Below are 54,155 nucleotides of genomic sequence, written 5' to 3'. Positions count from 1 at the left end.
GGGTGATAAAGGCGTCGGCCACTTCATCTGCGTTCATCAGGGGATCCGGGCGGTGGATCAGCAGCAGGTCCAGATGGTCGGTGCCGAGCTTGCGCAGCGAGGCCTCGGCGCTGGCGATGATATGCTCCTTGCCGGTGTTGTAGTGGTTGAGAGCATGCTCCGGCTTGGCGGTGAGGGCGATACCGCACTTGGTGACGATCTCCATCCGGCTGCGCAGGGAAGGCTCGAGGCGTAGGGCGTGACCAAAGGCCTCTTCGCACTGGTAGCCACCATAGATATCGGCGTGATCGATGGTGGTGACCCCCAGATCCAGATGATATTTCATCAGATCGAGCAGAGCGGCCGGAGAGAGCTGCCACTCCATCAGGCGCCAGTAACCCATGATGAGGCGAGAGAAGGTGGGGCCTTGCGGATGCAGGGCGACACGGGATACAGACATGGTTGACTCCTTGAAAAACACGATGCGAAAACGATGTGCAACATAGATGACTGCGGGCATCTTGGCCTCATGTGGCTGGCAAAGCAATAATGGGCAGTGGCATGATTCGAACTTTGGTTCTGATCGCAGAGTAGGAGAGAGAGTTGGATGGAAGGATTTGCCGAGCGCTTGCAGAGCCTGATCGGGGAGATGAGCGTGAGCGCGTTTGCCCGCAAGGTGGGGCTCAGTGAAGCACTGATCCGCAAATATTTGAAGGGAGCCGAGCCTGGCCTGGCGCGGGCCAACCAGATCGCCATGGGGGCCAACTGCTCGCTGGAGTGGCTGGCAACCGGCTGCGGTTATCTCTACCGTCAGGCGGAAGTGGTAGACAGGGAGGCGCTGGCAGCGGCGCACCTACTGCTGGGCGAAAAGCAACCCGGGGTGGGGCTGCCCGATGAGGAGGCACTGGTCACCCTGCTCGCCTATTACCAGTTTTTGCGCACCCACAAGAAAGCGGACGGTTTTCTCGACTTGGCGCTGGCGCGGGAGTTTGGTCGCCATCTGGGGGAAGTGTGATGAGGGGCATATTACCCTTTGGTCGTGTCACGGCCGGTTGATTATTCTGATACGCTCTAAGCAAGATAACTCTCCATGGAATGGGCGATGAGCTACTTGATCCTCGGAAGTGGTGCGCTGGGCTCGGCGCTGGCAAGAGAGCTGATGGCAAGGGGGGAGTCCTTCCTTCTGGCCGGTCGCACCTATCCAAAAGGGATCGAGATGGGGGCTTTCTTCCCGCTGCAAGAGGTGGACGCCATCTCGTTCGACGCCCTGTTTACCCTCTACGACACCGATCCGCTTCCCACTGTGGTAATCAACACCATCGGCCTGTTGCTCGATGTCAGCTTTATGCCAGAGCGGCGGGTCGAAGAGGTGCACCCCAAGTGGCTGTGCGACAGCCTGCTGGCCAATGCCTGGCCAACACTGGCGCTGGCTGCCCGTTTCAGTCGGTTGATGGGCAATGACCATCCGCTGTGGCTCTGCGCCATCTCCGATCTGGCGGGCTCCATCGCCGCCAATCAGGAGGGGGGACGTTACAGCTACCGGATGAGCAAGGCGGCCCTCGACATGGGGGTGAAAACCCTGGCCCTCGAGTGGGCGCAGCGTTTCCCGCAAGCGGGGGTGGTGGCGGTGGCGCCCGGCTTGATGGACTCCCCGATGAATACCCCCTTTCTGAGCGAGTTGCCTGTGGCGCAATTGCAGGATCCTGCCGAGGTGGCTGTGAAACTGCTCAATCTCATCAAGGGGTTATCGTTGACTCAATCGGGCCAGCTGCTGGATCTCAACGGTCAGCCGCTGCCCTGGTAAATCCCGCCTGCGGGTTCTATGGACGTCTATTGGCTTCACATTCTGCTCATGCGCCCCTTGCCAAGCGAGGGGCGCATGGCTAACGTCACTCTCCTGTTTCAGGAGGGATCTCATGCGCTATATCGATTTACGAAGTGACACCGTCACCCAGCCTACTGACGCCATGCGTCAAGCCATGCTCCACGCCGAAGTCGGTGACGATGTCTATGGTGAAGATCCGGGCGTCAACGCGCTGGAGGCCTTTGGGGCCAGATTGCTGGGCAAACAGGCGGCGCTGTTTGTGCCGTCCGGCACCATGTCCAATCTGTTGGCGGTGATGAGCCACTGTCAGCGCGGTGAGGGGGCCATCCTCGGCAACGCCGCTCACATCTATCGCTATGAAGCGCAGGGGAGTGCCGTGCTGGGCTCCGTAGCCCTGCAACCCTTGCCGATGCAGCGCGATGGCACGCTGGCATTCGATGATATCAAGGCCGCGCTGGCCCCTGATGATGCCCACTTCGTCCAAACTCGCCTGATCTGCCTTGAGAACACCCACAACGGCAAGGTGCTGCCGCTCTCCTATCTGCAGGAGATGGGGGCATTCGTTGCCGAGCGCGGCTTGAAGCTTCATCTCGATGGCGCCCGGCTCTTTAACGCCGCCGTGGCCAGCGAGACCCCGGTCGAGGAGATCGCTGCACCGTTTGACAGTATCTCGATTTGTCTCTCCAAGGGGTTGGGGGCACCGGTGGGCTCGCTGCTGGTGGGCAGCCACGATTTCATCGCCCGTGCGCGCCGCCTACGCAAGATGCTGGGAGGTGGCATGCGCCAGGCGGGCATTCTGGCGCAAGCCGGTCTGTTTGCCCTCGAGCAGCACGTGACCCGTCTGGCCGATGATCACCGCCGTGCCAAACGGCTTGCCGAAGGGTTGGCTGCACTGCCGGGCATCGAGCTCGACCTCTCGCTGGTGCAGAGCAACATGGTGTTCCTGCGGCTGCGTGAGGGGGAATCGGCCCCTCTGCTCGCTTTTATGAAGGAGCGGGGGATCCTCTTCTCCGGTTACGGCGAGCTGCGGCTGGTGACTCATCTGCAGATCAACGATGACGATATTGAAGAGGTGATCGACGCCTTCACCGAGTATCTCGGGGCGCGTTGAGACGGCTGGTCAGGTAGAGGTTATACCAAGACCTGTTCATACCGAAATAACAGAGGGCGCCGCGGCGCCCTCTGTTATTTGCTGCAAGCTCAAGCCTGCCGCTGGCCGCTCATCAGCATGGCCTCATCGGTGGCATCGTAGATCATCACCGCGATGTGGGTCACCTGACCGCCGAAATCGGCCAGTGGTACCAGCGTCAGGTTCTGGAACATGTGGGGGGCCGAGCCGGTAATGGGGCGGTAGTTGGAGAAACGTAGCAGATAGGGCTTCTGCTCCCAGGTACTGAAGGCGCGGTTGTTGAGCTTGAAGACCATGTTGGCCTTGCGCTCGAACCAGGCTCTGTCCACATCGGGGAAGAGCTCGAACAGTACGCCATCGCGCACGTCACTGGCCAGTCGGCCGCTGTGGCTCTCCATAAAGCCGTTCCACACCTGAACCTTGTACTCCTTGTCGAGCACTACCAAGCCTACGTCCAGGTTCTGGACTATGTTCATCAGCCAATGAAATTCACGGATTTCCATAGTCACTCCTAGAGCATGTGCATGATTTTGTTGTTCATGGTGGCGATGGAATCTTCGGTAAACAGCAGCAGCAGATCACACTGCACCGCGTAATCCTGGATCCGGTAGTTGATCTCGATGGCGAGCGTGCGGCGCCAGCGACTCTTGTTAGTGTTGATCAGCTCGTTGATGGGTCTGTGCTGGCCGAGCACCACCGGGTGCCCCTGACTGAAGGGGGTGTCGAGCTGGTTGGCGTAGCCGCGCAGGAAGGCGCCGATCAGCACGTTGGCGGTATCCATCAGCAGCTCCAGTTCGGCGGTGCGATCCAGCGTCCCCTGATGGTTCATCAGCTTGGCCAAATCTTTGAAGCTGGAGTCATGGAACAGGATCAGCGCTTCACCGGCGATCCCCGCTCCGATAAACCCCTGACAGACGGCGGAGAGGGTATCTGAATCCGCAGCGGCCGAGAGGGCCATATGCAACTCTGATACTTCCAGCACGTTGACGTTGGGGATAGGCAGTACCACGAAGGCGTTGAGCAGACGAGCCAGCAAGTCGGCTGCCTGACCCATGGAGACGTTGGCCAGCTCCTGATAGACATCGCGGATTTCGGGGGTGATCTTGACGCCTGCATCGGCTACCACGCCGCTTGTCAGCTGCTCGGGGGCGCTTGGTTGACCGCTCGGGGCGGCACTCCAGAAATCATGCTTTTTGAGCAGGGCGAGCAGGGTTTCTGGGGCGGCGGGTTTCTTGATGAAATCGAGCGCCCCCAGCCCCATGACCCGTTGATAGGCCTCTGGCTGGATATCCCCGGAGACCACGATCACCTTGTTGCGTAGACCCTCCCGTTGGAGGGTCTCCAGCACGCCGTAACCGTCCATCTCCGGCATGGTCAGATCGAGGAAGATGAGATCGCCATGACCCATCAGCACCTGTTCGATCCCTTCGAGACCATTGGCTGCGTAGTGCAAATCGACTTTCCAGTCGGCCGGGAGCGCCCGCGCCAGCTGTTTGCGGGCGAACCCGGAGTCATCACATATCAATACATTCATGGCGTTAGGCAGGCTCTGTTGGCAAGGGATGCTATAAGTGTGGCCCGCTAACGGTCAGATGCAATGGGTGAGGCTATCACCTTGTGAAAATTGGTTGTCCCACTGCCGATTGCGATAGCGTGCTGAGTATTTTTCAACAAATTCAACGAACATCTTAACACGCAACGGAGCGAACTGGTGCTGGCAACACAACATGTAGAAGGGGCGATTGCCGGTTTGCCAGTCGGTCAGTACCGGCACCAGCTGCTCGTCATGGAGGAAGCTGCTCAGATAGTGCAGCGGGGCGTTGACGATCCCCAGATGACGTCGGGCTGCGCGTACCGCGGCCTGGGTCTGGTTGACGGTCAGTTTGGCGCTGCGTTTGATGCAGACGCTCTGGCCATCCTTGTCGGTCAGCTGCCAGTGCTGGTGAGGCCAGCAGTAGATGAGATCGTGCTCTTCCAGCTGGTTGGGGTGGGAGGGGGTGCCCTTCTTGGTCAAGTAGAGTGGTGAGGCAAACAGGCCGTACTCGATATGACCGAGACAGATCGCATTGGGCAGCGACTGGGGCAGCTCACCGTTGAAGAACACCAGATCCCGATCATTGTCGAACAGGTGCTGGTGATCATTGGTCTGGGTGATATCGAACTGTACCTCGGGATAGTGCAGCCCGAATTCGGCCAGCATATCGATGAGGATGGTGTTGGAGAGTGCGATGGGCGCAGCTATCCGGATAAGCCCGGTGATGTCGGCCTCTTGACCCTGGATCTCGCTGGTGGCCTGCTCGATTTGCGCGAGTGGCGTGCAGAGACGTTCGTAGTATCTGAGGCCATCATCGGTAAGGCGGAGCTTGCGGGTAGAGCGATGTAGCAGGGAGCAACCCAGTTGCTCTTCCAGCTGGGAAATGCGTCGACTGATGGTGCCTGTTGGCATGCCCAGTGCGGCTGCAGCGTGGGAGAATCCTCCCTCTTGCACCACCTTGACGAACAGGTAGAACTCTTCGATGTGCTTCATAAACGCTGTTCTGGGTGTAACAAGGGGGCAACCATAAAAAGAGCGTTCCGGGTTGGCAAGGGTAATTCAGCGTTTAATTGATCTGGATTCGATTTCTGTTGATACCAGTTCTCCACCCGCCCGTCATCTCAGTTTCCCCGAGCTGGTGATTATTTCGGCACGATGCCAAATGGTGTTGCGGCAGAGATGTTTGCCATATTCCCTGATGTGTTCTGCTATAACCGCGGGCGAAGGCCGATATTGCAACCTGATGGAAGGGCGCAGGGTTGCTCTGTGTGCTCAGCCGGGGTGGTTTTCCATCCCCAGCCAATGTGATGCAGATCATATATTCTGGTTTTGCTCATTGCCTGTTGAAAAATGAATTTGGGGTATATCAATTCCGCCTTAGTGAACTATTTTTGTCCGTTTTGGCGTTTTTTTGGCTGTTTATCCATCCGCTTGGTTAATTAATGGAAGCTTTGTGACAGAGAGTGATGACTATTTCTGCCATTGATTTAAATGTTAATAACAAATTTGTCGCAGCAAATATGCAATTGCTCTTTCAAGGTCTCGAGTGGATAGCTCTTAGTGCTTGTTTTTACTGGGGAAAAAAGTTAAAAATCGACTATATGATTTGCCTGGATTAACAGGGTCCTTGGCTGAGTCCTTTGTAGTATCGCCGTACAGGCTGCCCTGTTGTTGATATCTGAAATAGTTTTGTCCGCTCTTGGCTATGTGAAAAGGGATAATGGCCGAGAGGTATTTGCACCTTGCATTCTGCAGCTAGCGGTTTGCCAGATCTGTTTTCCGGTTAACCAGTGACCATCCAGCATGAATGACCTTGACCAGATGAATACGCTTGACGAACGGTTACTGAAGACGATGGATGTTCTGCATACCCCGATCTGGGTTTATGACATCGAGCATCACCATATTTTCTGGGCAAACAGCGCCGCGCTCTCCGTGTGGGAGGCGACGTCTCTCGACGAACTCTGCTCCCGCGACTTCTCTGCCGATATGGCAACCGCCATCGATCTGCTGCTGCAGCGCTATCTGGGTGATTTTCAGCAGGGGCGCAGTTATAACGAGTGGTGGACCCTCTCCCCAAAGGGGGTCAAGAAGCAGATCTATCTGCGCCTTTCCGGTATTCAACTGGCTGGCCGTCTGATGATGATGACCGAAGCGGTGCTCGACTCCGATACCCTCTATCAGGAGTCCTCGCTGGCAACCGGCGATACCCTGGCCTGCCTGTTCGATAGCCATGGTGTGTTCGAGAGTGGTAACTATCACTTCGAAATGTGTTTCGGCCACCAGATCGCCAAGCTCTCCCAGGTTTTCTCCGGCAATGATGACAGCTTCTACCAGAAGCTCTCCCGTCTCGATGAAGTGGTGACCGAGGGGGAGTGCCGTACCCTAAAGGGGATGCGCTGGTTCCAGTATCAGTTCCGCTATATCCAGCAGGGTGCTCGCATTCTGCTCACCATGCGGGATATTACCGATCGCAAACTCGAAGAGCTGGAGCATCGCCACCTCGCCTGGCACGACTCCCTGACCGGCCTGCTCAATCGGTATGGCTTGATGAAATCCCTTGAGGCCTATTGCGGGCTGGGGGAGCGTTTCGCGCTGGTGTTCATGGATCTGGACAACTTCAAGCTGGTCAACGACAACTACGGCCACAAGGCGGGAGATCGCCTGCTGGAGCGGGTCGCCGGTCGCCTCAAACAGATTTGCCCGCGGGATGTGGAGCTGGCTCGCCTCGGTGGCGATGAATTCACAGCACTGGTGCCGCTGGGCAATCAGGGGGATCGGGCGCAAGAGGTGGCCGATCAGATGCTCTCCCAGATGACCAAGCCGCTGCAACTGAGCGGGCTGCCGGAGGTGACCATCGGCGGCAGTATCGGTATCGCCATCTATCCCGATGATGCGGATGACGGGGACAACCTCATCACCCGTGCCGATATGGCCATGTATCAGGCAAAGCAGATGGGGCGGCTGCGCTGGCAGCGTTTCACCCCCAGCATGCAACAGACCCTGCAGCGCAAGCTCAATCTCAAACAGTTTCTGGCCAAGGCCATCGGCCGTCAGGAGCTGAGCCTCTGTTACCAGCCGCAGGTCGATGCCGCCAAACGGCGTCTGATCGGTTACGAGGCACTGCTGCGCTGGTACAACCCGGTGCTCGGCCATGTCTCGCCGGTGGAATTTATCCCGCTTGCCGAAGAGATGGGGCTGATCCGCGAGATCGGCAGCTGGGTGCTCTCCACTGCGCTGGCACAAGTCGCCAGCTGGCAGAAGCGCTTCCATCAGCGGGTGCCGGTCTCCGTCAACCTCTCCGGTTTCCAGCTATCGTCGGCGTTGCCCGGGCAAGTTCGCCAGCAGCTGGAGCTGCACGGGGTGGATGCCTCCCTGTTGACGCTGGAGCTGACCGAAACCGTGCTGATGCTCGATATGAAGGGGTGCCTCGGCATTCTCGACGATTTGAGCGAGCAGGGGATCAAGATTGCCATCGACGATTTCGGTACCGGCTACTCCTCGCTGGCCTATCTCAACCGGTTGCCGATCAATAACATCAAGCTGGATCGCTCCTTCGTGGTCGGTCTCAACTTGCCGGTGATCCGGGCGACTGCGGCCATGGCTACCAATCTGGGGTTGGGGATCATGGCGGAAGGGGTGGAGGAGCCTCACGAGCTGGCCGCCCTGCAGACCCAGGGGTGCCATGTGTTCCAGGGATATCTGTTCAGCAAGCCGCTTACAGTGGCGCAAGTCGAGGCGAGCGGTTTTGTGGTGGAGTGCCAGGTCGGGCGTTATCCACTGCTAGATGCCGTGATGGCAGAGTAACAAGTGTGCGTTAGGCCACAACTTGGGATTTTATTCCGCAATATTTAATCAAAATTAATCATTCTTTTGCGATCGGTCATGAGACGGATTGACTGGAATTGCTAGCATGCGACCTCGTTTCTAGGGAAAGGAGTATCGCAATAATGAGTCATGCTGCTGTCAATGACCGTCCGGCCAGCCCTCCCAAAGGTTGGCTGAACCGTTTCCTCAATGGCGTCGAGAAAGCCGGGAACAAATTACCCGACCCCGCCATGCTGTTCCTCTACGCCTTGCTGATCGTCTGGGTCGGCTCCTGGGTGTTGTCACAATTCCAGTTTGATCTGGTCAACCCCCGTACCGGTGAGGCGGTAGTGGTCAACAACCTGCTGACCGGTGCCGGTCTGGCCGAGTTTCTCTCCACCATGGTCACGACCTTTACCGGCTTTGCCCCGCTGGGCATCGTACTGGTGGCCATGCTCGGGGTCGGGGTGGCCGAGCAGTCCGGTTTTATCAATACCGGTCTGAAAAAGTTGCTCAAAGTGACGCCTGCCCGTTTTCTCACTCCCATGCTGATCCTGGTAGCGATCGTCAGCCACACCGCCGCAGATGCGGGTTATGTGCTGGTGATCCCCATCGGTGGCATCATCTTCCACGCTGCCGGACGCCATCCGCTGGCGGGGATCGCCGCTGCCTTTGCCGGCGTTTCCGGCGGTTTTGCCGCCAACTTCCTGCCCTCCGGCGGGGATGCGCTGCTGCAGGGCTTTACCCAGTCCGCCGCTCAGTTGCTCGATCCTGACTACATGGTCAACACCCTGTGCAATATCATCTTTACCGGTGCCTCTTCGTTGCTGATCATCTGCGTCGGCTGGTTCATCACCGAAAAGGTGGTGGAGCCGCGCCTCAAGCATGTGGCGCTCAACGAGGATCTGGAGAGTGCCGACGAGATGGGGCGCTACAGCGCGCAAGAGAGCCGGGCCTTCAACTGGGCCGGGTTTGCCATGCTGGCGGCTATCGTGCTGCTGGCGCTGGCGCTCTCCCCGAGCGATTCACCGCTGCGTGCTGCCGATGGCTCCCTGACCACCTTTGCCGCGCCGGTGATGAAGTCCATTGTGCCGCTCATCTTCCTGCTCTTTATCCTGCCCGGGATTGTCTACGGCTTTGTCGCAGGCAGCTTCAAGAGTGGCAAGGATGTGATCGATGCCATGTCGGCCACCATGAACAAGATGGGCTCCTACATGGTGATGGCCTTCTTCTGTGCGCTCTTTATCAAGGCGTTTGGTGACTCCAATCTGGGCACCCTGCTGGCCCTCTCCGGTGCCGAAGTGCTCCATGCGCTGGCGCTGCCCGGTGAGGTGACCATCGTCGGGATGATCCTGCTCACCGCCAGCGTCAATCTGGTGGTGGGCTCGGCTTCGGCCAAGTGGGCGTTGATCAGTCCGATCCTGGTACCCATGCTGATGGCGGTGGGGATCTCCCCCGAGCTGACCCAGGCGGCCTATCGGGTCGGGGATTCCGCCTCCAACATCATCACCCCGCTGATGGTCTTCTTCCCGCTGGTGGTGGTCTATTGCCAGCAGTATGTGAAGAGCACCGGGATCGGTACTCTGGTCTCCATGATGCTGCCCTACTCGCTGGCCTTCCTGGTGAGCTGGACGATTTTCCTGCTGCTCTACTGGGCGCTCGGATTCCCGCTCGGGTTGCAAGCCCCTTACGTCTATCCGGCCCCTTAAGCTGGGTGTGCGAGGGAGCCTTGGGCTCCCTCGTTTTTTTCGCTATGGTGTTACCTCATTTTGGAGGTGCCATGAATCAGACCATCGATCTTATCCTTTCCCATCGCTCCATTCGTCAGTTCACTGCCGAGCCGATCGCCCCGCAGCAGCTGGATGCCATTCTCGCCGCCGCCCAGTCCGCCTCAACCTCGAGCTTTTTGCAGGTGACCAGTATTGTGCGAGTCTGCGAGCCCGAGGCGCGTCAGCAGTTGGCCATGCTGGCGGGCAATCAACCCTATGTGGTGCAGGCGGCCGAGTTTCTGGTCTTCTGCGCCGATTACCACCGCCACACCCAGATCGTGCCCGAGGCCCAGACCGGCTATGCGGAGCAGTTGCTGATCGGAGCCATCGACGGCGCCCTGATGGCGCAAAACGCCTTGCTGGCGGCGCAGTCGCTGGGGCTGGGCGGGGTCTATATCGGCGGCATTCGCAACCATCCGGCCGAGGTGAGCGAACTGCTCGGCTTGCCCCATCAGGTGATCCCGCTGTTTGGCCTCTGCCTTGGTCATCCTGCTCAGCAGCCGGAGCAGAAACCCCGTCTGCCCAGGGGATTGGTGGTGCATCAGGAGCGCTACCAGCACGAGCTGGATCGCGACCTGCTGGCCCGGTACGATCAGCAGATCGCGGACTACTATCAGGCCCGCAGCAGCAACAACAAGCAGCAGACCTGGAGCGGCCAGATCCGCGCCATTCTGGGCAAGGAGTCCCGCCCTTTCATGCTGGGATTCCTGCAATCGCGGGGCTTTAACCTTAAGTAATGGCGCTGATGGGCGATACTATGGGGAGGTGACCGTCATGGTCATCATCCCCTGATCCTGCAATCTCTCCCTGAGACCGGGGGCACAGCTTGGTGACAAATCGTGGGCAAGGGGGGATCTGCAGGCTACCTTAAGTGGGTAAGCTGTTGTAGGATCACGCAATTGGATAGGAACAGGGGTTTGGACATCCTATGATTTTAACTTTGGTATTGCTGTCTATTGGCGCACTCCTGTTTTTGGTTATCGCCTATAACGTGGTGCAGCAATATAAGCAGAAGGCAGAGGCGGACAAGCGTCACGCCGTTGCCAGACACAAGACGGTGGCTGACGAGACCGAAGAGGTGTTGCTGAACGTCAATCTGGTGCCTTTCTCCAAGAACATGGTGTTGCTGTTGCAGCACCGGATCCTCGATGCCTATCGCGCCATCGCCCAGGTGATGCCGAACAATCAGATCAAGCAACGCATCGTCGATGTGCAGACCCAGATCAAGAATGTGCAGGAGAACTACAGCGTGCAGGATGAGGGACAATTCAAAACCCCTGAGTCCGATCGTCAGGCGATCCAGATGCTGCAGCTAGTCAAGAAGATGCGGGCCGTGCTGCGGGTCGAGCACAACAAGGGCAAGATTGACCCTCAGGGGTTTGCCCAGGAAGAGCGCCGCCTCGAGCTGATGCAGCTCAAGATCAACATCTCCAATCTGGTCAAGCGGGCGATGGATGCCCGCATTCAAGGCCAATATGGTACATGCCGCCAGCTCTATACCAAGGGTCTGTCGGCCATGGCGAGCGTGGGCGACAAGGATCCCTATTTGCTGGCCCGTGAAGAGGATATGCGTCAGGGGCTCAAGGAGCTTGAAGAGCTGCAGCAGCAAAACAGCGCCCAGGATCTGCAAAACATCAAGGACAAGGAAGCCGACGAGCTCGATGTCCTGTTTCAACCCAAGAAGAAATGGTAAGCATGTCCCACCCACTCGATTCCACACTGGGGCCAATGGCCCCATTTGTTTCTCAGCTGTTGGCCGAACTGGCCGCCACTGGCATCACAATTTCCCGGCCAACGGTCGATCACCTCTGTTATCGGGCTGCTACCCTGCAGGAGTACCGCGCGCTATGTGCTGTGCTGGCTGAGGTGGGCTCCTTGCTGGTGGAGGGTATGATTGGCGGACGTCCCATCGCCACTTATCAGTTGCATCAGCCGCTGTTGGCTGGTGAGGTACAGGTAGCCTGTATCGAGCTGGCTGCACCGAAACCGGGTCGCATCCATCAGGCGGGGCTGGAACATATCGAGCTGGTGGTCACTTCACTGCAAGATCTGGTAGCGCGCTATCCCGAGCTGCCATTCAAAACCGGCAACATGCAGGATACCCGCAACCCCGATATTGGCCTGATGTTGCCCTCCGGACAGATTAAGTTTCATCTGCGCTCGCTGGCTGAGGTGATCGCCGAAGAGGTGGCGACCGGTGCTGTGGTCGCGGTGCCTGCGGATTATTTCGATCAGGAGTGATCCTGCTCTAAATGCGGTGCGAGCCTGACAGGCTCTTGAATAACGCAGCCAAAGGGGTCACCGGTGTGACCCCTTTGGCTATCTGTCGGTGCTGGGTTGCGAGAGCGCTATCTGCTCGTGGGTGACCCTGTTTGCGCTGAGCCCGTTACCCGTGTCGGTGGGGTTGCTGGGCGGGCAGTGGCGATCGGCTTCGCTGCTTGAGACGGCCGAGCCAGAGGCTCAAGCCCGCCGTCAGGATGAGGACCAGTTCAATCCCCATGACCAGACCGCCCAGCTCACCCTGCTCCCAGAAGGGGTGCAGGTAAAGTCCCCCCAGACTGGCTCCCAGATAGTAGGCCACCAGATAGAGGGAGGAGGCGAGGGCGCGGTTGTGTTCGACATGATGACCGACCCAGGCGCTGGCGCAGGCGTGTGCCAGGAAAAAGCCGAAGCTGGAGATCAGCAAGCCACTCAGGATCCCGAGCAGACTGCCCTGCAGCAGCCACAGACTCCCGAGGGCCATCAGCGCGATCCCGACCAGCAGCATACGTTGTGCCCCCCAGCGATTGGCAAATCGGCCGCTCAGAGAGGAGGCCACCGTCCCCGAGAGATAGGTGAGAAACAGCATGCCGAGCCACTGGGTGGGCAGGGAGAAGGGGGGCTTGGCCAGCAGGAAAGTGAGGTAGCTGAACTGGTTCAAAAACACCATAAAGTTGAGTCCCCCGATAAGGTAAGCCCCTACCAGCAAGGGATTGGTCAGGTGTTGCTGCAAGGCGCGAGCAAATTGGCCGCGAACGGGGGCGCTCGCCACAAAGCGGGTCTGATGGGGCAGCAGCCAGAAGACCAGCGGCAGCAGTAACAGGCTGATTACACCAATCCCCAGAAAGGTATGCTGCCAGTCGCCAAACCAGCCCGCCAACAGACCGCCGACCACCCGACCGGCAATGCCACCGAGGGAGTTGGCGGCAATATAGACCCCCACCGCCGAGAGCAGCGCCCGTTTGTTGAACTCTTCCCCCATATAGGCAATCGCGGTCGCGGGCAGCCCTGCCAGCAGCGCGCCCTGCAGGATGCGCAGCAACAGCAGGGAACCAAACTGCTCAACCAGCGGGATCAACAGTGAGAGCAGGATCGCCAGGGTGAGGGTACCCAGCATGACCTGCCGACGGCCATGGCGATCCGCCAGTCTGGCGCAAATCAGCAGGGAGGCTGCGAGGCCAGCAGTGCATCCTGCCAGGGTCCAGCTGGCCGAGAGGGAGTTGACCGAGAAGACCTCGGCGAGCAGGGGTAACAGGGGATGGGTCTGGTAGAGGTTCAAAAACACCAGAAAAGATCCCAGGCTGAGGGCCAGGGTTGCACGTATCCACTCGCGACTTCCAACTTCAATCATTGCGTATTGTCCTGACTACTTTTGGTCAGGGTAGAGTCCTTGCGGTTATAAATATAATATATTTAAGTTATCCATCTTATAAGATGAATTGATACATGGATCTGAAACAGCTCACCTATCTGCTGGCGGTCAGGGATGCCGGCTCATTTACCAAGGCAGCCAACAGTCTGCATGTGGCACAACCGGCCATCAGCATGGCCATTGCCAAACTGGAGCAGCAGCTCGAGTTGCGGCTGTTTGATCGGCAGGACCGGGCGGTACGGCTCACCCCTGAGGGAGAGGTGCTCTGTCGCCATGCCGAGCGTTTGTTGCTGCAGATGCATCAGGCCGAGGCCGAGATGGCCGAGCTCAAGGGGTTGGAGCGGGGGGAGGTGCGGATCGGGATCCCCTACATGATGGGCTCCTACTATTTCCCCCCTCGTCTGATGGCCTTCAAGCATCGCTATCCCGGCCTCAAGATCCGGGTCGAAGAGGCCGGCACCCGTGAGCTGCTCAGCCGGATGGTGGATGGCTCCCTCGATCTGGCCATTCTCATCACCAGTGATCTCCCCCCCGCCATCGAGGGGGCACATCTGCTGAGCGAAGAGATGTTGATGGTGGTGGGGGACGATCACCCCTTGCGTGGCGCATCGGCCGTCACCCTCTCGCAGTTTTTCGCTCAGGAGCTGGCGCTGTTTCGCCGTGGTTTTTACCACCGGGAGCATATGGAGGCGCTAGCCCAGAGCCTGGGCGTTGAACCCGATATCGCCTTCGAGAGCAATCTTATCCCTCTGCTCAAGGCGGTGGTGCGGCAAGGTTTTGCGGTGACCACCTTCTTGCGGATGGTGCTGGAAGAGGAGCCGGATCTGAGTGGCGTGCCCTTCGACCCGCCTATCTATCTCGATCTCTGCGTGGCGTGGCGGCGTGGCGATCCGCTCTCCATGGCCAACCGTGCCTTGCGTGATTTCCTACTCAAGGAGCGCCCGGCCTGATGGCGGCGGGTCATTGCTGAAAGTTTGTTACTATTAACGGTGGGTTCGCTTGAGGGCTACACCATGAAATTGCAGCAATTGCGCTATATCGTCGAGGTGGCGAACCACAGGCTGAATCTGTCGGCCACCGCCGAGAGCCTCTTTACCTCCCAGCCCGGGATCAGCAAACAGGTGCGGATGCTGGAGGATGAGCTGGGGATCCAGATCTTCGAGCGCAGCGGCAAACACTTGACCCAAATCACTCCCATCGGTCGGGATGTGATCAAAGTGGCCGCGGAGGTGCTGGACAAGGTCGCCACCATCAAGGTAATGGCTAGGCAGCATGTGCATCCGGAGCAGGGAACCCTCACCATTGCCGCCACTCATCTGCAAGCTCGCTATATTCTGCCCACCATCCTCAAGGGATTCATGGCCCGCTTCCCCAAAGTTGCCGTAACTGTGATGCAGGGGAGTGCGGCGCAGTGCCGCGCAGCCGTGCATGATGGCGCTGCCGATCTGCTGCTGGCGGATGAACCGGAGGAGGGGAGCGATCTGCTGATGCTCCCCTCTTTTCAGTGGCAACGGGGCTTGGTGCTACCCAAGGATCATCCGTTGGCCAAAGCAACATCGCTGACTCCGGCTGAGCTGGTGGAGTTTGCATTGGTGACCGATGGAAGGGCTCTCTCCACAGCTCATGGCACTGATTGCGCTCATGCCGAGAGCCGGATCGCCTGCTGTGCGAGCGACAGCGATGTGCTCAAGACCTATGTCAGACAAGGGATGGGTATAGGGGTGATGGCAACCTTTGCCTGGGAGCCCCAGCGCGATGGCGATCTGGTGCTCAAAACGGCGCCCTGGCTACCAGGCTGTGTGGCCGCTATCGGGTTGCGCAGAGGGGCATTTTTATGCGGCTATCTCTACGATCTGATTGAACGTCTCGCGCCGCAATTGACCCGCGAGCGGGTCGAACAATACTGTGCTGCCCGCACTGGCGAAGAGCTTGAAGCTCTGCTGGCCAATCTGACCGTGCCACTTAGATAGCTTGGGTTGTAGTGGTCATCCCAAGAAAAACGCCTCCCAATGGGAGGCGTTTGACTATCTGACGTTCGTCAACGCAGGCTCACTTCTTCAGCATGTGATCCAGCTTGTTGGCCTTGGTCGACAGATAGAACTCGTTGTGTGGATTGCGCCCTTCCTGTAACGGTACCCGTTCGGCCACCGGAATACCGAAGGATTCCATCGCTTTCATCTTGCGCGGGTTGTTGGTCATCAGTTTGAGAGACTTGACTTCAAGCTGCTTGAGCATATCGGCGCAGATGGTGTAATCGCGCATGTCGGCGGCAAAACCAAGGGCCACGTTGGCCTCCACGGTATCGGCACCCTGATCCTGCAGGTGATAGGCGCGGATCTTGTTGAGCAAGCCGATGCCACGACCCTCTTGACGCACATACAGCAATACGCCACGACCGGCTTTGGCGATATTCTCCATGGCCGCCTGCAACTGGAAACCGCAGTCACAACGCAAGCTGAACAGGGCGTCGCCGGTCAGGCACTCTGAGTGGATCCGGCCCAGCACGGGCTCTTCACCGGTAATGTCGCCCATCACCAGTGCGGCGTGATCTTTGCCTGTGCCGGTTTCCTGAAAACCTACCAGCGTGAAGGTGCCCCAAGGGGTTGGCAATTTGGATTGGGCCACGAGGGTAACGCTGCTCATAGGTTGCTCCTTACTACTAACGGCTCAAAAAAGGGGGCCAGTTTAGCGCGCCTTGTCAGGAACGACCATAAGAACAAGTCCCTGCATTGCTTAATGAAATCTCCAAATGAGATACAAGCACAGCTGTCCGTCGGGGTTTTGGCCCTTTGTGCGGATTGATGACTGCCAGGCTCACCACATTCGGGTATAATCGGCGCCCATTAACCCACCCCTTCGGGATGGGAGCAACACAGTGCAGGAGAGAAGTTATGCCTCAGATGGCCCCCGTAATGACAATTGATGGCCCCAGTGGTGCAGGTAAAGGCACCTTGTGTCAGCTGCTTGCTGAGAAGCTGGGTTGGCACTTGCTGGACTCGGGCGCCATCTATCGGGTGTTGTCCTTGGCCGCCCTGCATCACGATGTAGAGCTGGACAGTGAAGCCTCACTGGTGCCGCTGGCTGCCAATCTGGATGTGCAATTTCAGGTTGAGGGCGATTTGGTCAAGGTTATCCTGGAAGGGGAAGATGTCTCCCGCACCATCCGCACCGAAGAAGTGGGTAATGCAGCCAGTAAAATCGCCGCCTTCCCCCGTGTGCGCGAAGCCTTGCTGCGCCGTCAGCGGGCATTTCGTCAGGCCCCGGGTCTGATTGCCGATGGTCGTGACATGGGCACAGTTGTTTTCCCCGAGGCCGAGGTGAAGATTTTCCTCGACGCCAGTGCCGAAGAACGGGCCCAGCGTCGCTATAAGCAGTTGCAAGATAAGGGCTTTGATGTTAACTTTGAGCGTCTTTTAACCGAGATTCGGGAACGTGACGATCGCGACAGAAATCGCGCTACTGCACCCCTGAAACCGGCAGAAGATGCTCTGGTGGTAGATTCTACCTCCATGACCATAGATGAAGTGCTGGCAACAGTACTCGCCTATGCAGAGCAACAACTTGGTGATGCCAGCGCAAGCTGACATCCGGTCGTCTGCACCAAGGATGGCGCAGATTATTTAAAACAGCCCCGCTTGTGCCGGATTGCAAGTGGATGTTTCATTTGTGACATAAACAATGATCGAATCTTTTGCTCAACTCTTTGAAGAGTCCCTGAACGCCGTTGAAACCCGTCAAGGTTCCATCGTCAAGGGTACTGTCGTTGCTATCGAGAACGGTTTCGTACTGGTTGACGCCGGTCTGAAATCCGAGTCCGCTATCCCGGCTGAAGAATTCAAGAACGCCATGGGCGAGCTGGAAATCAACGTCGGCGACACCGTTGACGTGGCTCTGGACTCTATCGAAGATGGTTTCGGCGAAACCAAGCTGTCCCGCGAAAAAGCCAAGCGCCACGAAGCCTGGCTGCAGCTTGAGAAGGCTTACGAAGAGCAAGCTACCGTTATCGGTATCATCAACGGCAAGGTCAAGGGTGGTTTCACCGTTGAACTGAACGGCATCCGTGCCTTCCTGCCGGGTTCTCTGGTTGACGTGCGTCCGATCCGTGACACCGCTCACCTGGAAAACAAAGAACTCGAGTTCAAAGTCATCAAACTGGACCAGAAGCGCAACAACGTTGTTGTTTCCCGTCGTGCCGTGATCGAGACCGAGAACACCTCCGAGCGCGAAAGCCTGCTGGCTAACCTGCAAGAAGGTCAAGAAGTTAAGGGTATCGTCAAGAACCTGACCGACTACGGTGCATTCGTAGATCTGGGCGGTGTTGACGGCCTGCTGCACATCACAGACATGGCGTGGAAGCGCGTTAAGCATCCTTCCGAAATCGTCAACGTTGGCGACGAGATCGCTGTCAAGGTTCTGAAGTTCGACCGCGAGCGTACCCGTGTATCCCTGGGTCTGAAGCAGCTGGGCGAAGATCCCTGGGTTGCTATCGCCAAGCGTTACCCGGAGACCACCCGTCTGTCTGGCCGCGTGACCAACCTGACCGACTACGGCTGCTTCGTTGAAATCGAAGAAGGCGTTGAAGGCCTGGTACACGTATCCGAGATGGATTGGACCAACAAGAACATCCACCCGTCCAAAGTTGTTAACGTTGGCGACGTGGTTGACGTGATGGTTCTGGACATCGACGAAGAGCGTCGTCGTATCTCCCTGGGTCTGAAGCAGTGCAAATCCAACCCGTGGCAGCTGTTTGCCGAAACTCACGCCAAAGGCGACCGTGTTTCCGGCAAGATCAAGTCCATCACTGACTTCGGTATCTTCATCGGTCTGGATGGCGGCATCGACGGCCTGGTTCACCTGTCTGACATCTCCTGGAACAACCAGGGCGAAGAAGCCGTGCGTGAATTCAAGAAAGGCGACGAGATCGAAGCCGTTGTTCTGCAAGTGGATCCGGAGCGTGAGCGCATCTCCCTGGGTGTCAAGCAGATCGAAGAAGACCCGTTCAACAAGTACCTGGCTGACAACAAGAAAGGTGCTATCGTGAAGGGTAAGGTTACCGAGGTTGATGCCAAAGGTGCCGTTATCGAACTGGCTGATGGCGTAGAAGGCTACCTGCGTGCCTCCGACGCTGCTCGTGACCGTGTAGAAGACGCCACTCTGGTGCTGTCTGTTGGTGACGAAGTTGAAGCTAAATTCATGGGCGTTGATCGTAAGAACCGCACTGTAAGCCTGTCTGTCCGTGCTAAGGACGAGGCTGATGAGCGTGTTGCTATCGATAACCTGAACCAGCAAGAAGAAGTTGTGTTCAGCAATGCTATGATGGAAGCGTTCAAAGCCGCCAAGGGTGAGTAATCCTTGATGCAAGAAAAGGGCGGCATTGCGCCGCCCTTTTTTATCCTGGCAAAATGAATATTGCATGTGATCGGGGAAGGAGATTTAACGTTATGACCAAATCAGATCTCATCGAACAACTGGCAGCCAGCCGCATGCATATGCCGGCCAAGGATGTCGAAGCCGCCATCAAGGAGATCCTTGAGCAGATGGCGTCGACCTTGCAAAACGGCGACCGGATTGAAATCCGCGGATTTGGCAGTTTTTCACTGCACTATCGTGCGCCCCGTGTGGGCCGCAACCCCAAGACTGGGGACAAGGTTGAACTGACCGGGAAATATGTCCCGCACTTCAAACCTGGTAAAGAGTTGCGCGAGCGCGTCAACATCATTGAATAATGCAGAAATGGGCATACCTCGGGTATGCCTTTTTTCTTTTTGGCACCGATTCCTGTGCCAATCGTCTTGTTTCTTAAACTCTTTTCCCATTCACTCTAGAGTCTGCCTGCGATTTTAAGGATAATCAGCCTCTCATTAGATACTGACAGGGAGCTCTTATGAAGCGTATTTTGGCCCTCATTCCGCTGGTGCTGGTGTTTGTTCTGACCCTGGCGCTGGGCTCACAAAATGGCCAGCTGGTTCAGTTCAATTACCTGATCGCTCAGGGTGAGTTTTCGCTTGCCATGCTGTTGGGCTTCTTCTTCGCTGGCGGTTTTTTGCTGGGCTGGCTGGTATTCGGCCTGCTGTTCCTGCGCCTGAAAATGCAAAACCGCACCCTCAACCGCACCATGCGTCGTCAATCCCGCGAGTTGGAGCTGGCCCGGTCATCGGGTAAGGAATAATGTTCCTCAATGCTTGAACTGCTTTTCCTGCTGTTGCCCATCGCCGCCGGTTATGGTTGGTACATGGGTCGCAGGAGTGTTCGCCAGGACACCCAAAAACAGAGTAACCAGTTTTCCCGCCAGTATGTGGCGGGCCTCAACTATTTGCTGTCCGATGAATCCGACAAGGCGGTGGATCTCTTTATCCAGCTGCTTGAGGTGGACAGTGAAACCATCGAAACACACCTCTCCCTCGGCAACCTGTTTCGCCAGCGTGGGGAGGTCGATCGTGCCATCAAGATCCACCAGAACCTGGTAACCCGCCAGCTGACCCGGGAGCAGCGACAACTTGCCCTGCAGGAGCTTGCGCGCGACTTTTTGGCTGCTGGTCTGCTCGACCGAGCGGAAGCGCTCTGGAATGAGCTGTGTGATGACAGCGACTATGAAGAGACTGCGCTGGCACAGCTGTTGATCATCCATCAGCAACTGCGGGATTGGGACAAGGCCATCGATGTGGCGGTTCGTCTGCAAAAATTCCAGGGCAAGAAGCTGGCCGACCCCATCTCCCATTTCTATTGCGAACAGGCCGAGATCGCGCTGCGTGAGGGCAATAAAGGGGAGGGGCTGGCCAAGCTCAAACGGGCGCTCAATATCAATCCGGCATGTGCCCGGGCCAGTTTGCGCCTCGCTGAGCTCGCCATGGCAGAGGGGGAGTATGAGCAGGCCAGCAAGGAGCTGCTGCGGGTGTTCGAGCAGGATATCGACTTTGCCTCCGAGGCAATGCCCAAATTGCTCGAGTGCTATCAGCAGTTGGGGCGCACGCCCGCATTGATCCCGCTGCTTGAGAAGGCAGTGGAAGATCACGCCGGTGTCAGCGTGACCCTGGCCCTTGCCAAGCTGGTTGAAGAGCGTGATGGCCTGAGCCAGGCCCGTTCGCTGGTGTTGCGTCAGCTGCGTCGTCATCCCTCGATGAAAGGTTTTTACCAGCTGGTGGGTTTTCAACTGGCCAGTGCGGAGGAGGGGCCTGCCAAGGAGAGCCTCGAACTGCTGCAACAGCTGGTCGGCGAGCAGATCAAAATCAAGTCAACCCACAAGTGTCGGCAGTGCGGCTTTGCCACTCACTCGCTGTTCTGGCAGTGCCCGTCTTGTCGCCAGTGGGGTTCCATCAAGCCGATCCGTGGTCTGGACGGTGAATAACAAGCAATAGGATGTGAGATGCAAGATCCCAAAGTACTGGTAGCGCTGGATTATCAGCACGAGGCAGATGCCTTAGCGTTCGTTGAACGTATCTCTCCGGCCCAGTGCCGTCTCAAGGTAGGCAAGGAGATGTTTACCCTGTTTGGCCCGCAGTTTGTACGCCAGCTGGTGGCCAAGGGATTCGATGTCTTTCTGGATCTGAAATTTCACGATATTCCCAATACCGTTGCCAAAGCCGTGGCAGCCAGTGCCGAGCTCGGTGTCTGGATGGTCAACGTGCATGCCAGTGGTGGTGAGCGGATGATGCGTGCCGCCAAAGAGGCGCTGCTGCCTTATGGCGACAAGGCGCCATTGTTGATCGGGGTGACCGTACTGACCAGCATGGAGCAGTCCGACATGATCCCTCTTGGTCTGGATGTGAGCCCTGCCGAGCAGGTGATCCGGCTGGCTACCTTGACCAAGGCATCTGGCTTGGATGGGGTTGTCTGCTCTGCCAACGAGGCCCATGAGCTTAAAGCCTTGCTGGGCGAAGATTTCAAGCTGGTGACCCCGGGTATTCGCCCGACCGGTTCAGCGGCCGGGGATCAGCGCCGGGTGATGACACCGAAAGCGGCGGTCGAGGAGGGGTCCGATTATCTGGTTATCGGTCGCCCCATTACGCAGGCTGCCGATCCGGCCGCCATGCTGGCCAGCATCAATGCCGAGCTGGCTGGTGCGTAACAGGCTCACTCAGTGATACGCGGTGCAGGCCGAGCAACAGGCCTGCACCGGCCCCGATAAGATGAGAGCCGATGTGTACCCTGGCATTGATCAGGGTGGATATCGGGCTCTCTCCTGCGTTGTAGAAGTCCATCGCCAGCTTGAGCCCCATCCCTGCCAACAGTAGCCAGCCCGACGTGCGGCGTCCGTGGCGGATATCCTGCATTGCCCCCCAGACAAACAGACCATGCAGCGAGCCGGATAGTCCCATGTACCACTGGGTCTGCGGGCACCACCACCAGATCCCCAAGCCCACTGCCAGCCAGAGCAGCAACATCAGCAGCGGCAGGCGAGCCCCACCCAGATAGTCGCGAAACAGGCTATAGAGGATGGCGAGGCCGCCCAGATTGAGCAGCAGGTGCCACAGATTGGTATGAGCCAGATTGCCTGTTATGATCCGCCACCCTTCGCCCCCGGCGATCAAGGGCCGATCGAAGGAGAGCTGAAGATTGGGAACGGTAAAGAAGAGTAGCAAGCTGGTGAGAGAGAGCGTGATAACCCAGAGCAATCCAGATTTGTCTGACAACATGAAACAGTCCAACGACAAGAACAGTCGATACTGTACACGTTGCACCCGAGCCCTCAAAGCCTGCCTGTGCGATTATATTGTGCCGGTTGACAATCACACGCCCCTCTACATCTTGCAGCACCCCAACGAGGTGGCACATCCCAAGGGGACTGCGGCGCTGCTGGCGGCCTCTTTGCAACAGTGCGAGATCCATGTGGGGGAGGACTTTTCCCGCGATGAGTGGCTCAATGGGTTGCTTGCAGATCCTTCCCGTCGCTGCTATCTACTCTGGCCGGATGAGGATGCCATTTCGCTGACCGATCTTCGCCAACAGCGGGAGAGTGAATCCTCTGGCAAAACGTCCATCGTCTTTATCTTGCTCGACGGCACCTGGCGCAAAGCCTATCGCATGTTGCAGAGCAACCCGGCACTGGCCCGCTTGCCCCGCATCGGCATTGGTGCCATTGCCGGTCAATATGCCATTCGCAAGAAACCCTTTCCCGATGCCCTCTCTACCATAGAGGCGGGCTATCACCTCTTGTCCCGGTGGGAGGGGAGGCCGGAGCACTATGCGCCCTTGCTGACCCTGTTTAACCGGTTGAATACCCAGTGGCAGGACTTTGCCGAAGGCCGCCGCGCGTGACATTTGAAGGAGTTATCAAGATGAAAAAAGCAGTCGTGGTTTTCAGCGGTGGTCAGGACAGCACCACCTGTCTGGTACAGGCATTGGCTCAGTATGATGAAGTGCACGCCATCACCTTCGACTATGGCCAGCGCCATCGGGAAGAGATCGACACCGCGCGTCGTCTGGGCAGTGCTCTGGGGATCGCCGCCCACAAGGTGATGGATGTGACGCTGCTCAATGAGCTGGCGGTCTCTGCCCTGACCCGTGACGACATCCCGGTCAGCTGCGAGCTGCAGGATAATGGCCTGCCCAACACCTTCGTGCCGGGTCGCAATATCCTGTTCCTGACCCTGGCTTCCATCTATGCCTATCAGGTGGGCGCCGAAGCTGTGATCACCGGTGTCTGCGAGACCGACTTCTCCGGCTATCCCGATTGCCGTGACGAGTTCGTCAAGGCCCTCAATCAGGCGGTGTCGCTGGGGCTGGATCGCGGCATCCGTTTTGAAACTCCCTTGATGTGGCTCGACAAGGCCGAGACCTGGGCTCTGGCGGATCACTATGGTCACCTCGACACGGTGCGCCAGCAGACCCTGACCTGCTACAACGGCATTGCCGGTGACGGTTGCGGCACGTGTCCTGCGTGTGAACTGCGCCGTCGCGGCCTGAACAACTATCTGGCCGACAAGGCGGGCATCATGGCCAGACTGTTTGAGAAAACCGGGCTGGGTGAGAAAAGCGCAGAGTGAGCCTGCGTCTTGCCGTGGCTTGGGGTATAATCCGCGACTTTTGCAACAAGCCGTGATCGAGATGCACTACCCAATCAACGAGATTTTCCAGACCATCCAGGGGGAGGGTATCTTTACCGGCCTGCCCGCCATCTTTGTTCGCCTGCAGGGTTGCCCGGTGGGCTGCCCCTGGTGCGATACCCGTCATACCTGGGTTGTTGATCCGGCTCGTGAAGTGGGCAAGGCTGCGGTGCTGGATCGCTCCAACGAATCCGATTGTTGGAGCCAACTTAGCACCGCGCAGATTATCAAGAGTTTTACCGACCTGGGTTATCAGGCGCGCCATGTGGTGATCACCGGTGGCGAGCCCTGCCTCTACGATCTGCACGAACTCTCGTCAGCATTACTGGCGGCGGGTTATCAGGTGCAAATTGAAACCAGTGGCACCAGCGAGATCAAGACTCATGAGCAGACTTGGGTAACCGTCTCCCCCAAGATCGGTATGAAAGGGGGGCTGCCTGTGCTGGTCTCGGCGCTGGAGCGTGCCAACGAGATCAAGCATCCGGTGGCCACCGAGCACCATATTGAAGAGCTGGATGCGCTGCTCGCTACCGCTACCCTGCGCCCGGACGTGGTCATTGCCTTGCAGCCGATCAGCCAGAAGCCAAGGGCCACCCAATTGGCGATGGATACCTGTATCGCGCGTAACTGGCGACTCTCAATCCAGACTCATAAATATCTGGATATCGATTAATATGGATTGGCTATCCGACGAACAGGTACTGCTGACCCTGACCAACAAGATGCCTTACGGTAAATATCAGGGTCGACGTATCATCGATATTCCCGAGCCCTATCTGGTGTGGATGGCGCGCAGCGGTTTTCCGGCGGATAAATTGGGCCAGACGCTAGCGTTGGCTTACGAAATCAAACTCAATGGACTCGAGTCCATGATTATTCCCATTATTAACAGGATGTCGGTATGAGAATATATACGAGGCAGGGCGACAAGGGCATGACCCGGCTGGCCGATGGTATCCAGTTGCCAAAGGATCATTTGCGGGTCGAGACCTACGGTTATATCGATGAGCTCAACTCCCATATTGGCTTGCTGATTTGTGACGTGCCGTCGCAAGAGATCGGTTTATTGGCTGATTTACAGCTGTTGCAACAGGAGTTGTTTGATCTGGGGGGGGAGTTGGCATTCTCCAGTGACGCCCAGAATGAATCGATTTGGCAGGTTAATGCCGCCTGGACCACTCGCCTTGAACAGCAGATAGATAGTTATAGTGAGCCATTGCCACCGCTGCGCCAATTTATATTGCCCGGTGGTTCCCATGCCGCGGCGCAAGCACATGTGGTGCGTACTCTGGTGCGTCATTGCGAGCGCTTGCTGCTGACATTGAGCCGGGAAGAGCGGGTCAATCCCGAGGTGCTGCCCTATCTGAACCGGATGAGTGACTGGTTCTTTACCGTTGCCCGCTATCTCATCTGCGTAGCAGGGGATCGTGAAGTGCTGTGGGTCAAGGCAGCAGATCGCCCGCAATCGGCTATCTGATATGTCACATTTAAGCGGCAATAAAAAACCTCGCCTTGGCGAGGTTTTTTATTAGCAACGAGATTGAGATCAGATAGCAAAGTCTTCCAGTGATTTGCCTGCTGCCACTGCGCTGGCAATAGCCGAAGGCATACGGCCCTGGCCGGTCCAGGTTTTCTCTACGCCATTATCCTGATAGCGATATTTGGCAGGACGTGGCGCCCGCTTGGCTTTTTCTGATTTGCCGGGGTTGGTAGCGACAGCGCTTACCAATTCTGCCGGGTCAATACCGGCGGCTTTCAGCATTTCGCTATATTCGTTAATTTTACGCAGATGCTCTTCACGGGCCTGACGCTCGGCAGCTTCATCCTGCTGACGCTCAGCAACGATAGTAGAGAGTTTTTCCAGTGCCTCTTCCAGTTGTTCCAGAGAAAGCTCGCGGCAGGTCGCACGCAGACTGCGGATATTAAGCAGTACCTTTAAAAATTCATTCATAGGAGTTACCACGTCGAGTCAGAGAAAAATATTATGTTCCAGCTGATTCTTGCTTGGTGATTTAAATAAGTCAAGCAGGGTTAAATATTATATCCGTGGGGAACATCAATACAGATATTTAATATGGCCAGCAATAGGCTTGGTGATTGGATGCCAATGAAACCGCAGTAGGTGAAAATATCGTCAAAGCTGGTGTTGTTGCATCATTTGACTACCATTTTCCGGCCTTGATCTGTTTATTATGATTATTTAATCAAAAAACTTGCTATAAGCTGCCATCTCGATAAAATGTGCGGCGAATACCTTTAAGTAGAGGCGCGCTGCCTATGAGTATTTGTGCGGAGGGTGATGCCTGTGATGCACAAGGAAAGGAGTCAGCGCCGAAGTGGCCAGGCCATCATACCGGGCTGCTGGTTCTGCATCTAATAGGTGCAGGACTGCCATAGTCATCCACTATGGAGCGCTACCTGAAGGGGCTGAGGAGTATGACCTCCCCATAGGTTTTGTTTCTTTAGATCCTCTCGGTAGATCTCCACCTGTAATCTTTAGGTGCAAAGAGATCATGGACATTAGTCATTTCGCCGACTCCGGTTGGTCCGTTCTTCCCCCCCTGTTGGCTGTCGCGCTGGCGATCCTGACCCGCCGCGTACTGTTGTCCCTTGGTGTGGGCATCGTCACCGGCAGTCTGCTGCTCAATCAGTTTTCGCCCCTCGAATCCCTGCATTACATGTTGAATACCGTGCTCAAGATCTTCTGGGTCGATGGCGCGCTCAATCGTGACAACGTCAACATGATCCTGTTTATGCTGCTGCTGGGTGGCCTCATCAGCCTGATGAGCGTCTCCGGGGCGACCCGTGCCTTTGCCGAGTGGGCCGAGCGTCGTGCCAAGACCCGCAAGGGCGCCAAAGCCCTGACTGGCATGATGGTGTTTGCCTTCTTTATCGATGACTTCTTCCACAGTCTGTCGGTGGGGGCCATCTGCCGTCCGGTGACCGACCGCTTCCAGATCTCCCGTGCCAAACTGGCCTATCTGCTGGACTCCACCGCGGCGCCGGTCTGTGTGCTGATGCCCATCTCCTCCTGGGGTGCCTATATCATCGCCCTGGTTGGCGGCATCATGGCGGCCCACGGTCTGACCGAGCAGAGCCCCATCGCGGCGTTTGTCGAGATGATCCCGATGAACCTCTACGCCGTCTTCACCCTGATCATGGTGCTGGTGGTGATTGCATTCCAACTCGACATCGGCCCGATGCGTCAACACGAAGCGTGGGCGCTGGAAGGCAAGCTGTGGGATGAGTCCAAGGGCCGCCCCATCGGTCTGGATATGGAGAGCCCGGAGGAGAGCAACGGCGGCATGATCGACATGGTACTGCCGATCCTGACCCTGACCGCCGCCACCATCTATTTTATGATCGATTCCGGTGCTGCGGTGCTGAGCGAGAAAGGGCTGCCCTTCAGCGTGCTCGGCTCGTTCGAAAATACCAACGTCGGCTCTTCGCTGGTCTACGGTGCCCTGTGCAGTCTGGTGGTCTCCATCGGTCTGGCGATGCGCCTGAAGCTGGGGGCCAAGAACTGGATCAAGGCCGCGCCGCAAGGCGTCATGGCCATGCTGCCAGCCATCAACATCCTGCTGTTTGCCTGGACCATAGGTGCCGTGGTGCGCGACGTGGAGACCGGCAAGTACCTGGCTTCGCTGGCCAATGGTAACCTGCCGATTGAAGTGCTGCCCGCCGTGGTCTTTATCCTCTCCTGTGCCATGGCATTTGCCACCGGCACCAGCTGGGGCACCTTCGGCATCATGCTGCCGCTGGCCGGTGACATGGCTGCCGCCAGCGACATCAGCCTGATGCTGCCGATGCTGGCTGCGGTACTGGCTGGCTCGGTGTTCGGGGATCACAGCTCGCCCATCTCCAGCACCAGCATCCTCTCAGCCACCGGCGCTGGCTGCCATCACATCGATCACGTGATGACCCAGCTGCCCTATGCGCTGGCCATCGCCTTCGGTGCGGCCATCGGTTACCTGGCGATGGGCTTGATGCACTCCAGCCTGGCCGGTTTCAGCGTCAGCGCCCTCTGGTTTGTGCTCTTTACCAGCTATCACCTGAAAAAGGCCAAAGCGCGGCCAGTGCTGGCCACCGCGTAACATTTATAGAGCAAGGGGCCCGCGGGCCCCTTGGTTTTGTCAGGGGCTTTGGTTAGCATGCGCCCCATAAATTCAGTTTCGGAACAGTATCATGGCTTCACTGCACTACAAATTTGCCACCATGAATTCAGGCAAATCCACCCAGCTCATTCAGGCGCACTTCAACTATCTGGAGCGGGGCATGCATCCTCTGGCGATGACGCCAGCCATCGATGACCGTTTCGGGGTCGGGGTGATCAGTGCCCGGGTAGGCCTTGAACTGAAGGTTGACGTGTTCAGCGACAGCTGTGATCTGTTTGAAATGGTGAAAGAGCGCCATGCGAAGAAACATATCGATGTTTTCATCGTGGACGAGGCCCAGTTCCTGACCCGTGAGCAGGTCTACCAGCTGGCCCGCATCGTCGATGAGCAGGATATTCCGGTGATGGCCTATGGCCTCAAGACCGATTTTCGCGGTGAACTGTTCCCCGGCTCCTACCATCTGCTCTGTCTGGCCGACAAGTTTGAAGAGTTGAAGAGCATCTGCTGGTGTGGCAACAAGGCCCACATGAACTCCCGGGTCAACGAAGCCGGTCAGGTTATGCGTGATGGCGAACAGGTAGAGATCGGCGGCAATGATCGTTATGTGTCGCTTTGCCGCAAACACTATCTGGAAGGTCGGGCCTACAAGTAATCCCGCTGCGATATCTGAGAAGGGCGCCAATCTGGCGCCCTTTTTATTTTCCCCAACTTCTATCGCTGTGGTTCAGTCGATCTCGATATCCACCGGCGCAATGATGGGGTCGGCCACCGGCAGGCGTTGAAACAGCTGGCGAAAATGGTGCTGTACCCGGCCGATATCCACCAGCGACATGCCGGAGGCAAAACCGAACCAGACATAGAGCCCGGTGAGATCGCGAAACATCGGCGGCAAATAGCGGGGAGCGGCGATCAGCCCCTCCAGATAGTGCTGATAGAGCACCGGAATGTCATCCAGTGTCACCTTGCCGACAAACAGCATTGGCAGGATCTCGGGCACCCCTTCCAGCACGGCGCTGCGGATAAAGTTGACCGTCTCCACATAGCCACGCACGTAGGAGAGATCCTTGGTAAAGCAGGCGCCGCCGTCCACTATGCCGCCACGAAAGACCCGCTGGGTGATCTTGTAGGCGTCGTGCTCGCTGGTGCCCTGCTGCACGAAATGCTGAAATACCTCGATAAAATCGGCGCCGCGCTCGGCCATGTCGATGGCCATCACCCGATCGGAGATGCGCTTGGCCCGATCCGGAAAGGAGCTGAAGGTGAGGGTCTCTATCAGGACAGCCAGCCCCTCCTGACAGGCGGTGATCCGCGGTGAACCGGCGCTCAGCCAGGTGGCATAGGGCTGCTGGCGACCGTTGAGGGTGGTGCCGACATGGACCCACCCCTCGTGTACCTCCAGCACCTGCAAGTCCAGCTCGGAGAAACGGGCGTGGGAGTTGAGCTTGATGTAGTCGCCACCGGCAGCGGCATCGGAGACAATCCCATCGCTCAGCTTCACCTGCACAGTGCCGTCACTGAAGTAGCTCGACAGCTTGCCCTGCAGTTTGGCGACCGCGGCTTCTCCTTCGAACTCCTTGGGGTAGGGGCGCACCAGATGGCGGGCGCCGGGCAGGGAGAAGATATCGCACAGGCGGGCGCCCAGCTCCTTGAGAGTCTTGCGATCCCCGCGCAGGTGATCGCTGGCAGAGCCATAAAGCAGCTGGCTGTAACGCTGAAAATCGGGTTGGCCGCGCTGGCGCAGCATCTCGATCACCACCATGTACTGATCGACCGTCTCTTGCAGGATCCGGCCAAGATCGTCCTGTGGCCCCAGTTTTCTGCGGATCCGGTCCCGCAGCTCCTTGAGCTCCAGATACTTGTTGCGCGGATCGAAGCCGAGGGGGAGGGCATCATAGAAGTGCCTGTCGATAGCGGGCAGCTCCCTGCCACCGCTTACCAGAAAGCGATCCTGCAGATGGCGTGGCCATTTGATGGCATCCAGAATGCGGATGGGTTTTTGCAGGGTGAGCAGCTCATCCGAGAGTGATTTCAGATGAAGGCGATACTTTTCTTGGATAGTCATGGGGCCCCCTGTGGGGCAAGCGTCATCGTGGATTTGGCTGAGTATATGCATAGCGCTTGCCAAAAAGAAGCGAGCCGCAGGGTTATCGGGTTGGCGTGCTTTTTGTTGATAGCAAATTGGTTTAGACTGCGCCCCTTGATCCCAATCTTGTCGTGGAAATGATGAATATCCCCAGCTCCGAAATGATAATGCGTTGGTTGCAACAGGCTCGTATCGAGCACTATGTCTGCGACCAGTGTCACGGTATCCACATTGTCTCTTTGCAGTCGGTCGATGGTATTCAGGAGAGCCGGATCTTCGTGGAAGAGGAAGGCCTGCTGTTCTCCTCCGAGCTGGAAGTGCGCCCCTCCGCAATGCTGCCGCTGGTTGCCGAACTGGGCCGACTCAATATGCAGTACCCCTCCCTCAAGGTGTTCCTCGATATCATCGATGACAATCTGCCGCGGCTGGTGGTCGGCCACACCGTCTTTACCAAGGCCGGACTCAGCGTCGAGCAGTTCCTGTTGTTCGTGCAAAGCACCATCGCCGCAACCCACGAACTGGTTGCCGAATGCGAACGTTCCGGCTTCCTCAACCTGCCGGAAATCCCGGTCGCACCGGAATCTGTGCATTAAGTGTTCGAACGGTTCGCCAGGTGAAAAAAGCCGTTGACGCGGGCGGGGCTTTCCCCTAAATTACGCCCCGTTCCAGCGCAACAGCGTAGCGAACACCGTGTTGGCTGAACACGTTAAACCACAGACCAAAATTTGGTGAGGTGTCCGAGTGGCTGAAGGAGCACGCCTGGAAAGTGTGTATACGGCAACGTATCGAGGGTTCGAATCCCTCCCTCACCGCCAAATTGCAAAGCCCTGATGGAAACATCAGGGCTTTTTGCTATCCGCGTTTTTATGGACTCTGTTGGCAAGCCGATAGCGATGGGCGGCGTGCTCGGGTATAGTCCTGCGCCAGTTGCGTTATCCAGTTCAGCTGACCCGCGGTTATCCAGAGAGTGGTGCGGGTTGGCCAGTGTGAGGTGTGTTATGAAATTCAGTCCCCTGCTCGACGAGATGATGAAAGCCCTGCAGGTGCTGCCGGGGGTGGGGCCCAAATCGGCACAGCGGATGGCCTTTACCCTGCTCGAGCGCGAGCGCAGCGGTGGTTTGCGGCTGGCCCAGCTGCTCTCCCGCGCCCTGACCGAGATTGGCCACTGCAGCCACTGCCGCACCTTTACCGAGAACGATCGCTGCGATATTTGCGCCAATCCCAAGCGGGAAGAGAATGGTCTGCTCTGTGTGGTGGAGAGCCCGGCGGACGTGGCTGCCATCGAGCAGACCGGCCAGTTTTCCGGTCGTTACTTTGTGCTGATGGGCCATCTGTCGCCGCTGGATGGCATCGGCCCGGAGGAGCTGGGGCTCGATATTCTCGAGCGCCGGTTGAAGGAAGAGCACATCAGCGAACTGATCCTCGCCACCAATCCGACCATCGAGGGGGATGCCACCGCCTGGTATATCGCCGATATGGCCCGTGCGGCCGGGGTGGAGGTGAGCCGCATCGCCCACGGGGTGCCGGTAGGGGGTGAGCTGGAGCTGGTGGATGGCACTACGCTCTCCCACTCCCTGATGGGGCGCCAGCGCTTGAAATAGCTAGGCGCCAGCCAGTTGCCCCGCATTAATAGCGGTAGCGCTGGGCAATAAATAGCCGTTTGAGCGGGTTTGAAGGGGCGAGTGAGCTGGATTGCACACTCGCCCCTTGATATTTGATTGGCCGTCCCCATTTAGGTTGGGCATATGTTCAACCCGATGTTTCTGAGGATTGGTCCATGACCCAAAGTGTTCATGCCGAAACCCACGGCTTTCAGACTGAAGTCAAACAACTGCTGAGCCTGATGGCTCACAGCCTCTACTCCAACAAAGAAGTATTCCTGCGCGAGCTGATCTCCAACGCATCCGATGCGGCGGACAAGCTGCGCTTCAAGGCGCTTTCCGATGCCTCTTTGTTCGAAAACGACGGCCAGTTGCGTGTGCGTCTGGTGGTGGACAAAGAGAAGCGTACCCTGACCATCTCCGATAACGGGATCGGTATGACCCGTGATCAGGTGATTGAGCACCTGGGTACCATCGCCAAGTCCGGCACCGCAGAATTCTTCAAAAACCTCTCCGGCGATCAGGGACGTGACTCCCAGCTGATCGGCCAGTTCGGGGTCGGTTTCTACTCCGCCTTTATCGTGGCCGACAAGGTGACCGTGGTCTCCCGCGCCGCCGGTACTGCTCCGGAGCAGGGCGTACAGTGGGAATCGGAAGGGGAAGGCTCCTTCACTGTCGCTGACGTGACCAAAGAGGGTCGCGGTACCGATGTCATCCTGCACCTGCGTGCCGAAGAGGACGAGTTCCTCGACGACTGGCGTCTGCGCTCCGTGGTGGGCAAATATTCCGATCACATCAGCGTGCCTGTAGAGATGTACAAAGAGGGCACCCCGGATCGCGAAGAGGATGGTGAGACCATCGTCGGCACCCCGGGCGAGTGGGAGCAGGTCAACCGCGCCACGGCACTGTGGACCCGCAACCCGAAAGATATCAAGGACGAGGAGTATCAGGAGTTCTACAAGCACGTCGCCCACGACTTTGAAGATCCGCTGCTGTGGGGTCACAACCGGGTGGAAGGGGCGCAGGAGTACACCAGCCTGCTCTACGTACCGGCCCGCGCACCGTTCGACCTCTACAACCGCGAGCAGAAGCACGGTCTGAAGCTCTATGTGCAGCGCGTCTTCATCATGGATGACGCCGAGCAGTTTATGCCGACCTACCTGCGCTTCGTCAAAGGGGTGCTGGACTCCAACGATCTGCCGCTCAACGTTAGCCGTGAAATCCTGCAGGACAACAAGGTGACCGCCTCCCTGCGCAAGGCTTGCTCCAAGCGCGTGCTGACCATGCTCTCCAAGCTGGCGAAAGACGATGCCGAGAAGTACGCCAAGTTCTGGAAAGAGTTCGGTAACGTGCTCAAAGAGGGCCCGGCCGAGGATTACGCTAACCGCGAAGAGATCGCCAAGCTCCTGCGCTTTGCCAGCACCGCTGGCGAGGGCGAAGCCCAGACAGTCTCTCTTGAGGATTACGTTGGCCGCATGAAGGAAGGCCAGCAGAAGATCTACTACATCACTGCTGACTCCTATGCCGCTGCCAAGAACAGCCCGCACCTCGAGATCTTCCGCAAGAAGGGCGTCGAAGTGCTGCTGATGTGGGAGCGCGTGGACGAGTGGCTGATGAGCCACCTGACCGAGTTCGACGGTAAGCAGCTCATCTCCGTCACCCGTGGCGAACTGGATCTCGGCGATCTGGAAGACGAAGCCTCCAAGCAGGCCCAGGAAGAGGCCGAAAAGGCCAACGCCGGTCTGGTTGAGCGGGTCAAGAAGAGCCTGGGCGAAGCGGTGAAAGAGGTGCGCGTCACTCACCGTCTGACCGACTCCCCCTCTTGCATCGTCACCGACGCCTACGGTATGAGCACCCAGATGATCAAGCTGATGCGCGCGGCCGGCCAGCCGGTACCGGAGCAGAAGTACATTCTGGAGCTCAACCCTGACCACGCGCTGGTGAAGAAACTCGACACCATTGAAGACGAGGCACTGTTTGGCGAGTGGGTCACTCTGCTGCACGAACAGGCCCAGCTGGCCGAACAGGGCGGGCTGAACGATCCGGCGAGCTTCGTCTCCCGCATCAACCGTCTGCTGCTGCAAGCCTAAGCAGCAACGCCGGTAACAGAAAGCCCACTGCATGCAGTGGGCTTTTTTGATCCCGCCGAGTGAGCTCGGCGAAACACAGCGGTGAGGGAGGCGGCCAGCGCCTCTCTATTTGCGGTATTCGTTGTTGTAGTTCTGGATGAGACGGCGAGTCACCTCATGTTGGGGATCGGCAAACACTTTGAGGGTCTTGCCGCGCTCCACCACCCGACCTTCGTGCATCACCAGCACCTCGTCGCTGATATGGCTGACGATGCCCAAATCGTTGGCTACCAGCACATAGCTCAGCCCCATGGTCTCCTGCATCTCCAGCAGCAGGTTGATGATCTGGGAGCGCACCGAGATATCCAGGGTGGAGAGCGCCTCATCGGCCACCACGATCTTGGGGTTGAGGATCAGCGCGCGCGCCAGCGCCACCCGCTGTTGCTGACCGGAGGAGAGCATCTGCGGATAGAACAGGGCGTGATCCGGCAGCATCCCCACCATACGCAGGGTCTGCACCACCTTCTCGCGGCGCTCCTCCTCGGTCATCTCGGTGTTGAGACGCAGCGGCGTCTCCAGGATCTGGCCGACCCGGATCTTGCGGTTCAGCGAGGTGTTGGGATCCTGAAAAATCATCCGCAGCAGTTTGCAGCGAGTCTGGTAATCGCCATGCACCATCAGCTGGCCGTCGATGGCGATGTCGCCGCTGGTGGGTTCGATCATCCCGGCCAGAATGCGGGCGAGGGTACTCTTGCCGGAGCCAGCTTCGCCGACGATGGCGAGGGTCTGACCCACTTCGAGATCGAACGAGAGGGGCTTGATCGCCTCCACCGCCTGACGACGGAACAGACCGGTGCGGTTCTGGTAGGTTTTGCTAAGGCCTCTGACCTGCAACAGGGATGGCTCGATCACAAGCGGGGCTCCTTCATGGGGGCATTAACGGTCATCATTTTTTTGGCTCCTCCATGTTCAGCGGGAAGTGGCAGCTGAACTGATGGCCCTTGATCTTGTTCATCAACGGAGTCTGCACGCACTGCTTCTGGGCGTAGGGGCAGCGCGGCCCCAGACGGCAACCGATGGGCAGGTGTTGCAGCGGCGGGATGACGCCGGGCAGGGTTTCGAGGCGCGACTTGTGGCGCACCAGCTTGTCAAAGTCGGGGATCGATTTGAGCAGGGCATCGGTATAGGGGTGATGCGGGGTCTCGAGGATCTGCTCCCGGGTGCCCACTTCCACCATCTGGCCGCAGTACATCACGTTGATGGTGTCGGTCAGATTGGCGATGGCGGCGATATCGTTACTGATGATCAGGATGGTGGTGTTGCCCAGCTTGTTCATCTTGTCCAGCAGTCGCAGGATCTGGGAGTGGGTGGTGGACTCCATGGCGCTGGTGGGCTCGTCGGCTACCAGCAGACGCGGCTGGTTGGCAATCGCCATGGCGATCATCACCTTCTGGCACATGCCATCCGACAGCTCGTGGGGATAGGCGCGCATCACCTTGCGGTGATCCTTGACGCCTACACGGTGCAGCAGGGCGATGGCCTTCTTCTTGCGCCACTGGAAGCGCTGCCAGAATTGTCCCTCGAACGAATCGGTCGGGATCGCCTCTTCAAGTTGGGTGCCGATCTCCTCGGAGGGGTCGAGACAGCTGATGGGGTCCTGGAAGATCATGGCGATCTCGCGACCCATGATGCGACGGCGCTCCTTGGGAGCCATGGTCAGCAGATCCATGTCGTTGAAGCGCATCCGGTCGGCACGTACCGTCCAGTTGTCCTTCTCGATGCCCACGATCACTTTGGCGATCAGACTCTTGCCGGAGCCGGATTCACCCACCAGACCGCGGATCTCCCCCTCGGTCAGGGTCAGGCTCACCTTGTCCACCGCCTTGACCTTGCCTTGCGGGGTGTCGATCTCGATGGTGAGATTGCGAATGTCGAGCAGCGGCATCAGTCATTCCCCTCTTTGAGTGCTTCACGAATGCCTTCACCAACTAAATTGGTCACCAGCACGCTGAACAGGATGGCGATGCCGGGCAGGGTGACGGTCCAGGGGGCGAGATAGATAAGGTCGCTCGAATCGGCCAGCATGGTGCCCCACTCCGGTTGGGGAGACTGGGCGCCGAGGCCAAGAAAACCGACCGCCGAGATATCGAGAATGGCTGCCGACAAGGTGCGGGTGGTCTGGGCCACCAAGGTTTCGACAATGTTGGGCAAAATAGCCAGACGCATGATCCGGAAGGGGGGCGAGCCATCGAGGCGGCTGGCGGTGATGTACTCCTTCTGCATCTCGGCATGTACTGCGTTGTAGGTGGCCCGGATAAAAGGCGGGATCAACGCCAGGGTAATGGCTATCAGGGTATTGCCAAAACCCGGTCCCATGATGGCAACCATGATGATGGCCATCAGCAGGGAGGGGATGGAGAGCAGGGTATCGAGCAGGTGGTGCAGCACGCTCGATTTAAGCCCCTTGCTCATGCCGCCGAGGATACCGATGGCGGAGCCCACCACCATGGCGATCACCACCACGACCAGCGCATAGCCGAAAGTGAGACGCGCCCCTACCACCAGCCGGGAGAGCATGTCGCGCCCCAGATCGTCGGTGCCGAGGAAGTAGTCGATGTTGCCGGTCGCCGCCCAGGAGGGGGCGAGCAGCAGCTTGTCGGTGTGCTGTTCATCGATGCCGTAGGGAACGACCAGCGGCCCCACCAGCGTGATGAGCAGCAACAGCAAAAAGCACCATAGCCCCGCCATCGCCAGCGGATTGCGGCTGTATGAGGCCCACGTCTGCTCAAGGGGCGAGAGGATCTTGAGCTCGGGATAGATGTTCGATTTATCTTGCATAGGATACCTGGCTCCTGGTCACGCCATGAGCGCGTTCAATCTTGTTTGGCATACAACTCTTTGCGCCGTGCCGGATAGATAAGGGTGGTCAGCAACTCGGTGCTGACGCTGGTCAGGATCACGAAACTGGCCACTACCAGGGTTGCACCGCGGATGGCGGCGTAATCCTGCAGGGCGATGCTGCTGATGAGCCAGCGGCCGATCCCGTGCCACTCGAACACCACCTCGGTGATCATGGCGGAGGTGAGTACGCTACCCAGTTGCAGACCCAGCAGCGGCAGTACCGGCGGCAGGGCGTTCTTCAGACCATGGCGCCAGACGATCTGCGCCTTGGAAAGGCCCCGGCTCGCCGCCGCCTTGATGTAGTTCTGCTTCATCACGTCGATGAGGGAACTGCGCACATGGCGGATCACCTCGGTAGTGGGCACCACCGCCAGCACCAGTGACGGAAGGATCAGGTGACGCAGGGCATCGTGCAGCGCCGCTTGCCGCCAGGGCTCGTTGCTGAGCAGCACATCGAGCACCGCGATGCCGGTAATGGGGGGCACGTCGTAGAGCAGGCTGATCTGGCCCGATGCCGGCAACCAGCCGAGATCCAGCGAAAAGAGCATCACTACCAGCAGTGCCAGCCAGAACACCGGCACCGCATAGCCGATAAGACCGGCAGTCATGATGGAGAGATCCAGCGTCTTGCCCTGTGACAGGGCCGCCAGGGTGCCGAGGGGAATGCCCACCAGCAGCGAGATGGCGAACGCCGCCAGACAGAGGATCAGGGTCGCCGGGAAGTAGTGGCGGATCTCGTCCAGCACCGGCAGCCCGGAGACGCTGGAGAGCCCCAGGTCACCTGCGAAAATGCGGCGCAGGAAGTCGGGATAGCCGCTCCAGAAGCTGAGCTGATGGCCGATCAGCCGATAGTCCAGCAGGTAGGCGACAAAGGTCAGCGCCAGTAGAGTGATAAGCAGCAGGTTGATGCGGCGCAAGGTGTATAGAAGCATGCTTACTCCCTGTGAGCCTGGTTGAAGGAGGTGCCGCCAAAGGGCATCAGCGTCAGCCCCTCGATGTCGCTGCGGCTGACCTGGGTACGCAAGGCGTGCGCCAGCGGGATCAGCGGCAGCTGTTCGTTAAGCAGGGTCTGGGCATAGTAGTAGTTACGCAGCCGGAACGAGAGCTGGGGTGTGGTGACCGCATCATCCAGCAGCTGGTCGAAGGCCGGGCTGCACCAGCGGCTGTAGTTGTTGCCGCGCTCCACTGCCGAGCAGCTCAGCAGCTGGCGGAAGAAGTTGTCCGGGTCGGCGTTGTCGGCAATCCAGCCGGAGAGCAAGCTGTCGTACTGCCCCTTGGTGAGGCGCCCTTCGATCACCGGCCACTCCCGTTGCACGATCTTGAGCTTGATCCCGACCTTGGCCAGATCGCTGCGGATCAGCTGGGCAGTCTTGACCGCATCCGGGTTGTAGGGGCGGGCGTCCGGTTGTACCAGCACCTGCATCTCGAACCCTTTCTCCAGCCCCGCCTCCTTGAGCAGCTGGCGCGCCCGTTTCAGATCGGGCTTGCGCTCGGGCAGGCTGGGGTTGTACCCCCATGAGAGGGTCGGCAGCAGGCTGTTGGCGGGCAGGCCGGTATCGAAATAGACCGCCTGAAGCAGGTTGTCGATATTGATGGCGCTGGCAATGGCCTGACGCACCTTGACGTTGTTGAACGGCGGCTTGCGGGTATTGAGGGCCAAAAAGGCGACGTTCATCCCCGACTGGACTGAGAGGCTCAGCGCCGGATTTTGCTTGATCACCGAGAGCTGGCTAGCGGAAGGGGTGCTCATTACGTCGCACTCGCCGGTCAGCAGCTTGGCCAGCCGTTTGGCGGATTTGGGGGTGATGTCGTAGACCAGCTGTTCAATCTTGGCATCGCCGCCCCAATAGCCAGGGTGGCGCAGATAGCGGATGAACTCGTTGTGGCGATACTCCTTGAAGCTGAACGGCCCGGTGCCGATGGGGCGGCTATCGAGCAGGGCTGGCGTGCCCGCCTGCAACATCTGCTCGGCGTATTCGGCGGAGAGGATCACCGCATAGTCGCTGGCCAGAGTGGCGAGGAAGGAGGCGTTCGGCTGGTTCAGCTCGAATACCACCGTCTGCGGCCCCTTCTTGCTCACCCGCTTGATCAGCAGATCTTGCCCTAGGCTGTAGAAGTAGGGGTAATCGCCGCCGGAGACATTGTGGTAGGGGTGCTGCTCGTCAAGCTGGCGGGCATAGGTAAAGACCACGTCATCGGCATTGAAAGTGCGGGTGGGCTTGAACCAGGGGGTATGGTGAAAAGTCACCCCCTTGCGCAGGGTCAGGGTATAGGTGAGGCCATCCTCGCTGACATGCCAGTTGGTGGCGAGCGCCGGCTCCAGCGCCAGGGTGTTGGGGTTCACCTCCAGCAGGCGGTCGTAGAGCGGACGGGCACTGGCATCCAGTGTCACCCCGGAGTTGGAAACATGGGGATTGAAGGAGAGGGGGGATCCCTCAGCACAATAGATGAGTCCGGTTTTGGAGGCCTCGGATTGCTTCTGGCAGCCGGTGACCAGCACCAGCAGACCCAGCAGCAAGGGTGTGAGCATTCTCATTGTTGAACCATGTTCTTATAGGGGTTTTGTACGCACGTTTTGATACAAATGTGCCAGCGCGAAGGCTGGCGTGTTGCTGGAGTCGGCATCAACCGCGCTCCTTCACTCTTGTTCTGCATCGTTATCGCCATCCAGCAGCTGATATTTGCGTAGCATGCCACGGAACTGGTGATAGCTTAAGGCCAGCAGTTGAGCGGCTTTGCGCTGATTATACTGGGATTGCTGCATCGCTTGCTTGAGTAAATTAATCTCGTACTCCGCCACCGCCTGCTTGAGATCGAGCGGCAAGGCGAGGGGGGATGCAGATTGTACCTCGCTTCGGTCCTCTTGCGCAGGTTGCGTGACCTGTGGTCGCCAGGGGGAATCAAACGGGTTGAGCACCAGGGTCGAGAGCGGCAACTGGGGATTGCCCTGACGATAGATACTGCGCTCCACCACGTTCTTCAGCTCCCGCACGTTGCCCGGCCAGTGGTAATCCAGCAGCAGCTGGGTCGCCTTGCGCGAGAAACCGGCAAACAGCGGATAACCCAGCTCCCGGGTCATGCTGTGGGCGAAGTGCTCCGCCAGCATCAGGATATCTTCCCGCCGCTCCCGCAAGGGGGGGAGGGTGATCACATCAAACGCGAGCCGATCGAGCAGATCGTGGCGAAACTGCCCCTTGTCGGCCAGCGCAGGGAGATCCTCGTTGGTGGCGCAGACCAGCCGCACATCCACCTTGAGGGGCTTGGCCCCACCCACCCGCTCGAACTCGCCATACTCGATGACCCGCAGCAACTTCTCCTGCACCCGGGCGCTGGTGGTGGCCAGCTCGTCGAGGAAGAGGGTGCCGCCATCGGCCCGCTCGAAGCGGCCTTGGTGGCGCTTGGCTGCGCCGGTAAACGATCCCGCTTCGTGACCGAACAGCTCGGTCTCCAGCAGGCTCTCGCTCAGGGTGGCGCAGTTGATGGTGACAAAGCTTTGATCCCAGCGCGCCGAGAGATAATGTAGGCGGTGGGCGATCAGCTCCTTGCCCGTCCCCCGCTCACCGATGATCAGCACGGGTTTGCGCAGCGGGGCGAGCCGTGAGGCCTGCTCAATGATCTCGAGAAATGCGTTGGATTCCCCCAGCAGGCTTTCCGTGGCCGTGGTCATAGTGATCCCTGTCAGTTGTAAAAGCTGGTCAATCTTACCAAAAGTTGGTGATTTTAATCATCACTTGCGCGAGGCATCTTGCAATCCGGCTATTCTGCCCCATATAAATCAACAAGTTAAATTTTGTTCCAGATTGGCACACAAGTTGCCATTGTCAATGGAGAAACAACGCCATGCCAATAACAGGAGTGCAATCATGAGTATTTTTTCCCGTCTGGCCGACATCATCAATTCCAACCTGACGGCCCTGCTCGACAAGGCAGAAGATCCCCAGAAGATGGTGCGCCTGATCATCCAGGAGATGGAGGACGAGCTGGTCAAGGAGCGTTCCAATCTGGCTCGCTTCCTCGCCAGCCAGAAAGAGATTGGCCGTCAGGTCGCCCGTCATCAGGAGCGGGTCGACGAGTGGCAAGCCAAGGCCGAGCTGGCCCTTACCAAGGGACGTGAAGATCTGGCCCGCGCCGCCCTTATCGAAAAGAAGAAACAGACCGAGTTGTCAGAGACCCTCTACCGCGAGCAGCAGGCGGTCGACAGCGGCATCGAGAAGCTGGGTGAAGAGATCCGCCAGCTCGAAGCCAAGCTGGAAGATGCCCGCGCCCGTCAAAAGGCGATGGCCATTCGCACCGAAGCGGCCAGCAGCCGTCTCAATGTGCAGAGCCAGGTAGCCCGTGGCGAGAGCCAGGCGGTGGTGAGCAAGTTTGAGCGGATGGAGCGTCGCATCGACGAAATGGAAGCGCGCGCCGATCTGGGACAGTCCGACAAGGCGCTGGCGCAGCAGTTTGCCGAGCTGGAAGTGGACGATCAGATAAGCCGCGAGTTGGAAGCCATGCGCCAGAAGCTGGGTCAGGGCGACAGCAAAAGCGAAGGCAAACAGGGGGAGTAACAGATGGAAGATCTGCTGGGCGTATTGATGGTTCCCATGGTGGTCTTCATGGTGGTGGTGGCTCCCATCTGGCTGGTGCTGCACTATCGTGCCAAGGGGCGGATTGGCGCCGGTCTTGCCGATAGCGAGCGGGAACAGCTGCAAGGGCTGCTGGCTCGCACCGAGAAGATGCAGGAGCGAGTGGGCGCGCTGGAGTCGATTCTGGATGCGGAAGTACCCGGTTGGAGGAACAAGGTATGAGCAGTGTCAGTCGTGAAGGGCGTAACCTCTATCGCGATCCCCAGCGTGGCAAGATAGCCGGGATCTGTGCCGGTTTGGCTGAGTATTTCGGGGTGGAGACCTGGATCGTGCGGCTGCTCGCCATCAGTGGCCTTATCTTCGCCGGTTTCATCACCTTCACCGCCTATATCGCCGCCTGGTTCCTGCTCGACAAAAAGCCGGTCACCCTCTATTCGCAAGAGGATGCTGACTTTGCCGAGGTGCGGATGAAAGCGCGCAGCTGGCAGGCGGGGATCACCCCTCATCAGGCGCTGGGCCGCATCGCGCAGGAACTTGACGCGCTGGAGCCCAGAGTTCAGCGGATCGAGAAGCTGGTAACCTCCAGGGAGTTCACCCTGCAGCGGGAATTTCGCAAGCTGTAGTGCTTGCTGAAGCCCCCATGTCGATGGCGGCGCCTCCCGTGATGCGCCACCATCGACACCAGCTATCCAGATGCAACCACCAAGGGAGAACGGGTCAAGCCTTGATACTCAATAAACTGGAACAGAAGTTGACTCGCCTGCAACACAAGGCGAACGACGTGGTGAACCGGGTGCGGGATCGCCATATTCGGCTGGCGGTGACCGGCCTCTCTCGCAGCGGTAAAACCGCCTTTATCACGGCGCTGGTCAACCAGCTGGAACACGCGGCCATCGACGGCCGTTTGCCGTTGTGGGATGCCCTGCGTCAGGGGCGCATCCTCGGTGCCCGCCGGGTGCCGCAGCTCAATGCCCACATCCCCACCTTTGCCTACGAGCGTGGCCTCGACTCCCTGTTTGGCGATCCACCTGCCTGGCCCGAGCCCACCCGCGGCGTGGCCGAAGTGCGCCTCGAAATCCGCTATCGCACCCGTCACCCCCTGCGCAAGCATCTGGGGGAGATCTCCACCCTCTACGTGGATCTGGTGGACTACCCCGGGGAGTGGCTGCTCGACTTGCCGCTCCTTGAGATGAGCTACGAGCAGTGGAGCGAACAGGTGCGCGAGCAACTGCGCCGCCCAGAGCTGCAGGCTCTTGCCGCCAGCTGGCTGACACCCGGGTGGCAGGCCGATCAGCGCTTCGAAGAGCGGCCGGTGGCTGAGCTGGCCGAGCGCTACACCGCCTACCTGCACGCCTGCAAACAGGAGCTGGGATTGCACCTTATTCAACCCGGCCGTTTCGTGTTGCCGGGGGAGTATGCCGGTGCCCCCATGCTGCAATTTGTCCCCTGGGTGTGGGAGATGCCTGTCGGCGAGCCCGCCGATGGCACTCTTTACGCCACTCTCAAGCAGCGCTTCGAGCAGTACAAGCAGCATCTGGTGCAGGGTTTTTATGAGCAGCACTTTGCCGGCTTTGATCGCCAGATCGTGCTGGTGGATTGCCTGCAGCCGCTTAACGCCGGGGCGGCCAGCTTTGGCGACATGCAGCAGGCCATCGCCCGCATCATGGAGAGCTTTGCCTACGGCAAAAGCAACTGGTGGCGGCGGCTCTTTTCGCCCCGTATCGACAAGCTGCTGTTTGTGGCGAGCAAGGCCGATCACGTCACCCCCGAACAGCATGCGCCCATGGTCTCCCTGCTGCAGCATCTGGTACGCAGCGGTCGCGGTCAGGCTCGTTTTGAGGGGATCACCACCGAGTGTCTGGCGCTCGCCGCCATCAAGGCGACGGAAGTTGGCAAGGGGGTGGCCAATGGCCGCGAGTTCCCGGCCATCCGTGGCACCAGCCTGAGCGGTGAGCCGCTGCTGCTGTTCCCGGGGGAGGTGCCGCCCCATATTCCGCCTGAGCAGTGGTGGAACAGTCAGGGTTTTGATTTTCAGGCGTTTCGCCCCATGCCCATGAGCCCCCATCAGGTGCTGCCCCATATCCGGCTCGATGCAGCGCTGGAGTTTCTGCTCGGGGATCACCTCGAATAACGGTGTGCGGTCTTGGCACCTGAGCCGAAGGCTGCGCACAGGAGAACAATGCGATGAACGATCAGATAAAAGAGCGGCCACCGCTGCAGGGCAAGGTGATCCTTGAGCCAGCCTTGACGGTGGCCAGTGACGAGCGACCGCCCGCACCGGCCCAGCGGCTGGAGGAGGCTAGTTTCGAGCGCCTCGACGAGCTGGACGAGTTCACCGAGGTGGAGAGCGCCCTCGTCATCAAACCGCGTCGCCGTCATCGACTACTGGCGTGGGGGCTGGGGGCGGTCGGTCTGCTCTCCTTGGGCCAGTATTGCGCCTTTCTTTACGATCAGTTTCTCACCACTCTGCTCTGGGGCAGCGCCTGGCTGGCAGCCTCGGCGCTGGTCGCTGCGGGGACCGCCAGCGTGGTGGGGCGCGAGTGGCTGCGGCTGCGCACCCTCAAGCGGCGTCAGGATGTGCGCTCGCGAGCAGAAGATCTGCTTGCTCATCAGGGAGTCGGGCAGGGGCAGGCCTTTTGCGAAGGGTTGGCGGTCAAAAGTGGCGACAAGGGGCGCGAGGGGTATCAAACCTGGCTGGCCCAGCTCGATGAGAGCCACAGCGATCGGGAGGTGCTGACCCTCTATAGCCAGCTGGTACTCGGCGAGCGTGACAAGCTGGCCCAGGCGCGGGTGGCCAAATGGTCGGGGGAGGCCGCTGTTTTGGTGGCGCTCAGCCCGCTCGCCACCGTCGACATGATGCTGATGTTGTGGCGCAACCTGCGGATGATCGAGGATATCGCCGATGTCTATGCCATCGAACTTGGCTACTGGAGCCGCATACGCCTCATCCGTCAGGTGTTTCGCAACATGCTCTACGCCGGTGCCACCGAGCTGGTGACCGAGGTGGGGATGGATCTGCTGGGCGCCGAATTTGCCGCCAAGCTCTCTGCCCGCGCGGCGCAAGGGGTGGGGGCCGGTCTGCTCACCGCCCGCCTTGGCCTGCGCACCATAGAGGCGTGCCGTCCGCTGCCCTGGTGTGCGGACGAGAAACCGAAACTCGGCGAGCTGCGCAAGCGGCTGATCGGCCAGCTGGCGGGGTATCTCAATCAGCCTTGATGGCTGCTGGAGATTAATAGCGGTTGTCACAATTTATTTACAACTGTTTCCGGCAGCCGGCTCATGGGTCGGCTGCTTTTTTTGTTGCCACTTCGTTACAGTGAAACCGTGATGAAACGGCAAGGCGCCTGATGTGGCGCCAGAGGATGGAACCGCTATGGCAACCTTTTACACCGCCCACCAGCCGGATGCTGACGGGGTGATCCACTACAGCAACGAGGAGCATGGTACCTGGCAGGTCCTGATCGAACGTCAGTTCGCCGCTCTCGATGGCAAGGGGTGTGACGAGTATCTGGCCGGTCTCGACAGACTGGGGCTGCCCCGTGAGCGCATCCCCCAGCTGGCCGAGATCAACGCCGTCTTGCAGCCTGCGACCGGCTGGTCGGTGGCGGCGGTGCCTGCGCTTATCTCGTTCGATAGCTTCTTCGCCCTGCTGGCCAACCGCCAGTTTCCGGTAGCGACCTTTATCCGGCGCCGGGACGAGCTCGACTACCTGCAAGAGCCCGATATCTTTCACGAGATCTTTGGCCACTGCGCCATGCTGACTAATCCGGCCTTTGCCCACTTCACCCACCTATACGGTCAGTTGGGGCAGCAGGCGAGCAAGGAGCAGCGGGTTTTTCTGGCGCGGCTCTACTGGTTCACCGTAGAGTTTGGCCTGCTGGCCACGCCTGACGGGCTGCGTATCTACGGTGGCGGCATTCTCTCCTCCATCGGCGAGACCGCCTATGCCCTCTGTGGCAAACCGCTGCTGCAACCCTTCGATCTACTGACTGTGCTGCGCACCCCGTATCGCATCGACATCATGCAGCCCACCTATTTTGTGCTGCCGAGTCTCGATCATCTCTACCAGCTGACCGGTGAGCAGATCATGGCTGCTCTGGCGGAGGCCAGTCGGCTTGGCCTCTATCCGCCGCGTTTTGAGGTTCCCGCTGGCAAACAGGCGAGCTGACCAAAAGCAAACAACCCTATTTCATTTTCATTAATTTTTCATTAATTCAAGCAGGAGTAACCCATGTCCAAACTGGCCAGCCAGCAGTGTGAAGCGTGCCGCGCCGATGCCCCCAAGGTGAGCGATGAGGAGCTGCGCGAGCTGATGCAGCTTATCCCCGACTGGCAGCCGCTGGTGGAGGAGGGGGCGCTGCAACTGCGGCGGGAATTTACATTTCGCAACTTCAAGGAGGCGCTGGCCTTTACCAACCGCTTGGGGGAGCTGGCGGAGGCGGAGTTCCACCATCCCGCCATCCTGACCGAGTGGGGTAAGGTGACCGTCAGCTGGTGGACTCACAAGATCGGCGGATTACACCGCAACGACTTCATCATGGCTGCGCGTACAGACCAATTGCCCAGATAATCTGAGAACAGGTTGAGGCGGAGTATCCCCCTTCCTGCATTTCTGACCGAATGGGGGAAGGTGACCGTCAGCTGGTGGATGCATAAGATCGGCGGTTTGCATCGTAACGACTTCATCATGGCGGCGCGCACCGATCAGTTGCTCCGGTAATCGCGCCCCACACCAGCGTCATCGGTTGACCCGGGCCTGCCTGCGAAAGCGGGGCAGGCCCGCATTTTTATGGGCTGGCGCTCGCACTGGGGGGATCGAGACTGTATTATCCGCTCATTCATAGAGTTAGCTAGGAAGTGTGTCCCGAATGCGTCTTGAAGTCAGCTGTGAAGACCGCCTGGGCCTGACCCGGGAACTGCTCGACCGCCTGGTGGAGCACAATATCGATCTGCGCGGCATCGAAATCGATACCTCAGGCATCATCTATCTCAACTTTCCCGAGCTGGAGTTCAGTGATTTTCAGCACCTGATGCCGGAGATCCGCCGCATTCCCGGCGTCTACGACGTCAAGACCATCCCTTACATGCCTTCCGAGCGAGAGCATCACGAGATCGAGGCGCTGCTCAAGGCGCTGCCGGATCTGGTCTTCTCCCTCGACAGCAAGGGCAAGGTGACCCAGGCCAACCAGTCTGCCCTCACCACCCTCGGCTTGCCGGTGGAGGAGGTACGCGGCGTGGCGCTCGGTTCGCTGGTCAAGGGCTTCTCCTTCACCCGCTGGCTGGAGGCGAGCGAGATCAAGCCGCAGACCTGCAAGCTCAGTTTCAATGGCGAAGAGTATCTGGCAGATCTGATGCCGCTGTTCGTGGCAGAAGCCCGCGGCAAGCAGGCGCTGGCTGGGGCCGTGGTGGTGCTCAAATCTGCCCGTCGGGTCGGCCTGCACTTCAGTGCGCTCCATGCGGTGGAAGTGGGGGGCTTCGAGCATCTGCAGGCCGAGAGTCCCAAGATGAAAGAGGTGCTGTCGCAAGCGCGTAAACTGGCGATGCAGGACGCGCCGCTGCTGATCGTCGGCGAGACCGGCACCGGCAAGGAGCTGCTGGCCCGTGCCTGTCACGGGGCCAGCCTGCGCTCCAGCCACCCCTTTATGGCCCTCAACTGCGCCGCCATGCCCGATAACGTGGCCGAGAGCGAGCTGTTTGGTTATGCCCCCGGCGCCTTTGGCAACAACACCGAGGGCAAGCGCGGCGTGCTGGAGCTGGCGAGCGGCGGCACCCTGATGCTGGACGAGATTGGCGACATGTCTCCCCATCTGCAGACCAAGTTTTTGCGGGTGTTGCAGGATGGGGTATTCCGCCGGGTCGGTGACGAGCAGGAGGTGAAGGTCAACGTGCGTTTCATCTGCACCACCCAGAAGCAGTTGCTGGATCTGGTGCACGAAGGAACCTTCCGCGAGGATCTCTACTATCGCCTCAACGTGCTCAGTCTGGCGCTGCCACCCCTGCGCGAGCGCAAGGCAGACATCATGGTGCTGGCCCAGCAGTTTGTCTCCCGCTTTGCCAGCGAATTGCAGCGACCCCGTCCGCGCTTTACCCGCAACATGGCCGACTACCTGACCGCCTATCGCTGGCCGGGCAACGTGCGCCAGCTGCGCAACTGTCTCTACCGCGCGATGACCCTGCTGGAAGGGGATGAACTGGGGCCCGAGCAGATCGACCTGCCGGTGGCGGCCGATACCATGCCGCTGATTGACGAGTGGTTTGAGGGGAATCTCGACGATGCGGTGAAGCGCTTCGAGAGCCAGCTGCTGGCCCGGCTCTATCCCGCCTTCCCGTCGACGCGCCAGCTGGCCAAACGCCTGGGCGTGTCGCATACCGCCATCGCCAACAAGCTGCGGGAATACGGCATCAGCAAGAAGTGATTTCCACCTTGCTGCCTGCCACCAGAGAGCCCGTTACCAGACGGGCTCTCCGTTTTCTTTACATGAACTCGGTAGATGATGGCGGGGTGAGACTTGTCAGGCCTGTGTCAGCCAACTTACTATCTGGGTTCATCTACCCGAACCGCAATGCCATAGCAGCGGTATTGTCAAGGCGACCACCTCCCGATCATGCTGTTACTCTTTTCCCCTCGTTTAACTGCCCGTCTGGCGCTCCTGTTGGTTGCGTTTGGCCTGCTGTTGCCCCGCGCGCTGGCGGAAACGGCCGCAGAGAGCCGGGCGACGGCGGTCAGGGAGCTGGTGCTCGATATCATGAGTTACACCCGCTGGCCCACCGAGCCTGCGGTGCTGCGTATGTGCGTGGCGGCACCGACCGAATATGCCGGCGCCCTCTTTACCATCGATCGTCAAGCCAATGGCCGTACCGTGCAGGTCCATCGTTACGAGGCGAGCGATCCGGCCATCAGCGATCACTGCGATGTGCTCTATCTGGGGGTACTCGACGAGCCGACCCGGATTGCGCTGTTTGCCCGCCTGCAGGGACACCCAGTGCTCAGCATCAGCGAATACAACCACGACTGCTCCACCAGCTCGGTGTTCTGCCTGCAGACCTCGCCGGACAGCGTGCGGGTGCGGTTTAAAGTGAACCTCGATGCTCTGGCCCTGAGCGGCGTGCGGGTGCATCCCGCCGTGCTCAAGCTGGCCCATGCCGACAAGGGGGTCCCATGAGACGACAGGTGAGCGCGGCTCCCCGCCGTCTGACCCTGCGTCAGAGCCTGGGGCGAACCCATCTGGTGGCCGCCATCACAGCCGTCAGCGTGGCGGGACTCTTTTTTACACTGGTGGCCCTGCTGGTAGTGCGTTTTTACGCCGACCACAATCTGGAGCTGGTCGCCCGCGCCATCAGCTACAGCGCCGAGGCGGCGGTGGTGTTCCACGATGAGGAGGCGGCGAGCGAGGCGCTCAGTGGCATCGTTGCCAAGGAAGAGGTGGCTGAAGCCACTATCGTGCTGATCAATGGCCAGCAGCTCGCCAGTTGGGAGCGCCCCAGAAGCAACCCGCTGGTGACGCTCGAAGACTATCTGGCCCAACTGCTGATGCCGGGGCCTGTCAAACTCCCCATGCTGCGGGGTGGCGAGCAGATCGCCACCATCGAGCTGCGCGGCCACGGTGAATATCTGTTGCTGTTTTTGCTCTCGGCGCTGCTGGTGATGGTGGTCTGTCTGATGCTGAGCGCCATGGTGGCACTCTATGTGGCCGACCGGATGCAGGTCTCCATCACCGCACCGCTGCGTAAACTGGCACTTGTCGCCCACTCGGTACGCCGACAGCGCACCTTGGGGATGCGGGCGCCACCGGCCGATATCGTCGAGATTAACGAGTTGGGGGATGACTTCAACTCCCTGCTGGACGAGCTGCAAGCCTGGCAGGCCCAGCAGGCCCGCGAAAATGCCAGCCTGCTCCATCAGGCGACTCACGATGCCCTCACCGGACTGCCCAATCGCGCCCTGTTTGAAGCGCGGCTCGCGCAGGCCATCTCCCTCGGCGAGCAAGAGGGGTTTGCGCTGCTCTATCTCGACTGCGATCGTTTCAAGCAAATTAATGACACGCTGGGGCACAACGCTGGTGACGATGTGCTGATCGCGCTCTCAAGACGGGTGCAGCATCAGCTGCGTCCGGATGATCTGGTTTTTCGCCTCGGTGGTGACGAGTTTGCGGTGCTGGTTGGTCCACTCCAGCGACAGCATGAGGTGGAAGAGGTGATTGGCCGCATCCAGCAGGCGATGAGCGAACCGGTGGCGCTGCGTGACGGTCGTCAGCTGGTGGCCGAGGTGAGTGTCGGCTTTGCCGTCTATCAGGCGGGCATGAGTGCCAGCGTGCTGTGTGATCAGGCTGATGCAGCCATGTATCTGGCGAAACGGGCGCGCCGCAGCGAACAGCAAACCATCGCCTGACTGGCAAGAATAACAACATAAACAAGGAGCAAACCATGAAGATCACCCACCTGTTGAAAGTGACCCTGCTGGGGTTGATGTTGTCGCTGCTGGCCGGTTGCCAGAGCGCGCCCAAAGGGTTGACCCCGGAGCAAATCGCCGTGCTCAAGGAGCAGGGCTTTTATCTGACCGATGAGGGGTGGACGCTGGATCTGGCCAACCGGGTGCTGTTTGCCAACAACGTGGGGGCGCTCAATCCCCAGACTCGTCAATCCGTTGAAAAACTGGGTAAAACACTGCTTGGCGTAGGGTTGGACAAGGCGCGGGTGGATGGGCACACCGATAATACCGGCGAGAGCAGCTACAACCAGCAACTCTCCCTGATGCGGGCCCAGTCGGTGGCCGATGTGCTGGTCTCGGTCGGCATGAAGCCAGCCAATCTGGAGATCCATGGCCGTGGCGAGACCATGCCGCTGGCGGATAACAAGACCAGAGAGGGCCGGGCCGCCAACCGCCGGGTTGCCATCGTCATCAGCGATCAATAACCCTTTCATCGTTTCGTTACCCATAAAAAAAGAGCGCCCGATCGGCGCTCTTTTTGATCGCGACAGCTGGGGTCGCGGGGGCATGTGGGGCAGGGTTACTGCGCGCTATTCCGCCCGTTATTGTCGTGATGGCTGCGCAGGCGGATGTTGATCATCTCCACCACCAGCGAGAAGGCCATGGCGAAGTAGATGTAGCCCTTCGGAATATGCAGATCCATCCCCTCGGCCATCAGGGCGAAGCCCACCAGGGTGAGGAAGGAGAGGGCCAGCATCTTGATGGTGGGGTGGGCATCGACAAAATCACCGATGGATTTGGCGGCAAACATCATGATGAAGACGGCGATCATGATGGCCAGCACCATCACCGGCACGTGATCGGCCATGCCGACTGCGGTGATCACCGAGTCGAGGCTGAACACGATATCGAGGATGGCGATCTGGATCAGGGTGCTGATAAAGCCCGAGGCCGTTTTGCTGACGCTCTCCGGCTCGGCCGCCCCTTCCAGGGTGACGTGGATCTCGTGGGCACTCTTGCCGATGAGGAACAGGCCCCCCAGCAGCAGGATCAGATCGCGGCCGGAGATGGCTTCACCCAGCACGGTGAAGAGCGGATCGGTGAGGCGCATCACCCAGGCCAGCGAGAGCAGCAGCAGGATCCGGGTACCCATGGCGAGCCCCAGACCCAGAATGCGCGCTTTTTGACGCTGCGCCTCCGGCAGGCGACCCACCAGGATGGAGATAAAGATGATGTTGTCGATGCCCAGCACGATCTCGAGCAGGGTAAGGGTGGCGAGTGCGACCCAGGCAGAGGGATCAAGAACCCATTCCAGCATGATTGAACCTTGGTTGAAAATTGGTTGGAAAATTGAAGCAGCGCATTCTAGCAGGGGCGCCACTGCTTGTCCCAGAGGGGGGAAAAGATAAAAATGGTGGCCATCGCAAGGGAGGCTGGCATGTTTCGATTAGGGTTCATTATTAATCCGGTCGCCGGGATTGGCGGCGCAGTGGGGCTCAAGGGCAGTGACGGTGTGGTTGCCGAGGCGCTGGCCCGTGGCGCTGTGCCCAAGGCGCAGGAGCGGGCGCGGCAAGCCTTGTTGCCACTGTGCGAGCTGAGCGTCCCGTTTGAACTGCTGACGGTAGCGGGAGAGATGGGGGAGGCGGTGGCCCGCGAGCTGGGGTTGCCCTGTCGGGTCATCTATCAACCGGCTGGGGAGAGCTCCTCGGCCGATGATACCCGCCACGCCGCCGGGCTGATGCGCGAAGCCGGGGTCGATCTGCTGCTGTTTGCCGGTGGCGATGGCACGGCGCGGGATATCTGCGCCGCGGTGGGGGAGTCCTGCCATGTGCTCGGCATTCCGGCGGGGTGCAAGATCCACTCCGGCGTCTACGGGGTGACCCCCGCCGCCAGCGGGCGGGTGGTGGCGCGGATGATCGCAGGGGAACTGCTCAGCCTGATCGATGCCGAGGTGCGCGACATCGACGAGGAGGCGTTTCGCGCGGGCAAGGTGCGGGCCCGCCACTACGGCCAGCTGAAGGTGCCCGGCGATCTGCGTTACGTACAGGCGGTAAAACAGGGGGGCAAGGAGTCCGAAGAGCTGGTGCTGGCGGATCTCGCCGCCGGTGTGGTGGAGCAGATGGAGCCCGATACCCTCTATCTGATGGGCTCCGGCAGCACGGTGGCAGCCTGTATGGCAGAGCTCGGTCTGGAAAATACTTTGCTCGGTGTGGATCTGGTGGAAAATGGCCGACTTATCGGGCAGGATCTCAGCGCCGCCGAGATCCTGACCCGGATCCGCGGCCGTCGCTGCCGACTGATCATTACCCTGATAGGCGGACAGGGACATCTGTTCGGGCGCGGAAATCAGCAATTGAGTCCTGAGGTGATTCGGTGTGTCGGGCTGGACAATATCCAGGTGCTGGCAACCAAAGCCAAGCTTGCCGCCCTTGCGGGCAGGCCGCTGCTGGTGGACACCGATGATCCGCAATTAAACCGGGCGTTGCGTGGTTATCTGCGAATAACCACGGGATACAAGGATCAGGTCATCTACCCGGTGGCCAACCCGGAATAGGACGCCAAGGACGCTGCTGGCCTGGCGCCAGAGAGCTGCAATCAACCGGATTGCGGTTCCATACCCCCGAATTTTTTGCCGCAAATGAGGCTGCGTTACATGACGATTCACGATTTTGAGCACAAGTTGTTGGGACTGATCGACAGCATGGTTGCTACCGCGACCGACGATGAGCTGTTTGCGGGGGGTTACCTGCGAGGTCATATCTCATTGGCCGTTGCCCGGGCCGAGCTGGAAGGCAAGACCCTGGTGCGGGACGTCAAGAGCTATGTGCTGCGCAGCCTCAACGAGGCGATCTTGCAAGGTGAGCTATCTGAAGAGGATGAAAAACTGGTGCAGGCGATGTGGATTCGTTTGCAACAAGACGCAGAAGCTTGATCGGATACACAATTCAAACTGAAGTTTGAGTTTATCCTTCCCCTGAAGTTAGTGAAAGGTTAATAATAAGTTTCGCCTTTTGTTTCAGGGATTAAACTATGGCCTCCTCCTCACGCATTGCCAATAAACTGCCGCTCGAGATGCTCTATCACTGGGAGCGGCAGTGTCCTGATCGAACCTACCTGCGTCAAACGATCAACCGCGAATATGTCGATTTCACCTGGGGTGAAGTGGCCGATGAAGCGCGGCGGATGGTGACGGCCTTGCGTCACCTCGGTCTGATGGCCGGTGACAAGGTGGCGCTGCTCTCCAAGAACTGCGCCCAGTGGTTTATCGCCGATCTGGCGATGCAGATGGGGCAGTATGTGAGCGTGCCCATCTACCCGACAGCCAACGTCGACACCATCGAATATGTGCTGCGCCACAGCGAAGCCAAGGCGATCTTCGTCGGCAAGCTGGATGACTGGAAGAGTCAGGAGGCTGGCGTACCCGCCGATCTGCTGCGTATCGCCTTCCCCTATGACACCATGCCGGCCAGCCACCAGTGGGACGATCTGCTGGAGGCGCACGAGCCGATCCCTGACAGCCCGGTGCAGGCCCCTGACTCCCTGCTGAGTCTGGTCTACACCTCCGGCAGTACCGGCAAGCCGAAAGGGGCCATGTTGAGCGTCGAGCGTTACGCCTGGTCGTGCGAGAAGCTGGTGGAGACGGTGAGCCTGAGCCAGGCCGATCGGGGTTTCTCCTATCTTCCGCTGGCCCACATTACCGAGCGGGTCTACATCTACGGCGGAAGTCTCTATGGCGGCGCTACCATCGCGTTCCCTGAATCCCTCGACACCTTTATCGAAGATGTCAAACGCTGCCGTCCCACCGTCTTTATCTCGGTGCCACGGCTGTGGGCCATGTTCCGCATCAAGATCCACGAGAAGCTGCCCCAGAACAAACTGGCGTTGCTGCTCAAGATCCCGCTTATCTCCGGCCTTATCAAACGCAAGCTGCAAAAGGGGTTGGGACTGGATCAGGCCCGGGTACTCGGCTGCGGCTCCGCGCCTGTCTCCCCTGCGCTGCTTGAGTGGTATCTGAGCATTGGCCTCAAGGTGACGGAAGCCTGGGGCATGACCGAGAACCACGCCTACTCCACCATCAACTACCCGTTCCGCGCCGACAAGATCGGCACCGTCGGCAAGGCGGGGATCGGAGTGACCATCAAGATCTCCGATGAGGGGGAGATCCTTTGCCGCTGCGAAGGGATGATGCTGGGTTACTACAAGGATCCCGAGCACAGCGCCGAGGCCATCGATGCCGAGGGGTGGCTCCACACCGGCGACATGGGCAAGCTGGACAAGGAGGGTTATCTCACCATCACCGGCCGGATGAAGGATGTGTTCAAGACCGCCAAGGGCAAGTATGTGGCGCCGGTGCCCATCGAGGGGCGGCTGGGTCAGGAGCCCATCATCGAACAGCTCTGCGTGATTGGTTACGGTATGCCGCAGCCCATTGCGCTGGTGCAACTGGCCGAGAGCGCCATGAAGGGCAATCGGGAGGAGGTCAACGCCAGACTGGAAGCGGCGCGGGTACGGGTCAACGATCAGCTGGAATCTCATGCCAAAATTCGCGGCATTCTGGTGGTGAAAACCCCCTGGAATATCGAGAACGGCGTGCTGACTCCCACCATGAAGATCAAGCGTCACCTGCTGGAGCAAAAGTACGCCCAGGTCGGGGATCGCTGGCCCTCATCCCA

General features: G+C 59.0%; 56 protein-coding genes, 1 tRNA gene, 1 pseudogene and 1 riboswitch (1 of these 59 running past the window's edge). Of the genes and pseudogenes, 42 read left to right on the top strand and 16 right to left on the bottom strand.

The features are described 5' to 3' along the window. Positions 1 to 439: the 5' portion of an aldo/keto reductase family oxidoreductase gene (locus AB5Y82_RS10305; RefSeq protein ID WP_111901353.1), read on the bottom strand. The gene continues 461 nt to the left of window position 1, outside the view; 439 of the gene's 900 nt are visible here — the first part of the coding sequence; the start codon lies at positions 437 to 439; the stop codon falls past the left edge of the window. A gap of 147 nt (positions 440 to 586) precedes the next feature. Here AB5Y82_RS10305 and AB5Y82_RS10300 point away from each other — a divergent pair, with 147 nt between their 5' ends. From AB5Y82_RS10300 to ltaE, 3 genes are all read left to right on the top strand, one after another. Continuing rightward, positions 587 to 994 carry a helix-turn-helix domain-containing protein gene (locus AB5Y82_RS10300; RefSeq protein WP_368173931.1) on the top strand — a complete coding sequence of 136 codons (408 nt, stop codon included), beginning with the start codon at positions 587 to 589 and terminating at the stop codon, positions 992 to 994. Positions 995 to 1,081: 87 nt separating this feature from the next. After that, positions 1,082 to 1,783, top strand: coding sequence for a short-chain dehydrogenase (locus tag AB5Y82_RS10295; protein WP_111901337.1), 702 nt, complete (start codon positions 1,082 to 1,084; stop codon positions 1,781 to 1,783). A gap of 112 nt (positions 1,784 to 1,895) precedes the next feature. Next, on the top strand, positions 1,896 to 2,915 hold the full coding sequence (gene ltaE / locus AB5Y82_RS10290; protein ID WP_111901338.1) for a low-specificity L-threonine aldolase: 1,020 nt from the start codon (positions 1,896 to 1,898) through the stop codon (positions 2,913 to 2,915). A gap of 89 nt (positions 2,916 to 3,004) precedes the next feature. Here ltaE and AB5Y82_RS10285 read toward each other — a convergent pair whose 3' ends face one another. Genes AB5Y82_RS10285 through AB5Y82_RS10275 form a run of 3 tightly spaced genes read right to left on the bottom strand, consistent with a single transcriptional unit; the run spans position 3,005 to position 5,460 of the window. Further along, entirely contained in the window at positions 3,005 to 3,436 is a 432-nt protein-coding gene (locus AB5Y82_RS10285) for a PAS domain-containing protein (RefSeq protein WP_005337175.1), read from the bottom strand. A gap of 8 nt (positions 3,437 to 3,444) precedes the next feature. Then, positions 3,445 to 4,467, bottom strand: coding sequence for a response regulator (locus AB5Y82_RS10280; RefSeq protein ID WP_111901339.1), 1,023 nt, complete (start codon positions 4,465 to 4,467; stop codon positions 3,445 to 3,447). Between the two features lie 54 nt (positions 4,468 to 4,521). Beyond that, on the bottom strand, positions 4,522 to 5,460 hold the full coding sequence (locus AB5Y82_RS10275) for a LysR family transcriptional regulator (RefSeq protein WP_005337171.1): 939 nt from the start codon (positions 5,458 to 5,460) through the stop codon (positions 4,522 to 4,524). A gap of 861 nt (positions 5,461 to 6,321) precedes the next feature. Here AB5Y82_RS10275 and AB5Y82_RS10270 point away from each other — a divergent pair. The 5 genes from AB5Y82_RS10270 to AB5Y82_RS10250 all read left to right on the top strand — a co-directional run bounded on the left by AB5Y82_RS10270 (position 6,322) and on the right by AB5Y82_RS10250 (position 12,284). Next, positions 6,322 to 8,274, top strand: a complete 1,953-nt coding sequence (locus AB5Y82_RS10270; protein ID WP_013723827.1) for a bifunctional diguanylate cyclase/phosphodiesterase — start codon at positions 6,322 to 6,324, stop codon at positions 8,272 to 8,274. A gap of 143 nt (positions 8,275 to 8,417) precedes the next feature. After that, positions 8,418 to 9,983, top strand: a complete 1,566-nt coding sequence (locus AB5Y82_RS10265) for an AbgT family transporter (protein ID WP_005351146.1) — start codon at positions 8,418 to 8,420, stop codon at positions 9,981 to 9,983. A gap of 71 nt (positions 9,984 to 10,054) precedes the next feature. Continuing rightward, the gene (gene nfsA, locus AB5Y82_RS10260) at positions 10,055 to 10,780 is read left to right on the top strand and encodes an oxygen-insensitive NADPH nitroreductase (RefSeq protein ID WP_005351148.1); all 726 of its coding nucleotides are present in this window, start codon (positions 10,055 to 10,057) and stop codon (positions 10,778 to 10,780) included. Positions 10,781 to 10,971: 191 nt separating this feature from the next. Further along, positions 10,972 to 11,736, top strand: a complete 765-nt coding sequence (locus tag AB5Y82_RS10255; protein WP_005337161.1) for a hypothetical protein — start codon at positions 10,972 to 10,974, stop codon at positions 11,734 to 11,736. Beyond that, positions 11,730 to 12,284 (top strand): VOC family protein, encoded by a 555-nt coding sequence (locus AB5Y82_RS10250; RefSeq protein ID WP_162632631.1) that lies wholly within the window; start codon positions 11,730 to 11,732, stop codon positions 12,282 to 12,284. The genes AB5Y82_RS10255 and AB5Y82_RS10250 overlap by 7 nt, the downstream gene beginning before the upstream one ends. A 145-nt stretch (positions 12,285 to 12,429) precedes the next feature. Here the strand turns inward: AB5Y82_RS10250 and AB5Y82_RS10245 are convergent, their stop codons facing one another. Beyond that, on the bottom strand, positions 12,430 to 13,653 hold the full coding sequence (locus tag AB5Y82_RS10245; protein ID WP_111901341.1) for an MFS transporter: 1,224 nt from the start codon (positions 13,651 to 13,653) through the stop codon (positions 12,430 to 12,432). A 95-nt stretch (positions 13,654 to 13,748) separates the two neighbouring features. Here AB5Y82_RS10245 and AB5Y82_RS10240 point away from each other — a divergent pair, with 95 nt between their 5' ends. Then, entirely contained in the window at positions 13,749 to 14,624 is an 876-nt protein-coding gene (locus AB5Y82_RS10240; RefSeq protein ID WP_005351154.1) for a LysR family transcriptional regulator, read from the top strand. Positions 14,625 to 14,687: 63 nt separating this feature from the next. Further along, a complete protein-coding gene (locus tag AB5Y82_RS10235) occupies positions 14,688 to 15,644 on the top strand; it encodes a LysR substrate-binding domain-containing protein (protein WP_111901342.1) in 957 nt (318 codons plus the stop codon). Positions 15,645 to 15,723: 79 nt separating this feature from the next. Here the strand turns inward: AB5Y82_RS10235 and ribA are convergent, their stop codons facing one another. Next, the gene (gene ribA / locus AB5Y82_RS10230) at positions 15,724 to 16,317 is read right to left on the bottom strand and encodes a GTP cyclohydrolase II (protein WP_103251772.1); all 594 of its coding nucleotides are present in this window, start codon (positions 16,315 to 16,317) and stop codon (positions 15,724 to 15,726) included. Positions 16,318 to 16,565: 248 nt separating this feature from the next. Here ribA and cmk point away from each other — a divergent pair, with 248 nt between their 5' ends. From cmk to pyrF, 6 genes are all read left to right on the top strand, one after another. After that, positions 16,566 to 17,258 (top strand): (d)CMP kinase, encoded by a 693-nt coding sequence (gene cmk / locus AB5Y82_RS10225; protein WP_111901343.1) that lies wholly within the window; start codon positions 16,566 to 16,568, stop codon positions 17,256 to 17,258. Positions 17,259 to 17,352: 94 nt separating this feature from the next. Continuing rightward, positions 17,353 to 19,023, top strand: a complete 1,671-nt coding sequence (rpsA, locus tag AB5Y82_RS10220; protein WP_005337148.1) for a 30S ribosomal protein S1 — start codon at positions 17,353 to 17,355, stop codon at positions 19,021 to 19,023. A 92-nt stretch (positions 19,024 to 19,115) separates the two neighbouring features. Continuing rightward, the gene (gene ihfB, locus AB5Y82_RS10215; protein WP_005299934.1) at positions 19,116 to 19,400 is read left to right on the top strand and encodes an integration host factor subunit beta; all 285 of its coding nucleotides are present in this window, start codon (positions 19,116 to 19,118) and stop codon (positions 19,398 to 19,400) included. 158 nt (positions 19,401 to 19,558) lie between these two features. Then, positions 19,559 to 19,843: a LapA family protein gene (locus AB5Y82_RS10210; RefSeq protein WP_111901344.1), complete on the top strand. Its 285-nt coding sequence runs from the start codon at positions 19,559 to 19,561 to the stop codon at positions 19,841 to 19,843. A gap of 9 nt (positions 19,844 to 19,852) precedes the next feature. Further along, the gene (gene lapB, locus AB5Y82_RS10205; protein WP_159143883.1) at positions 19,853 to 21,019 is read left to right on the top strand and encodes a lipopolysaccharide assembly protein LapB; all 1,167 of its coding nucleotides are present in this window, start codon (positions 19,853 to 19,855) and stop codon (positions 21,017 to 21,019) included. An 18-nt stretch (positions 21,020 to 21,037) separates the two neighbouring features. After that, entirely contained in the window at positions 21,038 to 21,739 is a 702-nt protein-coding gene (gene pyrF / locus AB5Y82_RS10200; protein WP_159143882.1) for an orotidine-5'-phosphate decarboxylase, read from the top strand. On the opposite strand, the gene rrtA is transcribed toward pyrF, so the two are convergent. Next, positions 21,714 to 22,307 (bottom strand): rhombosortase, encoded by a 594-nt coding sequence (rrtA, locus tag AB5Y82_RS10195; RefSeq protein WP_074042643.1) that lies wholly within the window; start codon positions 22,305 to 22,307, stop codon positions 21,714 to 21,716. The genes pyrF and rrtA overlap by 26 nt on opposite strands. Here rrtA and AB5Y82_RS10190 point away from each other — a divergent pair. The 5 genes from AB5Y82_RS10190 to AB5Y82_RS10170 all read left to right on the top strand — a co-directional run bounded on the left by AB5Y82_RS10190 (position 22,306) and on the right by AB5Y82_RS10170 (position 25,194). Beyond that, positions 22,306 to 22,929, top strand: a complete 624-nt coding sequence (locus AB5Y82_RS10190) for a tRNA-uridine aminocarboxypropyltransferase (protein ID WP_159143881.1) — start codon at positions 22,306 to 22,308, stop codon at positions 22,927 to 22,929. The two genes, rrtA and AB5Y82_RS10190, sit on opposite strands and share 2 nt — an antisense overlap. A 20-nt stretch (positions 22,930 to 22,949) precedes the next feature. After that, positions 22,950 to 23,657, top strand: coding sequence for a 7-cyano-7-deazaguanine synthase QueC (queC, locus tag AB5Y82_RS10185; RefSeq protein WP_113740692.1), 708 nt, complete (start codon positions 22,950 to 22,952; stop codon positions 23,655 to 23,657). A gap of 61 nt (positions 23,658 to 23,718) precedes the next feature. Then, positions 23,719 to 24,390: a 7-carboxy-7-deazaguanine synthase QueE gene (gene queE, locus AB5Y82_RS10180; RefSeq protein WP_069527953.1), complete on the top strand. Its 672-nt coding sequence runs from the start codon at positions 23,719 to 23,721 to the stop codon at positions 24,388 to 24,390. Between the two features lies 1 nt (position 24,391). Further along, positions 24,392 to 24,622, top strand: coding sequence for a DUF3820 family protein (locus AB5Y82_RS10175; protein ID WP_111901350.1), 231 nt, complete (start codon positions 24,392 to 24,394; stop codon positions 24,620 to 24,622). Continuing rightward, positions 24,619 to 25,194, top strand: a complete 576-nt coding sequence (locus tag AB5Y82_RS10170; RefSeq protein WP_159143880.1) for a cob(I)yrinic acid a,c-diamide adenosyltransferase — start codon at positions 24,619 to 24,621, stop codon at positions 25,192 to 25,194. Before AB5Y82_RS10175 ends, AB5Y82_RS10170 begins: the two co-directional genes overlap by 4 nt. A 69-nt stretch (positions 25,195 to 25,263) precedes the next feature. Here the strand turns inward: AB5Y82_RS10170 and AB5Y82_RS10165 are convergent, their stop codons facing one another. After that, a complete protein-coding gene (locus AB5Y82_RS10165; protein ID WP_005359895.1) occupies positions 25,264 to 25,668 on the bottom strand; it encodes an H-NS family nucleoid-associated regulatory protein in 405 nt (134 codons plus the stop codon). 302 nt (positions 25,669 to 25,970) lie between these two features. After that, positions 25,971 to 26,142: riboswitch (Lysine riboswitch) on the top strand. An 88-nt stretch (positions 26,143 to 26,230) separates the two neighbouring features. Here AB5Y82_RS10165 and AB5Y82_RS10160 point away from each other — a divergent pair. After that, positions 26,231 to 27,811: a Na+/H+ antiporter NhaC family protein gene (locus tag AB5Y82_RS10160; RefSeq protein ID WP_100653934.1), complete on the top strand. Its 1,581-nt coding sequence runs from the start codon at positions 26,231 to 26,233 to the stop codon at positions 27,809 to 27,811. A gap of 91 nt (positions 27,812 to 27,902) precedes the next feature. Beyond that, positions 27,903 to 28,484: a thymidine kinase gene (locus AB5Y82_RS10155; RefSeq protein WP_005337121.1), complete on the top strand. Its 582-nt coding sequence runs from the start codon at positions 27,903 to 27,905 to the stop codon at positions 28,482 to 28,484. 72 nt (positions 28,485 to 28,556) lie between these two features. On the opposite strand, the gene AB5Y82_RS10150 is transcribed toward AB5Y82_RS10155, so the two are convergent. Then, positions 28,557 to 29,894: a flavohemoglobin expression-modulating QEGLA motif protein gene (locus AB5Y82_RS10150; protein ID WP_201990203.1), complete on the bottom strand. Its 1,338-nt coding sequence runs from the start codon at positions 29,892 to 29,894 to the stop codon at positions 28,557 to 28,559. A 158-nt stretch (positions 29,895 to 30,052) separates the two neighbouring features. On the opposite strand from AB5Y82_RS10150, the gene AB5Y82_RS10145 reads away from it, so the two are divergent. The 4 genes from AB5Y82_RS10145 to htpG all read left to right on the top strand — a co-directional run bounded on the left by AB5Y82_RS10145 (position 30,053) and on the right by htpG (position 33,606). Continuing rightward, the gene (locus AB5Y82_RS10145; RefSeq protein ID WP_368173930.1) at positions 30,053 to 30,508 is read left to right on the top strand and encodes a YbjN domain-containing protein; all 456 of its coding nucleotides are present in this window, start codon (positions 30,053 to 30,055) and stop codon (positions 30,506 to 30,508) included. A 134-nt stretch (positions 30,509 to 30,642) separates the two neighbouring features. Further along, positions 30,643 to 30,730, top strand: a tRNA-Ser gene (locus AB5Y82_RS10140). 183 nt (positions 30,731 to 30,913) lie between these two features. Next, the gene (gene recR / locus AB5Y82_RS10135) at positions 30,914 to 31,516 is read left to right on the top strand and encodes a recombination mediator RecR (protein ID WP_019444931.1); all 603 of its coding nucleotides are present in this window, start codon (positions 30,914 to 30,916) and stop codon (positions 31,514 to 31,516) included. 176 nt (positions 31,517 to 31,692) lie between these two features. After that, positions 31,693 to 33,606, top strand: coding sequence for a molecular chaperone HtpG (gene htpG / locus AB5Y82_RS10130; protein ID WP_111900607.1), 1,914 nt, complete (start codon positions 31,693 to 31,695; stop codon positions 33,604 to 33,606). A 105-nt stretch (positions 33,607 to 33,711) separates the two neighbouring features. On the opposite strand, the gene AB5Y82_RS10125 is transcribed toward htpG, so the two are convergent. The 6 genes from AB5Y82_RS10125 to pspF form a co-directional block, all read right to left on the bottom strand. Beyond that, a complete protein-coding gene (locus AB5Y82_RS10125) occupies positions 33,712 to 34,497 on the bottom strand; it encodes an ABC transporter ATP-binding protein (protein WP_005333681.1) in 786 nt (261 codons plus the stop codon). 34 nt (positions 34,498 to 34,531) lie between these two features. After that, a complete protein-coding gene (locus AB5Y82_RS10120; protein WP_005333679.1) occupies positions 34,532 to 35,530 on the bottom strand; it encodes an oligopeptide/dipeptide ABC transporter ATP-binding protein in 999 nt (332 codons plus the stop codon). Beyond that, positions 35,530 to 36,423 carry an ABC transporter permease subunit gene (locus AB5Y82_RS10115; protein ID WP_005333677.1) on the bottom strand — a complete coding sequence of 298 codons (894 nt, stop codon included), beginning with the start codon at positions 36,421 to 36,423 and terminating at the stop codon, positions 35,530 to 35,532. The genes AB5Y82_RS10120 and AB5Y82_RS10115 overlap by 1 nt, the downstream gene beginning before the upstream one ends. Before the next feature lie 35 nt (positions 36,424 to 36,458). Next, complete coding sequence (locus AB5Y82_RS10110) at positions 36,459 to 37,418, bottom strand: ABC transporter permease subunit (RefSeq protein WP_129503868.1); 960 nt, start codon at positions 37,416 to 37,418, stop codon at positions 36,459 to 36,461. A gap of 2 nt (positions 37,419 to 37,420) precedes the next feature. Beyond that, entirely contained in the window at positions 37,421 to 39,016 is a 1,596-nt protein-coding gene (gene sapA, locus AB5Y82_RS10105; RefSeq protein ID WP_162632559.1) for an ABC transporter substrate-binding protein SapA, read from the bottom strand. A 108-nt stretch (positions 39,017 to 39,124) separates the two neighbouring features. Next, positions 39,125 to 40,153 (bottom strand): phage shock protein operon transcriptional activator, encoded by a 1,029-nt coding sequence (gene pspF, locus AB5Y82_RS10100; RefSeq protein ID WP_005346257.1) that lies wholly within the window; start codon positions 40,151 to 40,153, stop codon positions 39,125 to 39,127. A 196-nt stretch (positions 40,154 to 40,349) separates the two neighbouring features. Here pspF and pspA point away from each other — a divergent pair, with 196 nt between their 5' ends. The 12 genes and pseudogenes from pspA to AB5Y82_RS10040 all read left to right on the top strand — a co-directional run bounded on the left by pspA (position 40,350) and on the right by AB5Y82_RS10040 (position 49,967). Beyond that, positions 40,350 to 41,036: a phage shock protein PspA gene (pspA, locus tag AB5Y82_RS10095; RefSeq protein ID WP_005361184.1), complete on the top strand. Its 687-nt coding sequence runs from the start codon at positions 40,350 to 40,352 to the stop codon at positions 41,034 to 41,036. Between the two features lie 3 nt (positions 41,037 to 41,039). Beyond that, the gene (gene pspB, locus AB5Y82_RS10090; protein ID WP_005333672.1) at positions 41,040 to 41,276 is read left to right on the top strand and encodes an envelope stress response membrane protein PspB; all 237 of its coding nucleotides are present in this window, start codon (positions 41,040 to 41,042) and stop codon (positions 41,274 to 41,276) included. Next, a complete protein-coding gene (gene pspC / locus AB5Y82_RS10085) occupies positions 41,273 to 41,677 on the top strand; it encodes an envelope stress response membrane protein PspC (RefSeq protein WP_005333670.1) in 405 nt (134 codons plus the stop codon). The genes pspB and pspC overlap by 4 nt, the downstream gene beginning before the upstream one ends. 101 nt (positions 41,678 to 41,778) lie before the next feature. Next, entirely contained in the window at positions 41,779 to 43,185 is a 1,407-nt protein-coding gene (locus tag AB5Y82_RS10080; protein WP_162632553.1) for a YcjX family protein, read from the top strand. Between the two features lie 53 nt (positions 43,186 to 43,238). Continuing rightward, the gene (locus AB5Y82_RS10075; protein ID WP_368173929.1) at positions 43,239 to 44,270 is read left to right on the top strand and encodes a YcjF family protein; all 1,032 of its coding nucleotides are present in this window, start codon (positions 43,239 to 43,241) and stop codon (positions 44,268 to 44,270) included. A 157-nt stretch (positions 44,271 to 44,427) separates the two neighbouring features. Next, on the top strand, positions 44,428 to 45,222 hold the full coding sequence (gene phhA / locus AB5Y82_RS10070; RefSeq protein ID WP_111900609.1) for a phenylalanine 4-monooxygenase: 795 nt from the start codon (positions 44,428 to 44,430) through the stop codon (positions 45,220 to 45,222). A 63-nt stretch (positions 45,223 to 45,285) separates the two neighbouring features. After that, positions 45,286 to 45,624: a 4a-hydroxytetrahydrobiopterin dehydratase gene (locus AB5Y82_RS10065; RefSeq protein WP_111900610.1), complete on the top strand. Its 339-nt coding sequence runs from the start codon at positions 45,286 to 45,288 to the stop codon at positions 45,622 to 45,624. A 33-nt stretch (positions 45,625 to 45,657) separates the two neighbouring features. Then, positions 45,658 to 45,774 (top strand): annotated as a pseudogene (locus tag AB5Y82_RS10060) (4a-hydroxytetrahydrobiopterin dehydratase); the annotation flags it as partial. Positions 45,775 to 45,922: 148 nt separating this feature from the next. After that, on the top strand, positions 45,923 to 47,470 hold the full coding sequence (gene tyrR / locus AB5Y82_RS10055; RefSeq protein WP_005333656.1) for a transcriptional regulator TyrR: 1,548 nt from the start codon (positions 45,923 to 45,925) through the stop codon (positions 47,468 to 47,470). Positions 47,471 to 47,659: 189 nt separating this feature from the next. Continuing rightward, the gene (locus AB5Y82_RS10050) at positions 47,660 to 48,217 is read left to right on the top strand and encodes a YfiR family protein (protein ID WP_005333646.1); all 558 of its coding nucleotides are present in this window, start codon (positions 47,660 to 47,662) and stop codon (positions 48,215 to 48,217) included. Beyond that, complete coding sequence (locus AB5Y82_RS10045) at positions 48,214 to 49,443, top strand: diguanylate cyclase (RefSeq protein ID WP_159143878.1); 1,230 nt, start codon at positions 48,214 to 48,216, stop codon at positions 49,441 to 49,443. Before AB5Y82_RS10050 ends, AB5Y82_RS10045 begins: the two co-directional genes overlap by 4 nt. 35 nt (positions 49,444 to 49,478) lie before the next feature. Further along, positions 49,479 to 49,967, top strand: coding sequence for an OmpA family protein (locus AB5Y82_RS10040; RefSeq protein WP_159143877.1), 489 nt, complete (start codon positions 49,479 to 49,481; stop codon positions 49,965 to 49,967). A 95-nt stretch (positions 49,968 to 50,062) separates the two neighbouring features. On the opposite strand, the gene AB5Y82_RS10035 is transcribed toward AB5Y82_RS10040, so the two are convergent. Further along, positions 50,063 to 50,800 (bottom strand): TerC family protein, encoded by a 738-nt coding sequence (locus tag AB5Y82_RS10035; RefSeq protein ID WP_159143876.1) that lies wholly within the window; start codon positions 50,798 to 50,800, stop codon positions 50,063 to 50,065. A 120-nt stretch (positions 50,801 to 50,920) separates the two neighbouring features. Here AB5Y82_RS10035 and AB5Y82_RS10030 point away from each other — a divergent pair, with 120 nt between their 5' ends. From AB5Y82_RS10030 to AB5Y82_RS10020, 3 genes are all read left to right on the top strand, one after another. Beyond that, the gene (locus tag AB5Y82_RS10030; RefSeq protein ID WP_159143875.1) at positions 50,921 to 52,036 is read left to right on the top strand and encodes an ATP-NAD kinase family protein; all 1,116 of its coding nucleotides are present in this window, start codon (positions 50,921 to 50,923) and stop codon (positions 52,034 to 52,036) included. Between the two features lie 99 nt (positions 52,037 to 52,135). Further along, a complete protein-coding gene (locus tag AB5Y82_RS10025) occupies positions 52,136 to 52,414 on the top strand; it encodes a YfcL family protein (RefSeq protein WP_139740389.1) in 279 nt (92 codons plus the stop codon). Positions 52,415 to 52,512: 98 nt separating this feature from the next. Further along, the coding region (locus tag AB5Y82_RS10020; protein ID WP_368173928.1) for an AMP-binding protein at positions 52,513 to 54,155 on the top strand (1,643 nt) is incomplete at its 3' end.

The organism is Aeromonas sp. s13 (assembly GCF_040907905.1).
Taxonomy (GTDB): Bacteria; Pseudomonadota; Gammaproteobacteria; order Enterobacterales; family Aeromonadaceae; genus Aeromonas; species Aeromonas veronii.
Note: the sequence above shows the minus strand (reverse complement) of the source record. Positions and strands in the feature narration are given on the sequence as shown.

What these genes read in the sequence shown, in the direction of transcription:
- AB5Y82_RS10300 (WP_368173931.1), top strand. Translation starts at nt 587, where the DNA reads ATGGAAGGATTTGCCGAGCGCTTGCAGAGCCTGATCGGGGAGATGAGC.
- AB5Y82_RS10295 (WP_111901337.1), top strand. Translation starts at nt 1,082, where the DNA reads ATGAGCTACTTGATCCTCGGAAGTGGTGCGCTGGGCTCGGCGCTGGCA.
- ltaE (WP_111901338.1), top strand. Translation starts at nt 1,896, where the DNA reads ATGCGCTATATCGATTTACGAAGTGACACCGTCACCCAGCCTACTGAC.
- AB5Y82_RS10285 (WP_005337175.1), bottom strand. Translation starts at nt 3,436, where the DNA reads ATGGAAATCCGTGAATTTCATTGGCTGATGAACATAGTCCAGAACCTG.
- AB5Y82_RS10280 (WP_111901339.1), bottom strand. Translation starts at nt 4,467, where the DNA reads ATGAATGTATTGATATGTGATGACTCCGGGTTCGCCCGCAAACAGCTG.
- AB5Y82_RS10275 (WP_005337171.1), bottom strand. Translation starts at nt 5,460, where the DNA reads ATGAAGCACATCGAAGAGTTCTACCTGTTCGTCAAGGTGGTGCAAGAG.
- AB5Y82_RS10270 (WP_013723827.1), top strand. Translation starts at nt 6,322, where the DNA reads ATGGATGTTCTGCATACCCCGATCTGGGTTTATGACATCGAGCATCAC.
- AB5Y82_RS10265 (WP_005351146.1), top strand. Translation starts at nt 8,418, where the DNA reads ATGAGTCATGCTGCTGTCAATGACCGTCCGGCCAGCCCTCCCAAAGGT.
- nfsA (WP_005351148.1), top strand. Translation starts at nt 10,055, where the DNA reads ATGAATCAGACCATCGATCTTATCCTTTCCCATCGCTCCATTCGTCAG.
- AB5Y82_RS10255 (WP_005337161.1), top strand. Translation starts at nt 10,972, where the DNA reads ATGATTTTAACTTTGGTATTGCTGTCTATTGGCGCACTCCTGTTTTTG.
- AB5Y82_RS10250 (WP_162632631.1), top strand. Translation starts at nt 11,730, where the DNA reads ATGGTAAGCATGTCCCACCCACTCGATTCCACACTGGGGCCAATGGCC.
- AB5Y82_RS10245 (WP_111901341.1), bottom strand. Translation starts at nt 13,653, where the DNA reads ATGATTGAAGTTGGAAGTCGCGAGTGGATACGTGCAACCCTGGCCCTC.
- AB5Y82_RS10240 (WP_005351154.1), top strand. Translation starts at nt 13,749, where the DNA reads ATGGATCTGAAACAGCTCACCTATCTGCTGGCGGTCAGGGATGCCGGC.
- AB5Y82_RS10235 (WP_111901342.1), top strand. Translation starts at nt 14,688, where the DNA reads ATGAAATTGCAGCAATTGCGCTATATCGTCGAGGTGGCGAACCACAGG.
- ribA (WP_103251772.1), bottom strand. Translation starts at nt 16,317, where the DNA reads ATGAGCAGCGTTACCCTCGTGGCCCAATCCAAATTGCCAACCCCTTGG.
- cmk (WP_111901343.1), top strand. Translation starts at nt 16,566, where the DNA reads ATGCCTCAGATGGCCCCCGTAATGACAATTGATGGCCCCAGTGGTGCA.
- rpsA (WP_005337148.1), top strand. Translation starts at nt 17,353, where the DNA reads ATGATCGAATCTTTTGCTCAACTCTTTGAAGAGTCCCTGAACGCCGTT.
- ihfB (WP_005299934.1), top strand. Translation starts at nt 19,116, where the DNA reads ATGACCAAATCAGATCTCATCGAACAACTGGCAGCCAGCCGCATGCAT.
- AB5Y82_RS10210 (WP_111901344.1), top strand. Translation starts at nt 19,559, where the DNA reads ATGAAGCGTATTTTGGCCCTCATTCCGCTGGTGCTGGTGTTTGTTCTG.
- lapB (WP_159143883.1), top strand. Translation starts at nt 19,853, where the DNA reads ATGCTTGAACTGCTTTTCCTGCTGTTGCCCATCGCCGCCGGTTATGGT.
- pyrF (WP_159143882.1), top strand. Translation starts at nt 21,038, where the DNA reads ATGCAAGATCCCAAAGTACTGGTAGCGCTGGATTATCAGCACGAGGCA.
- AB5Y82_RS10190 (WP_159143881.1), top strand. Translation starts at nt 22,306, where the DNA reads ATGAAACAGTCCAACGACAAGAACAGTCGATACTGTACACGTTGCACC.
- rrtA (WP_074042643.1), bottom strand. Translation starts at nt 22,307, where the DNA reads ATGTTGTCAGACAAATCTGGATTGCTCTGGGTTATCACGCTCTCTCTC.
- queC (WP_113740692.1), top strand. Translation starts at nt 22,950, where the DNA reads ATGAAAAAAGCAGTCGTGGTTTTCAGCGGTGGTCAGGACAGCACCACC.
- queE (WP_069527953.1), top strand. Translation starts at nt 23,719, where the DNA reads ATGCACTACCCAATCAACGAGATTTTCCAGACCATCCAGGGGGAGGGT.
- AB5Y82_RS10175 (WP_111901350.1), top strand. Translation starts at nt 24,392, where the DNA reads ATGGATTGGCTATCCGACGAACAGGTACTGCTGACCCTGACCAACAAG.
- AB5Y82_RS10170 (WP_159143880.1), top strand. Translation starts at nt 24,619, where the DNA reads ATGAGAATATATACGAGGCAGGGCGACAAGGGCATGACCCGGCTGGCC.
- AB5Y82_RS10165 (WP_005359895.1), bottom strand. Translation starts at nt 25,668, where the DNA reads ATGAATGAATTTTTAAAGGTACTGCTTAATATCCGCAGTCTGCGTGCG.
- AB5Y82_RS10160 (WP_100653934.1), top strand. Translation starts at nt 26,231, where the DNA reads ATGGACATTAGTCATTTCGCCGACTCCGGTTGGTCCGTTCTTCCCCCC.
- AB5Y82_RS10155 (WP_005337121.1), top strand. Translation starts at nt 27,903, where the DNA reads ATGGCTTCACTGCACTACAAATTTGCCACCATGAATTCAGGCAAATCC.
- AB5Y82_RS10150 (WP_201990203.1), bottom strand. Translation starts at nt 29,894, where the DNA reads ATGACTATCCAAGAAAAGTATCGCCTTCATCTGAAATCACTCTCGGAT.
- AB5Y82_RS10145 (WP_368173930.1), top strand. Translation starts at nt 30,053, where the DNA reads ATGATGAATATCCCCAGCTCCGAAATGATAATGCGTTGGTTGCAACAG.
- recR (WP_019444931.1), top strand. Translation starts at nt 30,914, where the DNA reads ATGAAATTCAGTCCCCTGCTCGACGAGATGATGAAAGCCCTGCAGGTG.
- htpG (WP_111900607.1), top strand. Translation starts at nt 31,693, where the DNA reads ATGACCCAAAGTGTTCATGCCGAAACCCACGGCTTTCAGACTGAAGTC.
- AB5Y82_RS10120 (WP_005333679.1), bottom strand. Translation starts at nt 35,530, where the DNA reads ATGCCGCTGCTCGACATTCGCAATCTCACCATCGAGATCGACACCCCG.
- AB5Y82_RS10115 (WP_005333677.1), bottom strand. Translation starts at nt 36,423, where the DNA reads ATGCAAGATAAATCGAACATCTATCCCGAGCTCAAGATCCTCTCGCCC.
- AB5Y82_RS10110 (WP_129503868.1), bottom strand. Translation starts at nt 37,418, where the DNA reads ATGCTTCTATACACCTTGCGCCGCATCAACCTGCTGCTTATCACTCTA.
- sapA (WP_162632559.1), bottom strand. Translation starts at nt 39,016, where the DNA reads ATGCTCACACCCTTGCTGCTGGGTCTGCTGGTGCTGGTCACCGGCTGC.
- pspF (WP_005346257.1), bottom strand. Translation starts at nt 40,153, where the DNA reads ATGACCACGGCCACGGAAAGCCTGCTGGGGGAATCCAACGCATTTCTC.
- pspA (WP_005361184.1), top strand. Translation starts at nt 40,350, where the DNA reads ATGAGTATTTTTTCCCGTCTGGCCGACATCATCAATTCCAACCTGACG.
- pspB (WP_005333672.1), top strand. Translation starts at nt 41,040, where the DNA reads ATGGAAGATCTGCTGGGCGTATTGATGGTTCCCATGGTGGTCTTCATG.
- pspC (WP_005333670.1), top strand. Translation starts at nt 41,273, where the DNA reads ATGAGCAGTGTCAGTCGTGAAGGGCGTAACCTCTATCGCGATCCCCAG.
- AB5Y82_RS10075 (WP_368173929.1), top strand. Translation starts at nt 43,239, where the DNA reads ATGAACGATCAGATAAAAGAGCGGCCACCGCTGCAGGGCAAGGTGATC.
- phhA (WP_111900609.1), top strand. Translation starts at nt 44,428, where the DNA reads ATGGCAACCTTTTACACCGCCCACCAGCCGGATGCTGACGGGGTGATC.
- AB5Y82_RS10065 (WP_111900610.1), top strand. Translation starts at nt 45,286, where the DNA reads ATGTCCAAACTGGCCAGCCAGCAGTGTGAAGCGTGCCGCGCCGATGCC.
- tyrR (WP_005333656.1), top strand. Translation starts at nt 45,923, where the DNA reads ATGCGTCTTGAAGTCAGCTGTGAAGACCGCCTGGGCCTGACCCGGGAA.
- AB5Y82_RS10050 (WP_005333646.1), top strand. Translation starts at nt 47,660, where the DNA reads ATGCTGTTACTCTTTTCCCCTCGTTTAACTGCCCGTCTGGCGCTCCTG.
- AB5Y82_RS10045 (WP_159143878.1), top strand. Translation starts at nt 48,214, where the DNA reads ATGAGACGACAGGTGAGCGCGGCTCCCCGCCGTCTGACCCTGCGTCAG.
- AB5Y82_RS10040 (WP_159143877.1), top strand. Translation starts at nt 49,479, where the DNA reads ATGAAGATCACCCACCTGTTGAAAGTGACCCTGCTGGGGTTGATGTTG.
- AB5Y82_RS10035 (WP_159143876.1), bottom strand. Translation starts at nt 50,800, where the DNA reads ATGCTGGAATGGGTTCTTGATCCCTCTGCCTGGGTCGCACTCGCCACC.
- AB5Y82_RS10030 (WP_159143875.1), top strand. Translation starts at nt 50,921, where the DNA reads ATGTTTCGATTAGGGTTCATTATTAATCCGGTCGCCGGGATTGGCGGC.
- AB5Y82_RS10025 (WP_139740389.1), top strand. Translation starts at nt 52,136, where the DNA reads ATGACGATTCACGATTTTGAGCACAAGTTGTTGGGACTGATCGACAGC.